Raw genomic sequence first — 57671 nt, forward strand, 5'->3', positions numbered from 1 at the left:
AAAGGGATTGAACTGACACTGGAATCAGTAAAAATACTGGGCAAGTCAGCTCTAACGTGGGTGTTAGCAAACTGAAGTGAGGTGCTTTCTAAGCCTTGGTTCTTTCTCACCTTCCGGTAGAGAGAGGTTGTATTTCCCCCAACCCCACTGATGCGGGTTAGAGGAACCTCAGCCTACCGAAAGGGATTCACCTTCCGTATAGATTGCTTCCGGCCTGAGGCTGAATTATTACAACACCATGTTAAGGCAGGTCAGGTTTCACATGGTGTTGATCGCGACTCGGCTTCAGCCACCCTTCCGGGCATCTCTACCGACGACCTCTATGTCGCTTCCTTCTGAGGTCTTGTGCGCGTCACCGCATAATATTTTGTGCCCGAACGTATGGATGCCGATAAAGCACAAACTGAAGACTCGAAATGTATACCAGAAGAAACATTATCAATCAACATAGGATTTCGTGAGCGCTTTCGCCCACTTCCAACCTAACGCTGACCACCTGTAAGGATCGCGCAGAAAACCTCACAGAGAAGGACTTCAACACCTTTGAACTCCCCACTTATTTCTAAGGGTTTGTTCTTTAGAAGGCATTACTCAAGCCGGCCTTCCCTCTCCTACAAACAGCTCCTACAATATTCAGTCAATATCTCCTAAAATCAAAGACTTACGTGACATATGGGTTTGGGTTCGATTCCCTCTACCCGCTCCACTTTTTCTTCCCTTCCGTTTCATCGCATCCCCCTCCTGAACCAACAAACAAACGCCCGCACCATCAGGTTAACGAGCATTTGCTTAAGCGCGAGCCGCTTTATCCCATTGCGTGGATCAACCCCGGCAGAGCATGCACCAGGGCACTGATCGCAAAACCGATAAACATCACGCCGCACAACCGGGTAATCAGCAATTCATGACGCTGATACAACGCCCGGACATGGCCCGCGCCTACGATGCCGACCAATATTACATACGCTGCAGCCCCCCCAACGAAGCTCAAAGCGATTAACCACGGCAACATTGACCAGGTCAGCAACTCTGCACGACTGGAAAGCAGCGCGGTGAAAGTGGCGACGGCCACAGGATACGCTTTGGGGTTGGTCAGACCGAAAAGAATGCCATGGGCAAAAGGCTGGCGAGCCGGGCCTTGTTGCGCCACGCTGCTTTTCCGGGCGAGCACCGCACGCAAACCGAGCCAAAACAGGTAAAGCCCGCTCAGCAGTCCCAGCACGTTGAAAGTCGTACTGCCGAACTCTCGCGCACCGACGATGGCAATCAACGCCGTGCTGCACCAGATCACATCCCCCAATAAGTGCCCGCAGAGAAATCCGGCACCGGCGCGTCGCCCCCGTGCCGCACCTATGCCAAAAACTGCCAGCACGCCGGGGCCAGGGGTGATGCCATAGATGAAGCCTGAGGCCAGTACGGCCAATAACAATGAAGGGGTCATGCGAAACGCTCCAGAAAAACAGCTTCACGGTCTCCAGTTATCCGTGGCTGAGCCCGATTCTGCACGTTCTAAAACACGATGTAACCGTTAGCGTTGCAAATCCTGCGGGGCAACTCAGGGCGGACGTTATACGTGATTAATGCCGGCGCCCCAGCAGATTGACCACCAACCGATCGACCCAGCCCCAGATCCGCTGTTTGACACGTCGCCAGAGTGGCCGTGATTGCCAGGCCTGCAGGCTGATGGGCAGGCTCTGCTCGAAGTCTGCGACAAAGCTGGCCGCCACCGCCTGGCTGAGGCCGGGGTCGAGAGCCTCAAGGTTGGCCTCAAGGTTAAAGTGCAGATTCCAATGGTCGAAGTTGCATGAACCGATGCTGACCCAATCATCAATCAGCACCATTTTCAAATGCAAAAAACACGGTTGGTATTCAAAAATCTGCACACCGGCCTTGAGCAGTCGCGGGTAATAACGATGTCCGGCATAGCGCACTGAAGGATGATCCGTGCGGGGCCCCGTCAGCAGCAACCGCACATCGACGCCGCGCCCCGCCGCCCGACGCAGTGAACGACGAACGCTCCAGGTGGGCAGGAAATACGGCGTGGCCAGCCAGATCCGGTGTTGGGCACTGTTAATCGCCCGCACCAGCGATTGCAGAATATCCCGATGCTGGCGCGCATCCGCGTATGCGACCCGGCCCATGCCTGCACCCGCGTCAGGTACGCGCGGCAAATGTGGCAGGCCAAAGTGTGTCGCAGGCTTCCAGGCCTTACGGCTGATGTTGGCGCGCCATTGACGATCAAACAGCATCTGCCAGTCCAGAACCAGCGGCCCTCGAATTTCGACCATGACTTCATGCCAGTCGCAGCTATCGAGACCGGGCTGCCAGAATTCATCAGTCACCCCTGTGCCTCCCACCACGGCTATCCGCTGATCGACCAGCAATAACTTGCGGTGGTCGCGGTACAGGTTACTCAGCCCGTTGCGCCAGCGAATACGGTTGTAGAAGCGCAACTCTACCCCGGCATCGATCAGCCGACGGCGCAAAGTTGAGGTAAACGCCAGGCTACCGTAGCCGTCAAACAGGCAGCGCACGCGAACCTGGCGCTGCGCGGCATGCTCCAATGCTTGCACAATGGCTTCGGCGCATCCCCCGGCCTCCACCAGATACAGCTCCAGATCGACATGCTGTTCAGCGTGTTTGATGGCATCGATCATCCGCGGAAAAAACTGCGGGCCATCGATCAGCAACTCGAACTGGTTGGCGCCGCGCCAGGGGAAGATTGCGCCAGCCATGATCAGCGGGCCGTAAAGATCAGCACCGCACCCACCGGCACGGAAAAACTGATCGCCGACAAGCCGGCCATTTTACGCAGGGTTTCAAGCTCGGGCTGCAGACCAAAGTCCTCGGCCTGGAGCATCAACGGCTCAAGGGTCACGACCTGAAACCGCCGCTCATCAAGACGGGTGGCTAACAACTCCGCTTCATAGACATGTTGCTTGCCGCGCAAAGTCACCGTGACCGGCAAGTGCAACTCCAGCTGGGCACCAGAGGCCAATGCATTGATGGGCTGAAGGTCGATTTGAGCGGTAATTTGCGCTTCGGGGAAATGTTTGAAATCAAACAACAGGTCACGCATGCGCTCATCACGCAACGGCACAGCGCTGTTGACCGAGTCCATCTCGATACGCAATTGCGCGAGACCTTTGCTGTCGACTTTACCGTGCAGGACCAAAAAACGATGAACGTTCGCCACATTGGCATTTTGCGTGGTGATAAAAGACAACCGTGACGACTCACCATCCAGGTACCAATTGGCCTGGGCAGTTACGCTCATCCCAAGGGTCAGCCACAGGGCGCAGACAGAAGACAACAACACTTTAAACATAAAAACTCATCGGCAGATAAACGTGGGCGAACATTAACCCGAGTCTGGGCAGTTGCGAGCGGTGTCGGCAGGATTATTTCACATTGCCTGAGATGCTTATTACCAGAGCCAGTTCCTTGCACGCTCCAGATGCGTCCCGTCTGTCTGTCATACAAGCATCATCCAATCGTCATGGCGATGACATTGCACCTGCCTAGCCTGAAGTTGCACACCTCAGTCTATTGGCAGAAACCCAAGGCGGGCACAGTGCCTGCACGGAGATTCGCAATGTCTCAGATCGCCCGTATCCGCGACACCGCACCAGAACGACGTCTGCAGGCAGAGCGCCTGATTGGCCCCGGCGCCTTGCGCGAGGCCCAAGCCCTGCGTTTTCGAGTGTTCAGCGGCGAGCTGCACGCCACACTCAAAAGCGCCGAACACGGGCTGGACCAGGATGCTTACGATGCTTATTGCCAACATATCGGGGTTCGCGACCTCAATAGCGGCGAACTCGTGGCCACAACCCGTTTACTGGATCACAGTTCCGCGCGAAACATCGGTCACTTTTACAGCGAAGAAGAATTCAGCCTCCATGGTCTGGCACATTTGCAAGGTCCTGTTCTGGAGATCGGCCGTACGTGCGTCGATCCGGCCTACCGTAATGGCGGCACCATCGCGGTGCTGTGGGGTGAACTGGCAGAGGTCCTCAACCAGGGTGATTACCGTTATCTGATGGGGTGTGCGAGCATCCCCATGCAGGACGGCGGTATCCAGGCGCAGGCAATCATGCAGCGTTTGCGTGAACGCTACCTGAGCACCGAATACTTGCGGGCCGAACCCAAAAAGCCGCTGCCTGCACTGGAAATCCCTGCCAACGTCATCACTGAAATGCCGCCTCTGCTCAAGGCCTACATGCGTCTGGGCGCCAAGATTTGTGGCGAACCTTGCTGGGACGAAGACTTCCAGGTGGCGGACGTGTTTATTCTGCTCAAGCGCGATGAACTGTGTCCGCGCTACGCCCGTCACTTCAAGGCGGCCATGTAATGAGCCGCCTGCGGCGGTACGGCCGGGTTGTGCGTGTTCTCGGCGTTGTGGGTCTGGGCTTGAGCATGGCAAGTGTATTTGGCTTGCTGGAACGCCTGAACTGCAACAGCACCATGGAACGTCGACAACGCTGGTCGAAGTTTTTCATGGCCCGACTCAGCAACGCCCTGCCCTTTCGGGTCACGGTCATTGGCGAACTGCCTGCAACTCCGATGCTCTGGGTCAGCAATCACGTGTCATGGACCGACATTGCGCTGCTCGGGCAACTGACGCCGCTGTCGTTTTTATCCAAATCTGAAGTTCGCGGCTGGCCCATAGCCGGCTGGCTGGCGGCCAAGGCCGGCAGCCTGTTCATTCGTCGAGGGGCCGGTGACAGCCAACTGATTCGTGAGCAAATGACCCGACATCTGCAACAGTCGCTGCCCTTGCTGATGTTCCCCGAAGGCACGACCACCGACGGAGGTTCAGTGCGCACCTTTCATGGGCGGCTATTCTCGGCGGCCATTGAAAGTCAGGTGTCGCTGCAGCCGGTGGCCATTCGTTATCTGCGTAATGGCGAACCAGACCGGATAGCGCCCTTTGTGGGCAACGATGACCTGCTGTCCCATTTGCTGCGCTTGTTTGCTCATGAACAGGCCGAGGTCGAGATTCACTTGCTTGAACCGATTGCCTGCGAGCAACAGGAACGGGCCGTCCTGGCGTTCAGGGCGCAGGAAATGATTCGGCGGGTGATCACCGGCAGACCGGGCAACCACCCGACAGAAGCAGAGCTTGCTCACAACGGGATCACTGCGGTGTCTTGAGGTCATGCCAGAGGCACGGGCACGCTAGAGGCGCGCTCGTAGCTCGGACGCTGCATACGCCTGCAATTGCGGATAGAACACTCGAAAATCCTCACTCAATGGCTCGTACAGGCGCTTCAAGTCCTGCATCGCGCCAGCCAGCTCGTGTGGTTGCGACAGACGCCGTGAAATACCGTTGAAGACCTGCTCCAGCACCTCGAAGTCGCGGTATGAACCCAACCAGTCATGCGCAGCCATATGCGGTGCGATCGCTGCGAGCCGGCCAGGCAGACGGGGCTCGGAAACCAGCACGCGGTAAAAGCTTGATGTAAAGCCTTCCAGCGAGCCATCGGCGTACTGTGACCAGTCACGCGCCAGGCAATGGTCAAAAAATACATCCAGCACGATCCCCGCATAGCGCCTGCGGGTTTGACGAAAGCGCGACAGTGCCTGATCAACCACAGCATGGTTATCCGTGAACACATCAATACTGCGGTGCAACTGAATACCCGCCTCGATCGCTGGCGTGTACTGGCCTTGCAGGCGCCCTTTGACGAAGTCGCCGTAAAGGCTTCCAAGTAATTCTTCAGGGCGTTGGCCGCCAAGGTGTAAATGTGCGAGATAATTCATGGGTTGCAGTTTAGCACTGCAGGATTCATCACCGCCCCCAAATATCGTTATAACCCGATATACCGATTCGTACTGACCTCAGATCGAAATCATATTTGTATATCGCGATTTAACGATTTAAAGTTCGCCTCATCGCGATATAACGTTGTACTTCACTGAGCACTGCCATTATGCCGATCGACCTCGACGAAATAATAAAAGCGCTGGCACACCCAGTACGCCGAGAAATCCTGCACCTGCTGAAAAACCCGGAGATTGAGTTCCCCGATCAGCATCACTCCACCGAACACGGCGTCTGTGCCGGACAGATCGACCAGCGCTGCGGCCTGTCGCAGTCGACCGTCTCTGCCCACCTGGCGACCCTGCAACGCGCCGGCCTGATCAGCAGCCAGAAGGTCGGTCAATGGCATTTTTTCAAACGTAATGAGGAAACCATCCAGGCCTTCCTCGAACGATTAAGCCAAACGCTTTAACAAGGACTTCCATGCCCCTCTCGCTACTCATTCTGGCGCTCAGCGCCTTCGCCATCGGGACCACAGAGTTCGTGATCATGGGCTTGCTGCCCGATGTCGCAGCCGACCTTGGCGTCTCCATTCCGGGCGCTGGCTGGCTCGTGACCGGATACGCTCTGGGCGTGGCCATCGGCGCTCCGTTCATGGCGCTGGCCACGGCTAAGCTCCCGCGTAAAGCTGCCCTGGTAGCGCTGATGGTTATCTTCATCATCGGTAATTTGCTCTGCGCCCTGGCCAGCGATTACAACGTGCTGATGTTCGCCCGTGTCGTCACCGCCCTGTGTCATGGTGCGTTCTTCGGCATCGGCTCAGTCGTGGCCGCCGGCCTGGTGCCCGCCAATAAGCGAGCCTCTGCGGTTGCGTTGATGTTTACCGGCCTGACCCTGGCCAACGTACTGGGCGTCCCGCTCGGCACGGCGCTGGGCCAGGCAGCAGGATGGCGTTCAACCTTCTTTGCCGTCACCGTGATTGGCGTAATTGCGTTGATCGGCCTGATCCGCTTCCTGCCCGCCAAGCGTGACGAAGAAAAACTCGATATGCGTGCCGAGATGGCAGCCCTCAGGGGCGCCGGCATTTGGCTGTCGCTGAGCATGACAGCACTGTTTTCGGCTTCGATGTTCACCCTGTTTACGTACGTTGCGCCCTTGCTCGGTGATGTCACCGGCGTATCGCCACGTGGCGTGACCTGGACGTTGCTCCTGATCGGTCTGGGCCTGACCGTCGGTAACATCATCGGCGGCAAGCTGGCCGACAAACGCCTGGCAGCGACATTGATCGGCGTATTCATTTCGATGGCGGTTATTTCCACCGTATTGACCTGGACCAGCGTTGCCGTGATTCCCACCGAGATCACCCTGTTCCTTTGGGCCACCGCCTCTTTTGCCGCTGTTCCAGCGTTGCAAGTCAACGTGGTGACCTTCGGCAAGGCTGCCCCCAATCTGGTGTCCACGCTGAATATCGGCGCCTTTAACATCGGTAACGCGTTGGGTGCCTGGGTCGGTGGCAGCGTCATTGCTCACGGTTTCGGCCTCACCAGCGTGCCGCTGGCCGCCGCTGCGCTGGCAGTACTGGCGCTGCTCGTGACCCTGATCACATTTCGCCAGAGCGGCAACCCCGAACTGGCCACCGCCACACACTGATTCATCAGAGGGCTGTATTCATGACCACGATTTTCGATCCGATCAAACTGGGCGACCTTGAGCTGCCAAACCGTATCATCATGGCGCCCCTTACCCGCTGCCGCGCCGATGAAGGCCGGGTGCCCAACCCTCTGATGGCCGAGTACTACGTACAGCGTGCCTCTGCTGGCCTGATCCTCAGTGAAGCCACATCAGTGACACCGATGGGTGTGGGCTACCCTGACACCCCCGGCATCTGGTCTGACGACCAAGTGCGCGGCTGGAGCAATATCACCAAAGCGGTGCATGGCGCCGGTGGACGTATCGTGCTGCAGTTGTGGCACGTAGGACGGATCTCCCATCCGATGTACCTCAACGGTGAAGCGCCCGTTGCCCCCAGCGCCATCGCAGCCAAAGGTCACGTAAGCCTGGTGCGGCCGAAGGTCGACTTCCCGACACCTCGCGCCCTGGAAACTGCCGAAATCGAAGACATTGTCGAGGCTTACCGCACAGGTGCCGAAAACGCCAAAGCCGCCGGTTTTGACGGGGTAGAAATCCATGGTGCCAATGGTTATCTGCTTGACCAGTTCCTGCAAAGCAGCACCAACCAGCGTACAGATCAATACGGCGGCTCCCTGGAAAACCGCGCACGCCTGATGCTTGAAGTGACTGACGCGGCCATCGAGGTATGGGGTGCCGGACGCGTCGGTGTTCACCTCTCGCCACGCGCTGACCTGCATGACATGGGCGATGAGAACCTGGCAGAAACCTTTGGCTACGTGGCGCGTGAGCTGGGGAAACGCGGTATTGCATTTATCTGCTCCCGCGAAGAAGAAGGTCCGGACAGTATCGGTCCTGAGCTCAAGGCAGCCTTTGGCGGTCCGTACATCGTCAATGAAAGCTTCACCAAAGACAGCGCCAATGCCTGGCTCGCGGCTGGCAAGGCCGATGCCGTAGCGTTCGGGGTGCCCTTCATTGCCAACCCTGACCTTCCGGCGCGCCTGAAGGCCAATGTGCCTCTCAATGAAGCGCATCCAGAAACCTTCTATGCAAAAGGTCCAGTGGGATACATCGATTACCCTGTCGTGTGAAACGGCATACCAGGCACCTGAATGCTCAACGCCGTTGAATGAAACCTTCAGGTCGCATGACGCAAAACGCCCGAAGTCGATGACTCGGGCGTTTTGTTTTTACAAATCCGTATATCACACGGTTAAGAGCCACTGCCTGTAGCCTGTGTACCCGACTTTCTTCCGGGCAAAAAAAAGGGGCGGTTTGACCCGCCCACATTTTTCCCTAGTCCCTTTTTTCCTTTTCATCATCCTGATGAATCGCATCCCGCGATGTCCTTTCACGCTCTTCCTTGAGCGCCGTATCGATCCGTCGACACACTTAAGATATTAGAGTCTTATAAAATTGCCGCAAGCGCATGAGTTATAGATTCTTATTACATGGCAACTTCAAATAAAACCATAAACTCCTTTTAAATCATAAAGTTGCAAAAACAACGAAGTAAGAAAAAGTCATTTAAGAAAGCTAATTACGCTCTTGGCTTACATAAAAGGTAAGCAAAGGCTTACAACAGCACACAGACAAAGTTCTGCAGCTTGCGTGACATCCCATTTCAAAAGGGGGCACCCCTCGCATGCAGATCAAACATCTTCCCGAAAACCCGAAGACAGAGGGCTTTGTTCAGGATTCGCAGCCATAAAAAAACCCCGAACAGCTCGGGGTTTATACATCAGGATGTCGCTTATTACTGGAACAGCGACTCACTCGACAAACCGTTTCGTTCGAGGATTTCGCGCAGGCGTTTGAGCCCCTCGACTTGAATTTGCCGCACACGCTCACGCGTCAGGCCAATCTCCAGCCCAACATCTTCAAGCGTGCTGCTTTCATGACCGCGCAACCCGAAACGGCGAATGACCACCTCGCGCTGCTTGTCTGTGAGTTCAGACAGCCACTGATCGATACTTTGCGACAAATCATCGTCCTGAAGCAGCTCACAAGGATCTGTAGGACGATCATCGGTCAGGGTATCAAGCAGTGTCTTGTCCGAATCAGGCCCCAAAGAAACATCTACCGACGACACCCGCTCGTTAAGCCCAAGCATGCGCTTGACCTCGGCAACGGGTTTTTCGAGCAGATTGGCGATTTCTTCGGGAGAGGGTTCGTGGTCAAGCTTTTGCGTGAGTTCACGCGCAGCTCGAAGGTAGACGTTGAGTTCTTTGACAACATGGATCGGTAAACGAATGGTACGGGTCTGATTCATGATCGCCCGTTCAATCGTTTGGCGAATCCACCAGGTGGCGTATGTCGAGAAGCGAAATCCGCGCTCGGGATCAAACTTTTCAACTGCCCGAATCAATCCCAGGTTGCCCTCTTCGATCAGGTCCAGCAATGACAGACCACGATTGACATAACGACGGGCGATTTTCACCACCAGTCGCAAGTTGCTCTCAATCATGCGTTTGCGCCCGGCCGGATCACCGCTTTGAGACAAGCGGGCAAAATGAACTTCTTCTGCGGGGGAAAGCAACGGGGAGAAGCCAATTTCATTGAGGTACAACTGCGTCGCATCGAGCGCCCGCGTGTAATCAATGTACTTGTGCTGTTTTAAAACAGATGCTTTTTTGGACTTGGTGCGGGCTGTAGGGGTTGAATCATCGTCTTCTGACATCAAGTCGCTGTCGATAGCGGAGTCCATAAGGAGCACCTCATCGTCGATGTCAAACCCCGGCGCTTCTTTGCTGAGAGCCATTGTTATAGTCCTTTGGTGAGTTCGACCTCAAGCTCAAGCATCGCCTCTATCCTTGGCAACGCTGGAGCCTGTTCCTTAACCACATCAGGAACAGGCTGGTAACCGATCAACGGCGTGGAAGGAATTGCAGTGGATCTACAGGTTTACCTTGGCGGCGAATCTCAAAGTGAAGTTTCACCCGGTCTGTACCAGTTGACCCCATTTCGGCAATTGTCTGTCCGACCTTGACCTGCTGCCCCTCCCGAACCAAAAGCCTACGGTTATGACCGTAAGCACTGACGTAGGTATCGCTGTGTTTGATGATGATCAGTTCGCCGTAGCCCCTCAATCCACTGCCGGCGTACACAACTGAACCATCAGACGCAGCTAAAACAGGCTGTCCCAAATCCCCGGCGATATCAATACCTTTATTCAAACTACCGTTTGAAGAGAATTTACCGATCAAAATGCCATTAGAAGGCCATCCCCAGCCCTTGGGTGCAGGGCCTGCTGGAAGGGCTGCAACCGGCGCCGGTTTGTTTGCAACCGCCCCCGTGCGCTTGATGACCGTGGTTTTGCTGCCTGCCGAAGGCGAGACGACGGTGTTGCTCGCCACCGCTGACGGCCGTGAACCTGCGCGACCGTCAAAGCGGATCGTTTGCCCGGGAACAATAGTGAACGGGGGCGCAATATTGTTACGCGCCGCCAGTGCTTTCCAGTCCCAGCCATAGCGAAAGGCAATCGAGAACAACGTGTCGCCGCGGCGTACCACATATTGTCCGGTTGTCACCGTCGGACGCTGGGCGACCCCGTTGCGGTCAACAACACTGACGCCATTCTTGGGAGTGCTGGAGCACGCCGCCAACAAAGCCAGTGTGGCACTGAGGGCTAGACCGACCACCAGTCTCTGATAGCTTTTGGTACCCATACGCTGCGCAATGACTGTGAGACTCACCCGCCGCTCCCTTTGATGGTGGCTAAATATTAGAAGGCCAGTACCGGCCGCCGACAGGCGCAAGTATAACTGGCTGCAAGACTTTGCAGACGGCAAAGCCGCTTGATAAACGTACTGTATAAAAAATTAACAAATACAGGACAGGGTCAAGCTCATGGGCTGTAAGACCCATCCCCCGCTTTATAATTCACCTGCCCTGGACAAAGACTCAGGCCAACGGCCCGTTCAGCAGCGGAACAAAGCGTACATTGCCGATAACCCGCCGAGCAAAACCGTGCTCTTCACGTACGATCAGCATCAACTGCTGGACTTCGCCCGAGCCTACCGGAATCACCAGTCGCCCACCGGGAGCCAACTGGTCCAGCAATGCCTGCGGCACATCGGTCGCTACCGCTGTCACAATGATGCCGTTGTACGGCGCCAGCGCTGGCCAGCCTTCCCAGCCGTCGCCCCAGCGAAACACGACGTTGCGCAGGTTGAGTTCAAGCAACCGCTCTTTGGCACGGTCCTGCAAGACCTTGATGCGCTCGACCGAAAAAACCCGCTCAACCAACTGCGAAAGCACGGCCGTCTGGTAACCCGAACCGGTCCCGATTTCCATGACCTTGTCCAACGGACCATCCTCAAGCAGCAGCTCGCTCATGCGCGCCACCATATAAGGCTGGGAGATGGTCTGGTTATTGCCAATCGGTAGCGCCGTGTCTTCGTAGGCACGGTGCGCCAGGGCCTCGTCAACGAACAAATGACGCGGTGTGCGACGAACAACTTCAAGTACGCTCTGGTTAACGATGCCCTCTTCTCGCAAGCGCTGAATCAGCCGCTCGCGGGTACGCTCCGAGGTCATACCAATGCCACGATGCATCAGACCATCCTGCTCACGCCCCATTAGCCCAAGCCCTCCAGCCAACCATCGATACTCTTGAACGCATCGCCGAAAGTGCGATCCAGTTGCAGCGGCGTAATGGAGACATAGCCCTGCATCACCGCGTGAAAGTCAGTCCCCGGGCCGCCGTCTTCGGCATCGCCGGCAGCCGCAATCCAGTAACCGGCCTTGCCCCGCGGGTCAACCACCCTGACCGGCGCAGCGGCACGGGCCCGATGCCCCAAGCGGGTGAGCTGGATACCCCGGATGTGCTCCAGTGGCAGATTCGGAATATTCACGTTGAGGACTGTGCGCGGCGGCAAGTCCAGCAAGGGGTGAGCTTCAATCAGTTTACGGGCGAAATAGGCAGCGGTCGGCAAGTTGTCTACCTGGCGCGATACCAGCGAAAAGGCAAACGACGGCAGATCGAGGAATCGGCCTTCCAGCGCCGCAGCCACAGTACCCGAATACAGCACATCGTCGCCCAGGTTGGCTCCCAGGTTAATCCCGGAGACCACCATGTCCGGTTGCTGCTCAAGCAGGCCGTTCAGCCCCAGGTGCACACAATCGGTCGGGGTGCCGTTAATGCTGATAAACCCATTGCCCAACGTGTGCGGATGCAGCGGACGATCCAGCGTCAGCGAGCTGCTCGCACCACTTTTGTCCTGCTCGGGTGCAATGACCACACACTCGCAATAATCGGCCAGCGCGCCATACAGCGCGGCAAGCCCCGGAGCGGTCACTCCGTCATCGTTTGAAATCAGAATACGCATAGGCTGTCCGTTTGACCCAAAGGCACCAGATCAACAAGCTCTCGCACCAGGACAGTCGCGAAGCATCCGGCCGGCAGTACAAATTCCAGTTGTAGGGTATCTGGTTCAGGATAATGCCACGTCAACCGCCCAATGGGCAGCCGCAGGATACGTCGTTCATGGCTCATGCCTGCGCGAACCAGCCAGTCACGCAGATCGGCTTCGCGCTCGGCGATGGATTGCTCCAGCACCTGCGTCGCCCCCGCAGTGGGTGACTCGCCTTCGCCCCACTGTGGACCGGTCGGGTGAAGATCGAGGATGGCCAGTCGCGGATCGCTGCACTCCGCTTCGCCGGCCGGGAAAAAACTGCGGCTGTCGGTGAAGGCCAGTAAATCGCCTACCTGTGCCCGCTGCCAGCTACCGTCGGCGACCCGTGCCGCCAGCACCTGGTTGAACAGGTAACTGCGCGCCGTAGATAACAAGCGGGAACGGACATTACGCTGCTCAGGCAACGCCTTGCGCGCCGCATAATCACGGGCCTCGCCCAGGTTTCCACCTTCCCAGCCAAAACGCTGGGTACCGAAGTAGTTCGGTACGCCCTGCCCGGCAATCCGTTCAAGCCGTTGCTGCAGCGCGTCCTTGTCTGCGGCCAGCTGCGTGAGGCGCAAGGTAAAACCGTTGGCGGCATGGGCGCCACGCTGCAGCTTTCGCTTGTGTCGCGACGCCTTGAGGATTTTCAGCGTGTCGTTTTCAGCGCTCGACAAGTCAGGGTCGGCCTTGCCCGGCAACTGTATGCTGAACCACTGACGCGTCAGCGCCTGACGGTCCTTGAGGCCGGCATAACTGACAGTACGCAGGGGTACGCCAGCCGCTTTGGCGAGGCGTCGTGCGGCCTCTTCAGTGTTCAGTCCGCGTTTTTCAACCCATAACCACAGATGCTCGCCGTCACCGGACAATGGGATATCAAGCACTTCGTCGACTTGAAAGTCTTCGGCCGTCGCTTTAAGAACAGCGGTGCCCAATGCTTCGCCATACGCCCGCGGGCCGAGCAAATCAAACTCATTCATGCGCGAACCAACAACGCAATCGAATGCACTGCGATGCCTTCCTCTCGGCCCACAAAGCCAAGTTTTTCGGTGGTGGTGGCCTTAACGTTTACCTGATCCAAATCAACCTCGAGATCCGCCGCAATCAATGCGCGCATCGTTTCAATATGCGGCGCCATTTTCGGCGCCTGGGCAATAATGGTGTTGTCGACATTGCCGACCTTCCAGCCCTTGGCATGGATCAGACCCACGACATGACGCAACAGGACGCGGCTGTCAGCGCCCTTGAAGGTCGGATCGGTGTCCGGAAAATGCTTGCCGATGTCGCCAAGAGCCGCAGCCCCCAGCAAGGCATCGCTGAGCGCGTGCAACAGCACGTCGCCATCAGAATGGGCCAACAGCCCGAATTTGTGGGAGATCCGCACGCCGCCCAGGGTTATAAAATCGCCTTCAGCAAAACAGTGCACATCATAGCCGTGGCCAATACGCATATAAAAACGCCCCGATTAAGTCAGGGCGTGATTCTACCTACTTTGTCTGACATTAGGGCCTGTTAGCGCGTCATTGCGAACCGAGAACACGCCGCAGCCCCTTTAGTCAGCGAGTGCACTGGCATGATGGCGCAAGTGATCGTCAATGAAGCTGGCAATAAAGAAGTAGCTATGGTCATAACCCGGCTGCAAACGCAGGGTCAGCGGATGATCCGCCAGCCTGGCCGCTTGCTGCAAGGCCTCCGGTTTGAGCTGGACTGCCAGGAAGTCATCACGGTCGCCCTGATCCACCAATAACGGCAGCTTTTCACGCGCCTCTCCAATCAATACGCAGGCATCCCACTCGCGCCAGCGTGAGCGCTCTTCGCCCAAATAATGCGAAAAGGCCTTTTGCCCCCACGGGCAATCCATGGGATTGCTGATCGGCGCAAAAGCCGATACCGACTGATAACGCCCTGGATTACGCAATGCACAGACCAACGCTCCGTGGCCGCCCATGGAATGGCCGCTGATACCGCGTTTTTGCGACGCAGGAAAATGTGCTTCGACTAAAGCTGGCAGTTCCTGAACCACATAATCATGCATCCGATAATGCTGGGCCCAGGGTTGCTGGGTTGCGTTCAAATAGAACCCCGCCCCCAATCCAAAATCCCACGATGCATCCGGATCGTCCGGCACGCCTTCACCCCGGGGGCTGGTGTCCGGCGCCACAATGATCAATCCCAGTTCCGCAGCCATCTTCATCGCACCGGCCTTGTGCATGAAGTTTTCATCGGTGCAGGTCAAACCGGACAGCCAATACAGAACAGGCAACGTGCCACCCAGTTCGGCTTGCGGAGGCAAATACACCGCAAACACCATGTCGCAGCCCAGCACTTCAGAACGGTGCTTGTAACGCTTGTGCCAGCCGCCAAAACTTTTCTGGCAGGAGATGTTTTCCAATGTCATGGGGCAAACTCCCGGCGACAGGCCTCAGGCACATGCAGGGTTCATGCACTCCCGAGGCTTGTCACTGTTGTTTAGAAATGAATAACCGTACGAATGCTTTTGCCTTCGTGCATCAGGTCGAATGCCTTATTGATATCTTCCAGGCCCATGGTATGGGTGATGAAGGTATCCAGAGGAATCTCACCGGATTGCGCCATGTCGACATAGCTTGGCAGCTCGCTGCGCCCGCGCACGCCACCAAACGCCGAACCACGCCAGACGCGGCCGGTGACCAGTTGGAACGGACGCGTCGAAATTTCCTGGCCGGCTCCCGCCACACCGATGATCACTGACTCGCCCCAGCCCTTGTGGCAGCACTCCAGCGCCGCACGCATCAACTGCACATTGCCGATGCATTCAAAGGAGAAGTCGACGCCACCGTCAGTCATGTCGACGATGACTTCCTGGATCGGACGATCAAAGTCTTTCGGGTTCACGCAATCGGTGGCACCCAACTGCCGGGCAATTTCAAATTTGGCCGGGTTGATATCGATGGCAATGATCCGCGCCGCCTTGGCCTTCACAGCACCAATCACGGCCGACAGGCCAATGCCACCCAGGCCGAAAATGGCCACGGTATCGCCCGGCTTGACCTTGGCGGTATTGAGCACCGCACCGATGCCCGTGGTAACGCCACAACCCAGCAGGCAGACCTTTTCCAGCGGTGCGTCTTTCTGGATTTTGGCCACTGAAATTTCCGGCAGCACGGTGTACTCGGAAAAGGTCGAGGTGCCCATGTAATGGAAAATCGGCTGCCCTTTATAGGAGAAGCGCGTGGTGCCGTCCGGCATCAGACCTTTACCTTGTGTGGCACGGATGGCCTGGCAGAGGTTGGTCTTACCAGACAGGCAGAACTTGCACTTGCCGCACTCAGGGGTATACAGCGGAATCACATGATCACCGACAGCAACCGAGGTCACGCCCTCCCCGATTGCCTCAACCACTGCCCCACCTTCGTGCCCAAGGATCGACGGGAAGATGCCTTCAGGATCAGCGCCCGACAAGGTGTAGGCATCGGTGTGACAAACGCCAGACGCAACAACCCGCAACAGCACTTCGCCCGCTTTGGGCATGGCAACGTCTACTTCTACGATTTCCAGCGGCTTTTTGGCCTCGAAGGCTACGGCAGCACGGGACTTGATCATCGGTCGTCTCCAGCAAAGTAAAAACAAGGCGTCGAGTGTAAATCAACGCTGATTGATTAATAATCCAGCCAAAAGCAAAACATTATTGCTACACAGGGATAATCAGGCGTGAATGAAAACCGCTGGGAAGGTATTGATGAGTTCGTGGCGGTGGCCGAATGCAGCCAGTTCACTGCGGCAGCAGAGCGCCTGGGTGTTTCGTCGTCGCATATCAGCCGCCAGGTCGCCCGACTCGAAGAGCGCCTGCAAACCCGCTTGTTCTATCGCAGCACACGCCGGGTGACACTCACCGAAGCCGGGCAAACCTTTCTCCAGCATTGCCAGCGCCTGCAAGACGGACGTGAAGAAGCCCTGCGCGCGGTCGGCGACCTGGCCAGCGAGCCGAAAGGCATGTTGCGCATGACCTGTGCAGTGGCTTACGGCGAGCGTTTTATCGTGCCGCTGGTCACGCGCTTCATGGGGCTCTACCCGCAATTGCGGGTCGACATCGAACTGAGCAACCGCCCACTGGATCTGGTGCACGAGAGCCTTGACCTGGCGATTCGTCTGGGCCGCCTGCAAGACTCGAGACTGGTGGCTACTCGCCTGGCACCCCGGCGCATGTACCTGTGCGCATCACCGTCTTATCTGGAGCGGTATGGCCGCCCCCATAGCTTGTCGGAGTTGAGCCGTCATAACTGCCTGATTGGTAGTTCGGATCTGTGGCAATTACAGCTGGATGGGCGAGAGTTTTCACAACGGGTACAAGGCAATTGGCGCTGCAACAGCGGGCAGGCCGTACTGGATGCGGCCCTGCTGGGGGTTGGCTTGTGTCAGCTCCCGGACTATTACGTACTGGAACATCTGAAGAGCGGAGCGCTGGTGTCGTTGCTCGATGCCCACCAGCCGCCGAACACCGCAGTCTGGGCCCTGTACCCACAACAACGGCACCTGTCACCAAAAGTCAGAAAGCTGGTGGATTATCTGAAGGAAGGATTGGCCAAGCGGGAGGAGTATGCCTCTTCATAGCCCCTGCCGCAGACTGCGATAAGGGCCGGAGGGATCGCCGCCTTCGGCAGCGGCTACAGGTGTGTATGGCGTCGTTTGCTCAGCGATTAGCCCAGCGCATACGCAGCCACTCAAGATCTTCAGGACGGGTGACCTTGATATTGTCTGAACGGCCTTCAATCAGACGCGGTGCCTGACCAGACCACTCCATCGCCGACGACTCATCCGTAATGACTGCATCCGCCACCAGGCTATCTGCCAGGGCACGATGCAATGCCCCCAGACGGAACATCTGCGGTGTAAAGGCCTGCCAGATGAGACTGCGATCAATGGTCTGCGCCACTCGGCCGTTTTTACCCATGCATTTCAGGGTGTCTCGCGCCGGTACCGCCAACAAGCCCCCTACCGGGTCGTCAGCCAACTCACTGAGCAGTTTATCCAGATCCTCACGCGACAAATTAGGCCGGGCCGCATCGTGCACCAGCACCCAGTCTTCATCGCTGGCGCCTTGGGCATGCAGGTGCAACAAGGCATTGAGCACCGAATCCGCACGCTCACGCCCACCGTCAACCCGGGCAATGCGCGGATCACCTGCACACTGTAAGGACGGCCAAAAAGGATCATCGCAAGCGATACTGACCACCAGCCCCTTGAGGCCTGGATGGTCGAGAAAACAGCCAAGGCTGTGTTCGAGAATACTGCGCCCGCCCAATTGCAAATACTGTTTGGGACGGTCCGCGGCCATACGGGCACCCACACCCGCGGCAGGAATCACGGCCCAAAAGGCCGTAGAGAAATGACTCATTGGGCCAACTGGTAGAGGGTTTCACCCTCCTTGACCATACCCAACTCATGGCGAGCACGTTCTTCAACGGTCTCCATGCCTTTTTTCAACTCAAGCACTTCCGCATCCATCACCCGGTTACGCTCAAGCAAAACCTTGTTTTCAGCTCGCTGATCGGCGATTTGCTGAGTCAGATCGGTAATCTGCGCCAGACTGCCATTCCCCACCCACAGGCGATACTGTAGGCCAGCCAGCAGCAAGAGCAAGATAAGGAACAACCAATTGGGACTGCGCATCGAATATCAGGTATCCAGTGAAAAGACAGCCATGCCGACAAACGTAAACAACCTGCGGGACAAAACCAAGGTCTGTTGATGTTTCGTTGGGGGCGATCGTCGCAGCCACACTAAAACATCAACAGCCCATGAGGTCCATGCTTGTACCGAGGCATCAGATTAATGTCAAAAGACTCGCAGCGGCGAATTATTCTGACATGACCTGCTGTCTTTTAACCAAGCAGTACTTAGCCGCGGAACTCGCTACGACCGTTGTACTTGGCTTTGGAACCCAGTTGCTCTTCGATACGCAGCAATTGGTTGTACTTGGACACACGGTCAGAACGGCACAGCGAGCCGGTCTTGATCTGGCCGGCCGAGGTCCCCACTGCCAGATCGGCAATCGTGGAGTCTTCGGTTTCACCGGAACGGTGAGAGATCACAGCCGTGTAACCAGCAGCCTTGGCCATCTGGATCGCTTCCAGTGTTTCGGTCAGGGTACCAATCTGGTTGAACTTGATCAGGATCGAGTTGGCGATCTTTTTATCGATGCCTTCTTTCAGGATCTTGGTGTTGGTCACGAACAAATCGTCACCGACCAACTGAACCTTCTCACCGATCTTGTCGGTCAGAATTTTCCAGCCATCCCAATCAGACTCGTCCAGGCCGTCTTCAATGGAAATGATCGGGTAACGCTGGGTCAAACCTTTCAGGTATTCGGCAAAGCCTTCGGAGTCGAAGATCTGGCCTTCGCCCGACAGGTTGTACTTGCCGTCTTCGTAGAATTCGCTGGCCGCACAGTCAAGCGCCAGGGTCACGTCGGTGCCCAGGGTGTAACCGGCGTTGGCGATAGCTTCGGAGATCACCTTGAGTGCATCTTCGTTGGACGCCAGGTTCGGTGCAAAACCGCCTTCGTCGCCCACTGCAGTGTTCAGGCCACGCGCCTTGAGCACAGCCTTGAGGTGATGGAAGATTTCAGTGCCCATGCGCAGTGCGTCGGAGAAAGTCTTGGCGCCTACCGGCTGAACCATGAATTCCTGAATGTCGACGTTGTTATCAGCGTGCTCGCCACCGTTGATGATGTTCATCATCGGAACCGGCATCGAGTAGACACCCGGCGTGCCGTTCAGGTTGGCAATGTGTGCATACAGCGGCAGGTCCTGATCCTGTGCAGCAGCCTTGGCAGCAGCCAGGGACACCGCGAGAATCGCGTTGGCGCCCAGGGAACCTTTGTTCTCAGTAGCGTCCAGCGCGATCATCGCGTGGTCCAGCGCCTTCTGGTCAACCGGGTCTTTACCCAGCAACAAATCGCGAATCGGGCCGTTGATATTGGCAACGGCTTTCAAAACGCCCTTGCCCAGGTAACGGCTCTTGTCGCCATCACGCAGCTCCAGTGCTTCGCGGGAACCCGTGGAAGCACCGGAAGGCGCGCAAGCACTGCCGATGATGCCGTTGTCGAGAAGCACGTCCGCTTCCACAGTGGGATTGCCACGGGAGTCGAGGACTTCACGACCTTTGATGTCGACGATTTTTGCCATTGTTGTAAACACTCCAAAGTTGACGAAAACGACGCAGCTGAGGGAAATTTTGTTATCGACAGCAAGCTGCAAACAGCGGGCAGCCTTGCGAACGATAAGGCCCGGACCCTAAGGCCCGAGAAATCGTGCGGTACTTTACCGGAGAAACGAGGGTTACGCGGTTTCTATTGCAGGAAAACTCTTAACCAACTCGTCCAGGCCAGAAAAGCCGGCAACTGGAAAATGTCGCAGACTTCGACGACCACGACTGCCAGGGCAGGTCGTGGACGTCGTTACAGAAGCCTGCCAGATGCCTTGCACATCTACATGCCCTCTACGAGGCCGGAGCCACGGCAAGCGCTGACAGATGAGCGGTTGGCTTCTGCTTATGCCTTCTTCTCGTGTTGCGCCAGTTATGCCTTCTTCTCGTGTTGCGCCAGGGCAGCCTTGACGAAACCTGTGAACAAAGGATGACCATCACGTGGCGTGGAGGTGAACTCCGGGTGGAACTGGCAAGCAACAAACCAAGGATGATCCGGAGCCTCAACCACTTCTACCAGCGCGCCGTCACCGGAACGACCGGTCACTTTCAGGCCAGCTTCAGTCAACTGCGGCAGCAGGTTGTTGTTCACTTCATAGCGATGACGGTGACGTTCAACAATCACGTCCTTGGCATAGCAATCATGAACCAGGGAACCGGCTTCGAGCTGGCAATCTTGAGCACCCAGACGCATGGTGCCACCCAGATCCGACGTTTCGGTACGGGTTTCAACTGCACCGGTCGCGTCTTCCCACTCGGTGATCAGACCCACAACCGGGTGACCGCTGCTGCGATCGAACTCAGTGGAGTTGGCATCTTTCCAGCCCAGCACGTTACGTGCGAACTCGATGACCGCCACCTGCATGCCCAGGCAGATACCCAGGTAAGGCACCTTGTTCTCGCGAGCATATTGAACGGCAGTGATCTTGCCTTCTACGCCACGCAGACCGAAGCCGCCTGGCACCAGAATGGCATCAACGCCTTCAAGCAGTTCAGTGCCTTTGTTTTCGATGTCTTCGGAATCGATATAACGCAGGTTGACCTTGGTACGGTTGGAAATACCGGCGTGGCTCATCGCTTCGATCAGCGACTTGTACGCGTCCAGCAGCTCCATGTACTTGCCGACCATCGCGATGGTGACTTCATGCTCTGGATTGAGCTTGGCATCAACCACCTTGTCCCACTCGGACAGGTCAGCGCTGTTGCACTGCAGGCCAAAACGCTCGACGACGAAATCATCCAGACCCTGAGCGTGCAGCATGCCCGGGATCTTGTAGATGGTGTCAGCGTCTTCCAGCGAAATCACCGCACGTTCTTCAACGTTGGTGAACAGCGCGATCTTGCGACGCGAAGACACATCGACGTGATGGTCGGAGCGGCAGATCAGGACGTCTGGCTGCAAGCCGATGGAACGCAATTCTTTAACCGAGTGTTGCGTTGGTTTGGTTTTCGTTTCGCCAGCAGTGGCGATGTACGGAACCAGAGTCAGGTGCATCAGCATGGCGCGCTTGGCGCCCACTTCGATGCGCAACTGACGGATAGCCTCGAGGAACGGTTGGGACTCAATGTCACCCACAGTACCGCCAATCTCAACCATCGCTACGTCGGCATCGCCGGCGCCCTTGATGATTCGACGTTTGATTTCGTCGGTGATGTGCGGAATCACCTGGATGGTTGCACCCAGGTAATCACCACGGCGCTCCTTGCGCAGGACGTGTTCGTAGACACGGCCCGTGGTGAAGTTGTTGTTCTGGGTCATGGTCGTGCGGATAAACCGCTCGTAGTGACCCAAGTCCAGGTCGGTCTCGGCGCCGTCATGAGTGACGAACACTTCACCGTGCTGGAACGGGCTCATGGTGCCCGGATCAACGTTGATGTAGGGGTCCAGCTTCAGCATGGTGACCTTAAGTCCCCGCGCCTCCAGGATGGCTGCCAATGAAGCCGAGGCAATGCCTTTCCCCAATGAAGAAACAACACCGCCCGTGACGAAGATGTAGCGCGTCATGAAAAACCCTAGAAGTCTGCGTTAAAGCGGTCAGAGCCGCCGGGGAAAGCGAAGGAAGGCCGAAGCCCCCAATCACCAGCATTAGTCACAGTGCACCTTTCGAAAAACTGCTGCGTTGAAACAGACCGATGGAAACCATCGGTACGATGCAAGCTACACATTTTTTTAAAATCGCCCAGCAAAGACTGCTTGGTAATCGGCAACTCCTGCAATTCTGGTGAATCTACAGAAGTTGTATCAAGAAGGGAGCGTAGTCTACCGGAAAGCCCCTTTCAGCTCAAACCTTGATCGCTCGAAGTTGGCATCCATTGTAATTGCCAGCGTCCACAGGGGCCGGAGTCCAGTCTTTCGAGGTTTGCCACGGCCAATAACTGCTCATTACGATAAAGAAGCGGCAATCTGCCACGGGCAAACAATGGTACGCCCCGCTCGTTCAGCAAGCGTTTCAGGTCTCGATGACCGCGTCCCGCCAATTCCATGACCTCTCCTCCCTGACGATAGCTCACCCGCAAAGGGCCATGCGGAATATCTCCCACCAGACGCAACTGCCCGTTATCGGGCAGCGTCAGCGCCAGATCGGGCCGTTTCCAGCACAAGGGCGCATCTGGCGCATGCAACCAGTTGCCCGACAGCCACCAGATCCGCCCGCCCGCCCGATGCAACTCTCCGTCGGCGAGCACCCACACGGGCTGGGCATCATCGCGGGCATCGCGCAAAGCGTCCCACCCGGCCCAATGATCGGTATCAGGCAATTGGCCGAACGCCATCAGCCAGTGACGCAAGGCATTGCGTTGACGTGCCGGCGAGAGACCTGCAAGGGGCGCAAGCGCCAGAGAGGGCAGTTTCAACCAGGCAAACTCGCTGGCGCCGCCTGCGCTGTGCAGATCCTGCCGGGCCAACTCCTCGAGCAACCCTTGAGCCTCGGCACAATGGGCTGCGCTGCGAGCAATGCTGGCAGCAGCCTGCGGCCAGCGTCGAGTCAGGAGCGGAACGACCTCGTGGCGCAAGTAATTGCGTGAGAAGCGTGTCTGGGTATTCGATGGATCTTCAATCCAGCTTAAATTGTGCTCGTGAGCGTAGGCCTCCAGCTGCGCCCGGGTCACATTCAGCAAAGGCCTGAACAAGTGTCCACCGCCCAGAGGACGCTGACGCGGCATGGCCGCCAGCCCGCTCACCCCGGCGCCACGCAACAAACGAAAAAGCAGGGTTTCAGCCTGATCATCGCGATGTTGCCCGGTAAGCAGCACGGCCTGCGCGCCTGTTACCGCTGTAAACGCCTGATAGCGCGCATCCCGTGCGGCACGTTCAAGGCTTGCGCCAGCCTGCACCTGAACGCGCACAACCCGCAAAGGCACACTCAGCGCGTCACACAACGCCTGACAATGATTCGGCCACGCATCAGCTTCCACCTGGAGACCATGATGAACATGGACAGCGGTCAAGGGGGGCAATGAGTGGGTTTGACGCAATTGAGCGAGAAGGTGCAGCAAGACCGTCGAATCGAGGCCGCCGGAGAACGCAACGTGCCAGACCTTGGCGTTGCGCCAGGGCATCAAGGCTTCTAGAAGTACTGTCGACAGACTGGACATCACACCGCCCTGCGGAAAAATCCCGGCAGCATCAAAAGCCCCTCCCCGGCCCCTCTCGCAGAGAGGAGCCCGACCGCACGCGGACTCAACATCTCCGCAAACCGGTCGCCTCTCCGCCGAGGAGAGGGTTGGAGCAAGGACTTGTCTTAATCAGAGACCGTAGCTCATCAGGCGGTCATAACGACGCTTGAGCAACGCTTCGTGATCGAGCTTTTTCAGCATGTCCAACTGTGCAATCAGCTCACCGCGGATAGTCGCAGAGGCTGCTGCCGGGTCACGGTGCGCGCCACCCAACGGCTCGCCGATCACTTTATCGACAATACCCAGGCCTTTCAGGCGCTCAGCGGTAATACCCATCGCCTCAGCAGCGTCCGGCGCCTTGTCGGCAGTCTTCCACAGAATGGAAGCACAACCTTCGGGCGAAATGACCGCATAAGTCGAGTACTGCAGCATGTTCAACTGATCACACACGCCGATGGCCAGTGCGCCGCCCGAACCGCCTTCACCGATAACAGTGGCGATAATCGGTGTTTTCAGACGCGACATGACACGCAGGTTCCAGGCAATGGCTTCGCTCTGGTTGCGTTCTTCGGCATCGATACCCGGATAAGCGCCCGGAGTGTCGATAAAGGTCAGGATCGGCATTTTGAAGCGCTCGGCCATTTCCATCAGACGGCAAGCCTTACGGTAGCCTTCAGGACGTGGCATGCCGAAGTTGCGGCGTACCTTCTCGCGGACTTCACGCCCCTTCTGGTGACCAATCACCATCACTGGCTGATCGTCAAGACGCGCAATACCACCCACAATCGCGGCATCATCAGAGAAGTGACGGTCGCCGTGCAGTTCATCGAACTCGGTGAAGATGTGATCGATGTAGTCGAGGGTATATGGACGGCGTGGGTGACGGGCCAGACGGGCAATCTGCCAGCTGGTCAACTTGCCGAAAATATCTTCAGTCAGCGTTTTGCTTTTGTCTTGCAGACGAGAGATTTCATCGCTGATGTTCAGCGAATTGTCATTACCAACCAAGCGCAACTCTTCGATTTTGGCTTGCAGGTCAGCAATCGGCTGTTCGAAATCAAGAAAATTCGGGTTCATAAGCATCCGTCTTGGGTCGGCGGCAAAGCATGCCAGAAGGTTTGAAACCCAGCATTTACTGGCATTTCGAACCGAGCTGGGGCAGCCGGTTGATCTGTATCGCGCCTACCTTAAGGGACAGGCGCGCTCAGGTCGAGATTAAAAATTCAGGTCGAGGTCAGGACGCGTCTGTCGCCCCTGACCGTCAACGGTATTGGAGGAAGACGTTGTCTCGCCCAAACTGGTCACGCAAGGCTTGAATCAAGCTGTCTGCCGGATCAACTCGCCAGGTCTCGCCAAACTGCAACGTAGCCCTTGCTCCTTCTCCGGTGTACTCCATCGTAATCGGGCAGGCTCCGCGATGCTGCTTGAACAAGTCGCCCAATACGCGCAATTGATCACCTTTAAGCGCGGAATGAACCACTTTCAAACGCAAACTCTCGGCCAGGCTCGTACGCGCTTCTTCCATGCTCATCACGCGCTTGACCCGCAGGCGCAGGCCGCCGGAAAAGTCGTCATTACTGACTTCGCCTTCAACCACCACCATTGCGTCTGTCTGCAACAAGGATTGCGCCGAGTGGAAGGCTTCAGCAAACAACGAAGCTTCAATCCGCCCCGAACGGTCGTCAAGGGTGATGAAGCCCATCTTGTCGCCTTTCTTGTTCTTCATCACACGCAAGGCGATGATCATGCCGGCAACGGTCTGGGTGTCCCGGGCCGGCTTCAGGTCGATGATGCGCTGACGGGCGAAACGGCGAATTTCACCTTCGTATTCGTCGATCGGGTGACCGGTCAAGTATAGGCCCAAGGTGTCTTTTTCGCCTTTCAGGCGTTCCTTGAGCGTCAGTTCCTTGGCCTTGCGATGGTTGCCATAAACGTCGGAGTCTTCTTCGACGAACAGGCCACCAAACAGATCGGCATGACCGCTGTCATGGGTACGGGCTGTCTGCTCTGCAGCCTTGATCGCCTCTTCCATCGCGGCGAGCAGGATCGCACGGTTCTGATCGATACTGGCCTGGTAAGCTTTGGGTTCATCATGAAAACAAGGGCCCAGACGGTCCAGTGCGCCACTGCGAATCAAACCGTCAAGCGTGCGCTTGTTGATGCGCTTGAGGTCTACCCGGGCACAGAAATCGAACAGATCTTTGAAAGGTCCGTCCTGGCGCGCTTCGGTGATTGCCTCGACCGGCCCCTCCCCCACACCCTTGATGGCACCCAGACCATAAATGATCCGGCCTTCGTCGTTTACCGTGAACTTGTACTCTGAAGCGTTCACGTCGGGCGCATCAAGGCGCAACTTCATCGTGCGCACTTCTTCGATCAAGGTCACGACCTTGTCGGTGTTGTGCATATCTGCCGAGAGTACCGCGGCCATGAACGGCGCAGGGTAATGCGTCTTTAGCCACGCGGTCTGATACGACACCAGGCCGTAAGCAGCGGAGTGGGATTTGTTAAAACCATAGCCGGCGAATTTTTCCACCAGGTCAAAAATGTTACCCGCCAGGTCGGCATCAATATTGTTGTTCGCACACCCCTCAATGAAACCACCGCGCTGCTTGGCCATCTCCTCGGGTTTTTTCTTGCCCATGGCACGTCGCAGCATGTCAGCGCCGCCGAGGGTGTAACCGGCCATCACCTGCGCGATCTGCATCACCTGTTCCTGGTACAGGATGATGCCGTATGTCGGTGCCAGAACAGGCTTGAGACCTTCGTACTGGTAGTCGGAGTGCGGGTATGCCAATTCGGCACGCCCGTGCTTGCGGTTGATAAAGTCATCAACCATGCCTGACTGCAGTGGGCCCGGACGGAACAGGGCCACCAGTGCAATCAAGTCTTCCAGACAGTCGGGCTTGAGCTTTTTGATCAGCTCTTTCATACCCCGGGATTCAAGCTGGAACACCGCCGTGGTTTCGGCTTTTTGCAGCAGCTGATAAGTCGGCTTGTCGTCGAGCGGAATGAACGCGATGTCCAGCGGCGGCTCATCCACCTTGGCCCGTTCGCGATTGATGGTCTTGAGCGCCCAATCGATAATGGTCAGCGTACGCAAGCCGAGGAAGTCGAACTTCACCAGCCCCGCCGACTCGACATCATCCTTGTCGAACTGGGTGACCAGGCCACCGCCCTCTTCATCGCAGTAGATCGGTGAAAAGTCAGTCAACTTGGTGGGTGCGATAACCACACCACCGGCGTGCTTGCCGACGTTACGCACCACGCCTTCAAGCTTGCGCGCCATTTCCCAGATTTCAGCCGCTTCTTCATCGACTTTAATGAAGTCGCGCAGGATTTCTTCCTGCTCGTAGGCTTTTTCCAGGGTCATGCCGACTTCAAAGGGAATCATCTTCGACAGACGATCAGCCAGGCCATAGGACTTGCCCTGCACCCGCGCCACGTCGCGGATTACCGCTTTGGCGGCCATCGAGCCGAAGGTGATGATCTGGCTGACCGCATTGCGGCCATACTTTTCGGCCACGTACTCAATAACCCGGTCACGACCATCCATGCAGAAGTCGACGTCGAAGTCGGGCATCGATACCCGCTCAGGGTTAAGGAAACGTTCGAAAAGCAGATCGTATTCCAGTGGATCAAGGTCAGTAATCTTCTGAACGTACGCCACCAATGACCCGGCACCCGACCCTCGACCCGGGCCAACTGGCACGCCGTTACTCTTGGCCCACTGGATAAAGTCCATCACGATCAGGAAGTAACCGGGGAAGCCCATCTGGATAATGATATCCAGCTCGAAATTCAGCCGGTCGACATATACCTGACGCTTGGCGTCGTAGTCCTCGGTAGTGTCCCTGGGCAGGAGAACGCTCAGGCGCTCTTCCAGGCCATCGAAGGACACCTTGCGAAAATACTCATCGATGGTCATGCCATCGGGAATCGGGAAGTTGGGCAGAAAGTGAGTGCCCAGCTTGACGTCAATATTGCAGCGCTTGGCGATTTCAACCGAGTTTTCCAGCGCCTCAGGCAAGTCACTGAACAGTTCGGCCATTTCTTCGGCGCTTTTCAGGTACTGCTGGTCACTGTAGTTCTTGGAGCGACGCGGGTCATCGAGCGCACGGCCCTCACCAATGCAAACACGGGTTTCGTGAGCTTCGAAATCCTGCTGGCGAAGGAAGCGTACATCATTGGTCGCCACCAGGGGCGCACCGATTTTTTCAGCCAGCGCAACCGCCGCGTGCAAATGCTCTTCATCATTGGGACGCTTGGTACGCTGTATCTCCAGATAAAAACGATCCGGGAACACCGTCATCCACTCGCGGGCCAGGGTTTCGGCTTCTTCAGTGTTACCGCTTATCAGCGCAACACCGATTTCCCCCTCCTTGGCTGCCGAGAGCATGATCAAACCTTCAGCGGCCTCAGCCACCCATTCGCGCTCAATGATCACCTGCCCATTGCGCTGCCCGTCGATAAAGCCACGGGAAATCAGCTCGGTCAGGTTGCGGTAACCCACACCGTTCATCGCCAGGAGACTGATGCGACTGACCGTGTTTTCCGGATCCTTGTTCGACAACCAGAGATCAGCACCACAAATCGGCTTGATCCCGCCGCCCATGGCGGCCTTGTAGAACTTGACCAGAGAACACATGTTGTTCTGATCGGTCACCGCGACGGCAGGCATGTTCATGCCGGCCAGGGTTTTGATCAGCGGTTTGATCCGCACCAGGCCATCGACCAGGGAGTATTCAGTGTGCAGGCGCAGATGAACGAATGAAGCCGGCATGGTGATCCTGTCTATAAGCTTTGAGAAACAACAAGGCCCGGATTGTACCGGGCCTTGGCAAAAACATCAGCCTCGCGGCTAAACCTCGACGAGTGCTTCGCGCGCTTCGTACGCGCGACGTACCGGACCAAACGAGCGCCGGTGAATCGGGGTTGGCCCCAGGCGATCAAGCGCTTCGAGGTGTACGGGTGTCGGGTAGCCCTTGTGGCCACCAATCCCGTAGCCGGGGTATTGCACCTCAAACGCGGCCATTTCACGATCACGACTGACCTTGGCCAGAATCGATGCTGCAGCAATCGCTGGCACCTTGCTGTCACCTTTGACAACGGCTTCAGCTGGCATTGACAGTTGGGGGCAACGATTACCATCGATCATGGCCAGTTTCGGAGTGATGCTCAATCCTTCGACTGCGCGCTGCATGGCCAGCATGGTGGCATGCAGGATATTCAGCTCATCGATCTCTTCGACTTCCGCCCGGGCAATGCACCAACTCAAGGCTTTTTCGCAAATCTCGTCATACAGCCGTTCACGACGAGCCTCGGTGAGTTTTTTCGAGTCATTCAGGCCGGCAATCGGTCGATTGGGATCAAGAATGACGGCAGCCGTCACCACAGCGCCGCATAAAGGGCCCCGCCCGACTTCATCCACGCCGGCAACCAGGTCTTCGACCAGATTGAAGTCCAAACCGATTTGCATAGTTACTTTACTCATCAGGATTTTGCGATCAGGTCCAGCACTGCATCGGCCGCCTGATTCGAGGCGTCGAGGCGCAATGTTCGATGGATCTCATCAAAGCCCCGGGTTTGCTCCTCGCCACCGTCCAGCAAGGGCAGCAGCGTGTGGGCCAGTGCCTCGGGCGTAGCGGCATCCTGCAGGAGTTCAGGCACCAACAGCCGCTGGGCAAGCAGGTTGGGCAATGACACGTAAGGGCTTTTAACCAGACGCTTGAGAATCCAGTAGGTGAGTGGCGCCAGGCGATAAGCAACCACCATCGGCCGCTTGTACAGCAGCGCCTCAAGGGTCGCGGTTCCGGACGCAATCAGCACCGCATCACAGGCAGCCAAAGCCACATGCGAGCGGCCATCCAGCAAGGTCAGTGGCAAATCACGACCTGCCAGCAGTTGCTCGATCTGCGCACGACGCGCCGCACTGGCACAAGGCAACACAAAACGGACATCCGGCCGGGCGTCACGTATTTTTTGCGCGGCATCGAGAAACAGCCCCCCGAGCTTGCCCACTTCTCCGCCACGACTGCCAGGCATCAGGGCGACCAATGGCCCTGCGGGCAGCCCCAGCTCGGCACGCGCAGCGTCTCTGTCCGCCTCAAGCGGGATCGCATCGGCCAGCGAGTGGCCCACGAAACGTACGGGCACGCCCTTCTCTTCGTAAAACCGGGCCTCGAAGGGGAACAGCGTGAGCATCAAATCGCAGCCTTCGCGAATTTTCAGCACACGCTTCTGACGCCACGCCCACACGGACGGGCTGACGTAGTGCACGGTCTTGATCCCTGCACGACGCAATTGAAGTTCAATATTGAGGGTGAAGTCAGGGGCATCGATCCCGATAAACACATCGGGTTTCTGCTCGATCAGGCTTTTCACCAACTGCTTGCGACGCTTGAGCAGCTCACGTAAACGACCGAGCACCTCAACCAGCCCCATGACCGACAAACGCTCCATCGGGAAGCTGGAGCGCATGCCCTCAGCTTCCATCAACGGGCCGCCTACACCGATAAACTCGATATCCGAATGTCGAGCCTTGAGCGCACGCATCAACCCCGAACCCAGAATGTCGCCTGAAGCTTCTCCAGCCACCAGCGCAATACGCAATCTAGCCATGACTAGCGCGTAATGCCGCGGGTGGAAGACTGAATAGACTCAACGAACGTTGCGACTTCCGGAAATTGCGCGGCGGGCTCGGCCAGTTCGGCAAGTGCCTGGTCGACTGTCAGGCCCTGGCGGTAAACCACTTTATAGGCCCGACGCAGTGCATGAATCGCATCTTCACTGAATCCACGTCGGCGCATGCCTTCGAAGTTCATGCTGCGGGCCTGGGCAGGACTGCCGAACACGGTCACAAACGCCGGAACGTCCTTGCCGATGGCGGTCCCCATGCCCGAAAAGCTGTGGGCTCCGATATGGCAAAACTGATGAACCAGCGTGAAACCGGACAGAATCGCCCAGTCCCCCATATGCACATGGCCCGCCAAGGCAGCGTTGTTAACCAGAATGCAATGGTTGCCAATGACACTGTCATGCCCGATATGGGCATAGGCCATGACCAGATTGTGATCACCCAGTGTCGTTTCGGCACGATCCTGGATCGTCCCGCGATGGATGGTGACACCTTCGCGAATAACGTTGTGATCACCGATCACCAGGCGAGTTTCTTCGCCTTTGTACTTGAGATCAGGTGTGTCCTCGCCTACCGAGGAAAACTGGTAGATGCGATTGTGTTTACCGATCCTGGTCGGGCCTTTGAGAATCACATGCGGCCCAATCACTGTCCCCTCGCCGATTTCCACACCTGCGCCGATGATCGACCAAGGGCCGACCTCGACGTCGTCGGCCAGAATGGCCGTCGGATCGATGATTGCGCGAGGGTCAATCAAACTCATAGTTTGCGTTCCGCACAGATAATTTCTGCCGAGCATACAGGTTTGCCATCAACCGAAGCCTGGCACTCGAATTTCCAGATAGAACGCTTGCAGCTCAGGAACTTGGCTTCAAGGATCAACTGATCACCCGGCAACACGGGCTGACGGAAACGCAATTTGTCGGAACCGACGAAATAATAGAGGGTGCCGTCAGCCGGTTTTACGTCCAGCATCTTGAAACCTAGAATGCCAGCTGCCTGAGCCATTGCCTCAATGATCAGTACGCCAGGCATGATCGGATGCGCCGGGAAGTGACCATTGAAAAAAGGTTCGTTGATGCTGACATTCTTGTAGGCACGAATGCGCTTGTTCTCGACATCCAGATCCACCACTCGGTCCACCAGCAGGAACGGGTAACGGTGGGGCAGATATTCGCGAATCTCGTTGATGTCCATCATTTCGTGGGGAAGCCTGTAATAAAGATTGGGCGCGCGCGACTAAGGCGCGCTCCTCTAGCAAATCAAGGAAGCAAACCAGTGGCTGTGCACTCTTGATATGGAAATTGCATTAGCCTTTTGAAGAAGCTTTAACGTCAGGGGTCACTTCCCAACGTGCTTTTCCAAATGTTTCAACCGCCTTGCGATATCGTCCAGCTGGCGAATACGTGCAGCACTTTTGCGCCACTCGGCTGCCGGCTGCATCGCAGTACCGGAAGAATAAGCACCCGGCTCGGTTATCGAGTGAGTGACCATGGTCATACCGGTCAGGAAAACGTTGTCACAAATTTCGATGTGACCCACCAATCCCACACCCCCGGCCAACATGCAGTGCTTGCCGATTTTGGTACTGCCGGAAATCCCGACACAGGCCGCCATCGCTGTATGGTCACCCACCTGCACGTTATGGGCAATCTGGATCTGATTATCCAGCTTGACGCCATTGCCGATCACCGTATCGGCCAAAGCACCGCGGTCGATGGCGGTATTGACGCCAATTTCGACATCATCACCGATGGTTACACCGCCGATCTGCGCGATCTTTTGCCAGATACCTTTTTCGTTGGCAAAGCCAAAGCCTTCACCGCCGAGCACGGCGCCCGACTGAATCACCACCCGCTTGCCGATGCGAACATCGTGATACAGCGTCACACGCGGAGCCAACCAGCCACCCTCACCAATCTCGCAACGTGCTCCGATAAAGCAGTGGGGGCCAACTGTAACGCCGGCTGCGACTCGAGCACCGCTTTCGATCACCGCAAACGCACCGATGCTCGCCATGGGGTCAACCAGGGCATCAGCAGCAATCACCGCTGTTGGATGCACGCCAGCTGCAGCTTTGGGCTTGGGATCGAACAAATGGGAAATGCGCGCATAAGCCAGATAGGGATCAGGCACCACCAGTGCATCACCGACATATTCTTCAGCATCGGCCGGTTTGAGCAATACAGCCCCGGCATGACAGTCAACGAGGAATTTTCGGTATTGAGGGTTCGCCAGAAAGCTCAACTGAGCTGGGCCAGCCTCTTGTAAAGTGGCTAGCCCAGTGATTTCTCTCTCCGCAGAGCCACGTAACGTGGCTCCCAGGAACTCGGCCAATTGGCCGAGTTTAATAGTCGCAGTCATAATTACTTCAGCTGATTCATGCGCTCGATAACCTGGCGAGTGATGTCGTACTGAGGTTTGACATCAATCACAGCACCACGCTCGAACACCAGGTCAAAGGCGCCTTTCTTGATGACTGCTTCAACAGCGCTGTCCAGTTTCGGCTTCAGCTGTTTCAGCATTTCACGGTCAGCAACGGCTTTGGCTTCGTTCAGTTCCTTGGACTGGAACTGGAAGTCGCGGGCCTTTTGCTTGAATTCAAGCTCCAGACGCTCGCGCTCGCCCTGCTGCATTTTATCGCCACCCTTGACCAGACGGTCCTGAATGCCTTTTGCACTGCTTTCCAGGCTTTTCAGCTTGGTCAGCTGTGGACCGAATTTCTTCTCGGCATCCACTGCGTAGCGCTTGGCTGCATCAGATTCAAGCAGCGCCATTTGATAGTTCAGCACTGCAATTTTCATCTCGGCGAAAGCCGGAGTCGCTACCAAAACCGTAGCCAGGAGAACCAATTGAGTCAACTTACGCACGATGCACTCCTAAAAAATCCGTTGTCTGTATCTTAAGTCAGGCTTTTAGAAAGTCTGGCCGAGGGAGAATTGGAACACTTGGGTATCAGCATCGTCCGGTTTCTTGACCGGCATGGCCAGGCTAAAACTCAACGGGCCAAGCGCAGTCACCCATGTCACGCCAACACCGACAGAGCTGGCCATATTGCTGAAGCTGATATCGCAATCTTTGGTTTCACCCTTGCAGTTGGTGTCGAACACGTTACCCACATCCCAGAACACGGAAGTACGCAGGGAACGCTGGTCTTTCACGAACGGCATCGGGAACAGGACTTCAACACCACCCTGGATCTGCACGTTACCACCAAATGGCAGCGGGTCTTGATCAGGGTCAGCAACGGTACCCGGGAACTTGCCCGAACTTGGCGTGCTGCGCGGACCCAGGGAGCTGTCCTTGAAGCCACGAACCGAGTTGAAACCACCGGCATAATAGTTCTCGTAGAACGGCAGGCCCGAGGTCGAACCGTAACCATCACCATAGCCCAGTTCTGTGTGCAGACGCATGGTGTAGGTGTCGGTCAACGGCTGGAACAGCTGTGCACGGTAATCCAGTTTGTAGAACTGCAGGTCACTGCCCGGGATCGTCGTCTCAAGCACCAGGCTTTGCGAGCTGCCACGGGTCGGCAATACGCCTTTGTTCAGCGTTGACTCGGACCAGCCGACCGACGCTTTGAAGTTCAGGTACTTGTCGCCTTCCTGGTTCACGAAATCGAAAATCTCGTCAACGGTGTAGGTTCCGGTCTTGATTTCGTCCTGCTGCACGGTCAGGCCGTAAGTCAGGCGCGAGGTATCACTGATCGGGTAGCCCATGCTGATGCCGGCACCCAGGCTGTCAACCGCATAGCTTGCCACGTCGACATCGAGGTCATCGTAGTCAGTGGTACGGTAGAACGCGTTATAACCCAGGCTCACACCATCGGCTGTCCAGTACGGGTCAACGTAGCTGAAGTTGTAGCGGCTCTGGTATTCACTGCGGGTCAAGCCGAGGCTGACCTTGTTACCCGTTCCCAGGAAGTTGTTCTGGGTAATCGAACCACCCAGGATAAGACCGGCGCTCTGGGCGAAACCGACGCTTGCGGTGATCGAACCCGACGCCTGCTCTTCAACAGCGTAGTTAACGTCAACCTGATCGTCAGTGCCCGGTACTGCTGGCGTTTCTACGTTGACTTCCTTGAAGAAGCCCAGACGCTCAAGGCGTACCTTGGACTGGTCAATCAGGTAAGTCGACGCCCAGCCACCTTCCATCTGGCGCATTTCGCGACGCAGCACTTCGTCTTCCGACTTGGTGTTGCCGCGATAGTTGATGCGGTTTACGTAAGCGCGCTTGCCCGGATCGACCACAAACGTGATGGCCACGGTGTGATCTTCAGGGTTTGGCTGAGGAACACCGTTGACGTTGGCGAAGGTATAGCCTTCGTTGCCCAGGCGGCGGGTAATCAATTCAGAGGTGGTGGTCATCAGCTTGCGCGAGAACACTTGACCTGGCTGAACCAGCAATAGCGATTTGATCTGGTCTTCCGGAACCTTGAGGTCACCGCTCAGCTTCACTTCGCCGACATTGAATTTTTCGCCTTCGTTCACGTTCACCGTGATGTAGACGTTTTTCTTGTCAGGGGTGATCGATACCTGGGTCGAGGCGATATCCATGTTGATATAGCCGCGGTCAAGGTAATAGGAGCGCAGACGCTCAAGGTCACCCGACAGTTTTTCACGCGCATACTTGTCATCGTTCTTGAAGAACGACAACCAGTTGGTGGTTTTCAGCTCGAACAGGTCGACCAGGTCGTCTTCAGGAAAGACCGTGTTGCCCACCACATTGATGTGCTGGATGGCGGCCACGGTGCCTTCGTTGATATTCACCTTCAACGCAACGCGGTTGCGAGGCTCGGATACCACTTCGGTATCGACCGTCGCCGAGTAGCGGCCCTGGGCAACATACTGGCGTTGCAGTTCGTTGCGCACGCCCTCCAGGGTCGCGCGCTGGAAGATTTCACCTTCGGCCAGGCCTGACTGTTTCAGACCTTTCATCAGGTCATCAGTAGAGATTGCCTTGTTACCGTCAATGGTGATGCTGGAGACGGAAGGACGCTCGACAACCGTAATGACGAGCACATCGCCATCACGACCCAGTTGGATATCCTGAAAGAACCCGGTTTTGAACAACGCTCGAGTGGACTCCACCAAACGGCGGTCATCCGCTACCTCACCCACGTTCAGCGGTAACGCACCAAACACGCTGCCGGCGGAAACCCGCTGGAGCCCGTTGACACGGATATCAGAGATAGTGAAGGACTCGGCGTGAACTTCGGCGATCATCAGTACGGCGAGAACCGCAGTTAGCAGCAGACGTTTCATGAAGTCCTTTCTTATTCCAACTGGCAATAAACAAACTGCCGCAAAATGCGGCAGATTCGCAATTCAGCGAAGCGTCTACAGACGACCCAGATCGTTGACCAGGGCAAGTAACATCACCCCGACCACCAAACTGATACCAATCTGCATTCCCCAACCCTGTACCCGGTCCGACAAGGGGCGACCACGCACCCACTCAATCAGATAAAACAACAAATGTCCCCCATCCAGTACTGGTATGGGCAACAAGTTCAGAACCCCCAGGCTTATGCTCAGATAAGCCAGAAAATTCAGGAAATCCGCAACACCCGACTGGGCAGAAGCGCCCGCCACTTTAGCAATGGTTATCGGTCCACTCAAGTTTTTTACCGAGAGCTCGCCGAACAACATTTTCTTGAGTGAATCGAGGGTCAGCACACTCATCGTCCAAGTGCGTCTGGCCCCTTCGCCGATTGCGGCAATCGGGCCAAAACTCACCTCGCGAACCATCGCTGGTGGCCAGTCGACACCTTTGACGCCGGCGCCCAAATAGCCCGTTGCTGCCTTGCCCTCACCCCGAACAGCCAGCGTGACAGGAATATCGACAACCGCACCCTCGCGCTCGACGCGCAGTACAACACGCGCGCCGGGCCGCACACGAACCCAGTCCACAACCTGCTGCCAGTCTCCGATCGGCTGATCGTTCATTGCCAACAGCTTGTCACCCGACTTGAGCCCGGCAGCCTGAGCCGGACCCTTTGAATCGAACTCTGCCAGAACGGCAGGCAGCTCCGGCCGCCAAGGACGAATCCCCAGGGAAGTGATCGGGTCCGGCTCATCGGCGCCTTTCAGCCAGTCTTTCAATACCAACTGATGCGCGGCCTCGGAGCTCGAGCCCGGCTCACGTACCAACACCTGGATAGAACCCGTTTCACCCAGACGGCGAACCAGTTGCAGGTTGACGCCTGACCAGCCCGTCGTCGCCTCACCATCAATGGCAACGATCTCCTGCCCTGCAACCAGCCCCGCTTGCGCTGCCAGGCTACCGCTTTCGACTGCACCGATGACAGGCCGCACCTGCTGGCTGCCCATCATTGCCAGCACCCAGAAAAACACCATCGCCAGCATGAAGTTGGCAATAGGTCCCGCCGCGACAATAGCAATGCGCTGACCAACCGTTTTGCGGTTGAACGATTGATCGAGCTGGTGGGCCGGCACCTCACCTTCACGCTCATCCAGCATTTTTACGTAGCCGCCCAACGGAATGGCAGCGATTACAAACTCGGTGCCCTTACGATCATGCCAGCGCAGCAAAGGTGTGCCAAAGCCCACGGAGAAGCGCAGAACCTTGACGCCGCAACGGCGCGCCACCCAAAAGTGGCCGAATTCATGAAAAGTGACCAGCACACCCAATGCGACCAGGGTGCCAACAATCATATAGAGCGCACTCATCTACTTTCTCCGCGGTCCTGTCCGGTTTCGGCAAGCATCACTTATCAGCCGTTACGACTCAACCACTGTTCAGCCAGGATTCTGGCCCGGGCATCAGCGGCAAACACCGCCTCCAGCTCATCGACCGCAATCACAGGCTCGGCATTGAGGACATCTTCAATCACACAAGCGATCTGTGGATAACGGATACGACCTTCGAGAAAAGCGGCCACGGCCACTTCATTGGCCGCATTCAGCATCGCCGGAGCACTGTTACCTGCCATGGCGGCCTCACGAGCCAAGCGCAAGCACGGAAAGCGCTGCTCATCAGGGCGTTGAAAGTCCAGACGGGCAACAGCAAACAGATCCAGTGGCGCGACACCCGACTCAATACGCTCAGGCCAGGCCAGGGCATTTGAGATCGGCGTCCGCATATCCGGATTTCCGAGCTGGGCCAGCACCGAGCCATCGATATAATCGACCAGAGAGTGAATCACGCTTTGCGGATGAATGACCACTTCAACCTGATCCGGCCGGGCATCGAACAGCCAGCAGGCTTCAATCATCTCCAGCCCTTTGTTCATCATGCTGGCCGAGTCTACGGATATCTTGCGCCCCATCGACCAGTTGGGATGAGCGCACGCCTGGTCCGGCGTAACGTTTTCAAGCTCTGCCAGCGGGGTTTCGCGAAAAGGTCCGCCCGAAGCCGTCAACAAAATTCGACGAACACCCACCGGCGCCAGGCCGCGGGCGAAATCCTGCGGCAAGCACTGGAAGATCGCGTTGTGTTCACTGTCAATGGGCAGCAGAACCGAGCCGCTGCGACGAACGGCCTGCATAAACAGAGCCCCCGTCATCACCAGCGCTTCTTTATTGGCCAGCAGGATTTTCTTGCCGGCATTCACCGCGGCCAGCGTTGGCCGCAGACCTGCCGCACCGACGATGGCCGCCATGACCGCGTCGACTTCAGAGGCTGACGCAATCTGGCACAAGCCCTCCTCGCCCACCAGTACTTCGGTGCTGAGGCCGGCAGCGCGCAGGTCCGCCTGCAACTGGCGCGCAGCACGCTCATCCGGCACTACCGCGACCCGCGGCCTGTGCAGCACGCACAGTGCCAGCAACTCAGCGATGCGGCTGTAACCACTCAAACCAAACACCTGATAGCGGTCAGGGTGACGCGCTATCACATCCAGAGTGCTCAGGCCTATCGAGCCCGTAGCCCCCAGAACGGTGATCTGCTGTGGACGACTCATGATGCTGCCATCCACAGCAACACAGCAAATACGGGAATCGCTGCAGTCAAACTGTCGATGCGATCCAGCACTCCGCCATGCCCGGGCAGCAAGTTACTGCTGTCTTTGATACCGGACTGGCGCTTGAACATGCTTTCCGTGAGGTCGCCCACTACCGAAATCAACACGACAACGGCAGCCCCCACCAGCGCTGCGAACATTTCAGAAGCACTCCAGCCACGCACCACACCAACGACAGCGGTGATCAGCAGGCTTAGCAGCAACCCGCCAAACACACCTTCCCAGCTCTTGCCGGGACTGACTTTTGGCGCGAGCTTGCGCTTGCCAAATTTGCGACCTGAAAAATAAGCACCGATATCTGCGCCCCACACCAGAACCATCACGGCCATGATCAGCCAGTTACCCAAAGGCATGGCCTTGATCAATACCAGGCCTTGCCAGGCCGGCAGCAGGATCAACAAGCCAATCACCAGCTTGGTTGCAGTATTTGACCAGTGTACGGCCGACTGCGGAAAGGTCAGCACCAGAAAGGTAGCGACCGCCCACCAGACGACGGCAGCGCCCAACACCCAGGGCGCCAGACCAGGCACCAGATGCATGACAAACAGCGCCAAGGCCACCAGCGCCGCAAAAAGCACACGGGCCGGCTGAGCATCAAAACCCGCCAGACGCGCCCATTCCCAGGCACCAAGGGTAACGACCAGGCCGATAAACAGCGCAAAGCCTCCACCCTCAAGCAGGAAGAAACCGCATAAGGCAATTGGCAGCAATATAAGTGCCGTGATGATTCTTTGTTTAAGCATTAAACCCGGGCTCCAGCCTCAACCTGCTCGCTCGTTTTACCGAAACGGCGCTGGCGAGAAGCGAAATCAGCCAATGCATTACGCATGGCTTCGTGTTTGAAGTCCGGCCAGAACAGGTCGGAGAAGTACAATTCGGAGTAGGCTAGCTGCCACAGCAAGAAATTGCTGATGCGATGCTCGCCACCTGTGCGAATACACAGATCAGGTAAAGGCAGGTCACCCGTCACCAGACAGGTTTGCAGCAGATCAGGCGTGATGTCTTCAGGCTGCAAGTGTCCAGCCTGTACCTCTCGCGCCAGCCGCTGGGCCGCCTGGGCTATGTCCCACTGACCGCCATAATTAGCGGCGATCTGTAGCACGAAACGACCAGGCCCGGCCGTCATGGCCTCCGCGTCGCGCATCGCCTTTTGCAAGTCGGGATGAAAGCGCGAGCGGTCACCAATGATCCGCAGGCTGATGTTGTTGTCGTCGAGACGCTTGGTCTCACGACGCAAGGCCACGAAGAACAAATCCATCAAGGCACTGACTTCGGCCTCGGGACGCTGCCAGTTCTCACTGGAAAACGCGAACAAGGTGAGCACCTCGACCTTGGCCTTGGCGCACACTTCAATCACGGCACGAACCGCATCCACACCCGCCTTATGCCCTGCAACACCTGGCATAAAGCGTTTTTTCGCCCAGCGATTATTACCGTCCATGATGATCGCGACGTGGCGCGGTACCGATGTTGGCTCAGCCTGCTTGGTCTTTTCCATAAAACGCCCTGACCCTTATACGGCCATCAGGTCCGCTTCTTTCTGCTTGGTGGCAACTTCGATTTCAGCCACAGCCTTGTCGGTCAGCTTCTGGACATCATCAGCCGCACGACGCTCTTCGTCTTCGCTGATTTCCTTTTCTTTGACCAGGTCTTTCAACTGGCTCAATGCGTCGCGACGGATGTTGCGTACGGCAATCCGGCAGTCTTCTGCAGCGTCACGTGCCTGCTTGGCGAACACCTTGCGGGTTTCTTCAGTCAGGGCCGGCATGGAGATCAGCAGCAATTCGCCCAGGTTGGTCGGATTGAGGTTCAGGCCGGCGCTCTGGATGGCCTTGTCGACTGCCGCGAGCATGTTGCGCTCGAACGCCACAACCTGCAGCGTGCGGGAGTCCTTGACGGTCACGTTGGCAACCTGGCTGATCGGGGTATCGGCGCCGTAGTAAGGCACCATCACGCTTCCCAGAATGCTCGGGTGAGCCTTGCCGGTACGAATCTGGCCAAATGCATGGGCCAGAGATTCCAGCGACTTCTTCATGCGCTCTTGAGCGTCTTTCTTGATTTCGTTGATCATTGTTGACCTTCCTCGATCAGAGTGCCTTCAGCGCCGCCATGGACAATATTAAGCAGGGCGCCCGGCTTGTTCATATTAAATACACGCAGTGGCATTTTATGGTCACGGCACAAGCAAATAGCCGTCAGGTCCATTACGCCCAGTTTGCGATCCAGTACTTCATCGTAAGTCAGATGATCGAACTTCTCGGCATGCGGGTCTTTGAATGGATCAGCGGTATATACGCCGTCTACCTTGGTCGCCTTAAGCACCACATCAGCATCGATTTCAATGGCGCGCAAGCAGGCGGCAGAATCCGTAGTGAAGAATGGATTGCCAGTGCCTGCCGCGAAGATCACCACGTCCTTGGCATTCAAGTGACGCATGGCCTTGCGACGATCGTAATGATCGGTCACACCCACCATGGAAATCGCCGACATAACGATGGCAGAGATATTCGCACGTTCCAGCGCGTCGCGCATGGCCAGGGCGTTCATCACGGTTGCCAGCATCCCCATGTGGTCGCCGGTGACACGATCCATCCCGGCCGCGCTCAACGCTGCGCCACGGAACAGGTTGCCCCCGCCGATCACCAACCCTACCTGAACGCCGATACCGACCAACTGGCCGACTTCCAGCGCCATGCGGTCAAGGACCTTCGGGTCGATCCCGAACTCTTCAGAGCCCATCAGGGCTTCGCCGCTTAGCTTGAGTAGAATGCGTTTATAGCGAGCTTGATAACCACTGCCCTGCTGAGCCATTGCGAATCTCTCCTGCCGCGTTTTATAAATAATCTGTGCGAGGTCATTTTCAACCGCGCCTACTCTAGCTGGCACTGCACAGCAGCACCATCGGAACACGATTTTGCCATCCGGTTCCGCGGGAAAGGTAAAAGCCCCTCCCATTTGAAAAGAGGCTGCGCGCGTGAGCGGGCAGCCTCTTCGGGTCGACAGTTGTAAACCGTCTTACTTCTGGCTTGCAGCCACTTGAGCAGCAACTTCTGCAGCGAAGTCATCAACTGGCTTCTCGATGCCGTCGCCTACTTTGAAGTAGGTGAAGGAAACGATTTCAGCGCCGGCTTTCTTGGCCAGTTCGCCGACTTTAACTTCCGGATTCTTAACGAAAGCTTGCTCAACCAGGCTGGCTTCGGCGAGGAACTTGCTGATACGACCAGCAACCATTTTCTCTACGATTTCAGCAGGCTTGCCTTTGATCTTGTCTTCGTTGAGGCTGATGAACACGGCTTTTTCGCGTTCGATAGCTTCAGCGGAAACTTCGCTAGGCAGCAGGAACTCTGGGTTGCTTGCCGCTACGTGCATGGCGATGTCTTTGGCCAGCTCGGCGTCACCGCCTTTCAGCGAAACAACAACACCGATTTTGTTGCCGTGCAGGTAAGCGTTTACAACGTCACCTTCAACACGCACCAGACGGCGAATGTTCACGTTCTCGCCAACTTTGGCAACCAGCGCTTCACGAGCAGGCTCTTGAGCGGCGATCAGCGGAGCTGCGTCGGTCAGTTTGTCTGCGAACGCTTTTTCAACGCTGTCGTTTACGAAGTTTTTGAAGTCATCTTGCAGAGCCAGGAAGTCGGTTTGCGAGTTGACTTCAAGGATGACGGCAGCTTTGCCATCTTCCGAAACCTTAACTGCGATAGCGCCTTCAGCAGCAACGTTGCCTGCTTTTTTGGCAGCCTTGATGGCGCCCGAAGCACGCATGTCATCAATGGCTTTTTCGATGTCGCCGCCAGCCTTGGTCAAGGCTTTCTTGCAATCCATCATGCCTTCGCCGGTACGCTCACGCAGTTCTTTAACCAACGCTGCAGTAATCTCTGCCATTTCAAAATTCCTCTTGGATAGGTTTTCAACCATTCCACCCGAGCGAACGGGCGTTCAATTCGTGTGAAGCCCACCTCGATTGCACCTGCAAACCGCGACTGGATACAGCAACAGCAAGTACAGGGCCAACAAATGGATTTCGAGGTGGCAAAAAGGGGGCCAAGCCCCCTTTTTGCGTACTGAGTAAACGCTAGGCGTTAATTACTCAGCCTTCAACTACCGCTGCAGCTGGAGCTTCTTCGACGAAAACGTCGGTGCCGCCAGCAACATGGTTACGGCCTTTGATCACAGCATCAGCCATCGCACCCATGTACAGCTGGATAGCGCGGATTGCGTCATCGTTACCCGGGATGATGTAGTCAACACCTTCTGGGCTGCTGTTGGTATCGACAACGCCGATTACCGGGATGCCCAACTTGTTAGCTTCGGTGATCGCGATACGCTCGTGGTCAACGTCGATAACGAACAGAGCGTCTGGCAGACCGCCCATGTCCTTAATACCACCCAGGCTACGATCCAGCTTTTCCAGGTCGCGAGTGCGCATCAGCGCCTCTTTCTTGGTCAGCTTGGCGAAAGTACCGTCTTCTGCCTGCACTTCAAGGTCACGCAGACGCTTGATGGAAGCACGGATGGTTTTGAAGTTGGTGAGCATGCCGCCCAACCAGCGGTGATCCACGTACGGCGAACCGCAACGTGCTGCTTCTTCAGCAACGATCTTGCCAGCCGAACGCTTGGTGCCGACGAACAGGATCTTGTTTTTGCCCTGGGCCAGGCGCTCTACGAAAGTCAGAGCTTCGTTGAACATTGGCAGGGTTTTTTCAAGGTTGATGATGTGGATCTTGTTACGCGCGCCAAAGATGTATTTACCCATCTTCGGGTTCCAGTAACGGGTTTGGTGACCGAAGTGCACACCGGCCTTCAGCATATCGCGCATGTTGACTTGGGACATGATAGTTCCTTAATAAGTCGGGTTAGGCCTCCACGTATCCCAATGACCAACCAGCAGCTTCGAGCTGAAGGCACCCAGGTCATCGTGTCGACACGTGTGTGGGTTTGAGCTCAGCGGGCTATACCCGGAAAGCGGCGCATTTTATACCACAAGATGCGCTAAAAACGAAACACAGATTCTGTGTTTATTCCACGCCCTTTTGCGCAAGGCTTGGAATAGGGCCAGAATGCCCCATTCTATTAAGAGAAGCGATGGCGAGAGGCTCATGATTCAGGCCGACCGTCTGTTAGAATCGCATTTTTATGGCGGTGCGCAGGCCAGAGCCTTGCCTCGCACCCGCAACCCTGATGATGAGCGCTACCGCGCGAAGAGAGCCCGAATGACCGTCACCCTCAAAACGCCCGAGGACATCGCAAAAATGCGTATCGCCGGCAAACTGGCCGCCGAAGTCCTGGAAATGATCGCCGAACACGTCAAGCCTGGCGTTACCACCGAGGCACTGGACCGCATCTGCCACGACTACATCGTCAATGTGCAGCAGGCCATTCCTGCGCCGCTCAACTACAAAGGTTTCCCCAAGTCGATCTGCACGTCGATCAACCACGTGGTTTGCCACGGCATCCCGTGTGACAAGCCGCTGCGCGACGGCGACACGCTGAACATCGATGTCACGGTCATCAAGGATGGCTACCACGGTGACACCAGCCGCATGTTCCATGTGGGCACAGTACCGGTATGGGCCGAGCGCCTGTCGAAAGTGACCCAGGAATGCATGTACAAGGCCATCGAACTGGTCAAGCCAGGCTGCCGCCTGGGCGATATCGGCGAAGTGATCCAGAAGCACGCCGAAAAGAACGGTTTCTCGGTGGTTCGCGAGTTCTGTGGACACGGCATCGGCAAGGTCTTCCATGAAGAGCCGCAGATCCTGCACTACGGCCGCGCGGGCACCGGTATGGAGCTGAAAGCCGGCATGACCTTCACCATCGAGCCGATGATCAATCAGGGCAAGGCCGACACCAAGGTACTGGGCGATGGCTGGACCGCCATTACCAAGGACCGCAAACTGTCCGCCCAGTGGGAGCACACCCTGTTGGTGACCGAGACCGGCTACGAGATCTTCACCCTGCGCAGCGACGACACCATCCCGCGCATGTCGGCCTGATCCGTCTATAGATATTTTCTATAAATAAAGCAATCGCCCCAAGGAAAGCCAATCGATGCCGCAGGTGGATCCCGAACTTTTTGACCGCGGCCAGTTCCAGGCCGAACTGGCATTGAAGGCAAGCCCCATTGCCGCTTTCAAAAAGGTGATCCGCCAGGCGCGCGAGGTGCTCGACGAGCGCTTTCGCGCTGGCCGCGATATTCGTCGCCTGATTGAAGACCGTGCCTGGTTTGTCGACAACATCCTGCAACAGGCGTGGGACCAGTTCAGCTGGTGCAACCAGGCCGATATCGCGCTGGTTGCTGTCGGCGGCTATGGTCGGGGCGAACTGCACCCTTACTCCGATATCGACCTGCTGATCCTGCTGGACAAGGCCGATCACGAACTATTCCGCGACTCCATCGAACGCTTTCTGACGCTGCTCTGGGACATTGGCCTGGAAGTGGGTCAAAGCGTGCGCTCGGTGGATGAATGCGCCGAACAAGCCCGCGCCGACCTGACCATCATCACCAACCTGATGGAAAGCCGTACAGTTGCCGGCCCGGAGCGTTTGCGCCAACGCATGCTGGACGTCACCAGCACGGTACATATGTGGCCCAGCAAGGACTTCTTCCTGGCCAAGCGCGCCGAGCAAAAGGCCCGCCACCACAAGTACAACGACACTGAGTACAACCTCGAACCCAACGTCAAGGGTTCGCCCGGTGGTTTGCGCGACATCCAGACCATCTTGTGGGTAGCCCGTCGCCAGTACGGTACGCTGAATCTGCGCGCGCTGGCGGGCGAAGGCTTCCTGGTCGAAAGCGAACACGCCCTCCTCGCGTCCTCGCAAGAGTTCCTGTGGAAGGTCCGCTACGCCCTGCACATGCTTGCCGGTCGCGCTGAAGATCGCCTGCTGTTTGACCATCAACGCAGCATTGCCGAATTGCTCGGCTTTACCGGCGAAGACACCAAACAGACCATCGAAAACTTCATGCAGCAGTACTACAGGGTGGTCATGAGCATTGCGCAACTCAGCGACCTGATTATCCAGCACTTCGAAGAAGTCATTCTGGCGCCGGAAGACGAAGCGCCGCCCGTACCACTGAATTCGCGCTTTCAGCTGCACGATGGCTATATCGAGGCCACCAGCGACCATGTGTTCAAGCGCACCCCGTTTGCCATGCTCGAGATATTCCTGCTGATGGCCCAGCACCCCGAAATCAAGGGCGTGCGCGCCGACACCATTCGCTCGCTACGTGAACATCGCTACCTGATCGACGACGACTTCCGTAACGACATTCGCAATACCAGCCTGTTTATCGAGCTGTTCAAATGCAAGATCGGTATTCATCGCAACCTGCGCAGAATGAACCGTTACGGCATCCTTGGCCGCTACCTGCCTGAATTCGGCTTTATCGTCGGGCAAATGCAGCACGACCTGTTTCATATTTATACCGTCGATGCGCACACACTTAACCTGATCAAGCACCTGCGTAAGCTGCAATACACCCAAACATCCGAGAAATTCCCGCTGGCCACCAAGCTGATGGCCAAGCTGCCAAAACCCGAGCTGATCTATCTCGCCGGGCTGTACCACGACATCGGCAAGGGGCGCCACGGCGACCACTCCGAGATTGGCGCAATCGATGCCGAAGCCTTCTGCATTCGCCATCAACTGCCGCAGTGGGATACCCGGCTGATTGTCTGGCTGGTGCAAAATCACCTGCTCATGTCGACGACGGCCCAGCGCAAGGATCTGTCCGACCCGCAAGTCATCCATGACTTCGCCCAGACGGTGGTCGATGAGACCCATCTCGACTATCTATATGTGCTGACAGTCGCCGATATCAATGCCACCAACCCGACCCTGTGGAACTCCTGGCGTGCCAGCCTGTTGCGCCAGCTCTACACCGAGACCAAGCGCGCTCTGCGCCGCGGCCTGGAAAACCCGGTGGATCGCGAAGAGCAAATCCGCCAGACGCAAAGTGCCGCGCTGGATATTCTGGTGCGCGGCGGCAATGACCCGGATGACGTTGAACAGCTCTGGTCCCAACTGGGTGACGACTACTTCCTGCGTCATACCGCGGGCGACGTGGCCTGGCACACGGATGCCATCTTGCAGCAACCTGTGGATGGCGGGCCGCTGGTGTTGATCAAGGAGACCACCCAACGCGAATTCGAGGGCGGCACTCAGATCTTCATTTATGCGCCTGACCAACACGACTTTTTCGCCGTTACCGTGGCCGCCATGGACCAGCTCAACCTGAACATTCATGATGCCCGCATCATCACGTCCAGCAGCCAGTTCACCCTCGATACCTACATCGTGCTCGACAACGACGGCGATTCGATCGGCAATAACCCTGTGCGCATCGAGAAGATCCGCAAAGGCCTGACCGAAGCCCTGCGCAATCCGGACGATTACCCGAACATCATCCAGCGCCGGGTACCACGCCAGCTCAAGCACTTTGCCTTCGCCCCCCAAGTGACGATTCACAACGATGCCCAGCGCCCGGTCACGGTCCTCGAGCTCAGCGCCCCTGACCGCCCGGGCCTGCTGGCGCGCATCGGAATGATTTTCCTGGAGTTCGATCTGTCGCTGCAAAATGCCAAGATCGCAACACTGGGCGAGCGCGTAGAAGACGTATTCTTCATTACCGACGCAAACAACCAGCCGCTGTCTGACCCTCAACTGTGCATGCGCTTGCAGGAAGCCATCGTCGAGCATCTGACAGTCCACCAAGACTCAACCACCGAACCCTGGCGCCTGAGCATCTAACCGCCGCCGAGTGAGACCCGCACCCGATGAATAACGCTCTAAACCAGCTACAGCCTTATCCGTTCGAAAAACTGCGCGCCCTGCTTGGCAGCGTACAACCCAACGCCGGCAAGCGTCCGATTGCGCTGTCGATCGGCGAACCCAAGCACCGCTCCCCGGCGTTCGTGGCCAAGGCACTGGCCGACAACCTCGACCAGATGGCGGTCTACCCGACCACTCTTGGCATTGCAGGCTTGCGCGAAGCCATTGCCGGCTGGGCCGAACGCCGCTTTGACGTACCCAAGGGCTGGCTGGACCCGGCACGCTCGATTTTGCCGGTCAACGGTACCCGTGAAGCCCTGTTCGCCTTCACCCAAACCGTAGTCAATCGAGGCGAGGACGCGCTGGTCATCAGCCCGAACCCGTTTTATCAGATCTACGAAGGTGCGGCCTTCCTTGCCGGGGCCAAGCCGCATTACTTGCCATGCCTGGCAGAACACGGCTTCAACCCGGACTTCGATGCGGTTTCGGCCGAGACCTGGAAGCGCTGCCAGATCCTGTTCCTCTGCTCACCTGGCAACCCGACAGGCGCCCTGATCCCGCTCGACACCCTGAAAAAACTGATCGCACTGGCTGACGAACACGACTTCGTGATTGCCGCCGACGAATGCTACAGCGAGCTGTATTTCGATGAGCAAACGCCGCCGGTCGGCCTGCTGAGCGCCTGCGTTGCCCTGGGTCGCCAGGACTTCAAGCGCTGCGTGGTGTTCCACAGCCTGTCCAAGCGTTCAAACCTGCCAGGACTGCGTTCCGGTTTCGTGGCGGGTGATGCCGAGATCCTCAAGGCCTTCCTGCTGTACCGCACCTATCACGGTTGCGCCATGCCGGTTCAAACCCAACTGGCCAGCATTGCCGCCTGGAACGACGAAGCGCACGTACGTGAAAACCGCGACCTGTACCGCGAGAAGTTCGATGCAGTGCTGGCGATTCTGGCGCCGGTCCTCGACGTTCAACGCCCGGATGGCGGGTTTTATCTGTGGCCAAGGGTTGAAGGGGATGACGCTGCCTTCTGTCGCGACCTGTTTGTTGAAGAGCACGTCACCGTGGTGCCGGGTTCCTACCTGTCCCGTGAGGTCGACGGCTTCAACCCAGGGGCCGGACGCGTGCGCATGGCCCTGGTAGCACCCTTGGCAGAATGCGTTGAAGCCGCGGAACGGATTCGCGACTTCATTCAGCGTCGCCGCTAAACGCCGCCTCAGTCGGCAACCGCTGCCGCAAGGTCGCTGCGCTCCCAGCGCAGCCTTCGGCAGCGGCTACAAAAGCACCACAAACCCGCTCGACCGCTGCTACTTGCTCGCCCCGAGGTTTGCCTCGCTCAAATCCAGATCGCGCAGAATCTCGCTCAGCACTTCATCGCCGATCTCGTGATGCCGGCGCAGGCTGTACAGCTCCAGTCGCTGGGCCCGCAGAGCCTTTAGGCGCAGGCGGTTTTCCAGGTGGTTCATCTGCGACGCCAGTGCTTGAGCTTCGGCCGAACCGTTGAAAACATCCAGCTGATGCCGGTATTCGGACATGATCCGCGCCTTCATCTCTGCCGCCAATGCCGATTGCGCTGCATCCTGGGCAACTTGCGGCTCGGTCACGTCTTCAACTTCCAATGCATGGATCGCAGCCTCGGCCGTTCGCCGCCAGGCTTCGCGGACCTCGTTGCGCATGGCATCGTCCGGGCTCTTTATAATGCCGCGCAACAGCAACGGCAGCGCAATACAGGCCGATACCAGCGACAACAGAATCACACCGGCGGCAATGAAGATCAGCAAATCCCGCTCCGGAAAATCCACGCCCTTGCTGATCAGCAACGGCACCGACATCACACCGGCCAGAGTCACTGCCCCGCGTACTCCGCCAACCGTCAACAACCAGCAGGAGCGCGCGGTCGGCACCATCGTCAGCGCACCCTTGCCGCGCCAGCGGCGCAGCAGCCCGGACAGCCTCCAGATGCTTTGCACCCAGATAAAACGCAGCGCCAGCAACACCAGGAAGATCGCCACCACATCCAGGCAGCGATACATCAAGGTGGGCCACAACGTAGTTTCATGACTGACCACCGCTTTGATGATGTTTGGCAGCTGTAAGCCCAACAGCAAGAAAATAAGACCGTTGAAAGCAAACTCCAACAATCCCCATACACTGCGGTTAAGCAAACGGGTACTGGTCTGGCGGGGCAACAGATCAAGCCAGCTCTGCATCATGCCCGCCGCCACCGCAGACAAAATGCCCGATGCGCCCAGGCGCTCTGCCAGTACATAAGCGGCGAATGGCAACAGCAACATGAACACCACATGGGTGGCCGGGTCATCCCAGCCGCGGCCAATCATCCAGGCACGCATGCGCCCCACCAGCCAGCTCAGCGCCACCCCGATCGCCAGCCCGCCGCATGCCACCAGTACAAACGTCAGGCTGGCGTTGGCCAAGGAGAAGACTCCGGTCACCGCGGCCACCAGCGCGAACTTGAAGGTCACCAGACCCGACGCGTCGTTCATCAAGGCTTCGCCCTGAAGCATATGCATCAACGGGGCCGGCAGGCGATTTTGCGAAATGGCCGACACGGCCACGGCATCGGTCGGTGATAGAACCGCAGCCAGTGCGAACGCCACCGGCAGAGGGATGGACGGCAAGAGCCAATGAATGAAGTAGCCGGCCCCCACCACGGTAAACAGCACCAGCCCTACCGCCAGGGTCAAAATCGGCCCGCGCAAGCGCCAAAACTCTCGCTTAGGCATGCGCCAGCCATCCGAAAACAGCAGCGGCGGCAAGAACAGAAACAGGAACAGCTCGGGGTCCAGTGCAACGTGCAGACCCAGGGTCGGCCAGGCCAGCAGTGCGCCAGCTGCAATCTGTACCAAAGGCAAAGGCAAAGGAATCAAGCGCCCTAACAAACGTGAGACGCCCACCAGCATCAGCATGATAAGGACGGTATAAGCGGTTTGCATATCAGCGGGATTCCTGAACAATCAACTTTAAAATAAACATAAGCAGTTACAGTTTTTCATGGACTGCATAATAACCGTTAACCGCATAAGTCGACCCTGAACAAAGGTAGCAGTGCGACGACATGTCACAAGAGCATGCCAAGCTTGCAGCCAGCCACGCCCTGACGCGCTGCTCATGGCATAATCCGCGATCGACTGTTCAACGCATATCCAAAGGAGGGGCAATTCAGTGACCGATTCGAGCAAGACGTTGCACCTTTTCGGCATCAAAGCCTGCGACACCATGAAAAAAGCTCGCACCTGGCTCGATGAACATGCAGTGCGCCATGATTTCCATGACTACAAGACCAGTGGCATTGATCGCGATCATCTGACCCAATGGTGCAATGAGCACGGTTGGCAAGTGGTGCTCAATCGGGCCGGAACAACCTTTCGCAAACTCGATGACGAACGCAAAGCCGATCTCGACCAGGCGAAAGCCATTGAACTGATGCTCGCCCAATCCTCGATGATCAAGCGCCCCGTGCTGGATCTCGGTGACAAAACCCTGATTGGCTTCAAGCCAGATCTTTATGCGGCGGCCCTTCTTTAAGCCCGAGAGCTGAAGCCCGCCCATTTATTTTTGTAAGAGGTAATTGCATGTCTACTACCCTGTTCAGCGCAGCCTTCGGTGTCGGCACCCAGAACCGTCAAGGTGCATGGCTGGAAGTGTTTTACGCCCAACCGTTGATCAACCCGTCGGCCGAGCTGATCGAAGCCATTGCGCCGATCCTGGGCTACACCGGCGGCAATCAGGCAATCACCTTCACCACCGCGCAAGCGGCACAAATGGCTGAAATCGCAAAAGCCTTTGACGCCACTCAAGCTGCGCTGCTGACGCGTCTTGCCGAAAGCCACAAGCCGCTGGTCGCCACGTTGCTGGCTGAAGATGCCGCCCTGACCTCGACACCCGAGGCTTACCTCAAGCTGCACCTGCTGTCCCATCGCCTGGTCAAGCCTCATGGCCTGAGCCTTGCCGGTGTATTCCCGCTGCTGCCGAACGTGGCCTGGACCAGCCAGGGCGCCATCGACCTGGGCGAACTGGCCGAGCGTCAACTCGAAGCCCGCCTGCGTGGCGAACTGCTGGAAGTGTTCTCGGTCGACAAGTTTCCGAAAATGACCGACTACGTGGTTCCGGCCGGTGTACGCATCGCTGACAGCGCACGTATCCGCCTGGGCGCCTACATCGGCGAAGGCACCACCGTCATGCACGAAGGTTTCGTCAACTTCAACGCCGGCACCGAAGGTCCGGGCATGATCGAAGGCCGCGTATCGGCAGGTGTATTCGTCGGCAAGGGTTCCGACCTGGGCGGCGGTTGTTCGACCATGGGCACCCTGTCGGGCGGCGGCAACATCGTGATCAAGGTCGGCGAAGGCTGCCTGATCGGCGCCAACGCCGGCATTGGCATCCCGCTGGGCGATCGCAATACCGTTGAGTCCGGCCTGTATGTAACGGCCGGTACCAAAGTGGCCCTGCTGGACGAAAACAACCAGTTGGTCAAAGTTGTCAAAGCCCGTGATCTGGCCGGACAACCCGACCTGCTGTTCCGTCGCAACTCGGAAACCGGCGCTGTGGAATGCAAAACCCACAAGTCGGCCATCGAGTTGAACGAAGCACTGCACGCTCACAACTAAGCGTTTATCTGCCACTGACGGGGCCAGCTTCTGGTCCCGTCATCAGAGCCCGGACCCCATGCTTCTGCCTTCTCCCTGGCGCGCTGACTTCCCTGCCATCGCTGCCTTGCAACGTCAGGACCAGACTTATCTGGACAACGCTGCAACCACGCAAAAACCCCAAGCCCTGCTCGACGCACTGACGCACTACTACGCCAGTGGCGCCGCCAATGTGCACCGGGCCCAACATTTGCCGGGCGCCCATGCGACCCAGGCATTTGAAAACACCCGCCATAAAGTGAAGCACTGGATCAATGCCGGCGACAGCGGGCAGATTATCTTCACCCACGGTGCCACCTCGGCACTGAACCTTCTGGCCTATGGGCTGGAACACCAATTCAATGCGGGCGACGAGATTGTCATCAGCGCCCTCGAACACCACGCCAACCTCCTGCCGTGGCAACAGCTGGCCCTGCGTAAAGGCTTGGCTCTGGTGGTGCTGCCCCTGGATGCCGACGGCGTGATCGATCTCGACGCGGCGGCACGCCTGATCACCCCGCGCACCCGCTTGCTGGCCGTCAGTCAGCTGTCCAACGTCCTCGGCGTATGGCAGCCACTACCTGCCCTGCTGGCCCTGGCCAAGGCGCAGAACGCGCTGACGGTCGTCGACGGTGCCCAGGGCATCGTGCACGGGCGCCATGACGTACAGGCGCTAGGGTGCGACTTTTACGTGTTCTCCAGTCACAAGCTGTATGGCCCCGATGGTCTGGGCGTGCTGTTTGGCCGCCATCAGGCCCTGGCGGATCTGCAACACTGGCAATTCGGCGGTGAAATGGTGCAGGACGCCGATTACCACCACGCAACCTTCCGCCCTGCTCCGCTGGGCTTCGAAGCCGGCACCCCACCGATCGCCAGCGTCATCGGACTGGGAGCGACTCTCAGTTATCTGGCGACCCTTGATCAGGCCGCAATTGAAGCTCACGAAGCCGCCCTGCACGGGTATCTCGTCGACGGATTAAAACAACGCCAGGGCGTTCGCCTGCTGGGCTCGCCACAGCTGGCACTGGTCAGCTTTGTGGTTGAGGGCGTGCATAACGCCGATCTGGCGCACCTGCTGACCGAACAAGGGATTGCCGTACGCGCCGGGCACCACTGCGCAATGCCACTGCTCAAAGGTTTTGGCCTCGCAGGCGCGATCCGCGTATCGCTGGCGCTGTACAACGATTCTGAAGATCTGGAGCGTTTCTTCGATGCGCTTGATCAGGCACTGGAGTTGCTGCAATGACCTTGCCCCGGGAAGCCCAGGCCGCACTCGAAAGCTTTGAACACTGCGCTGGTTGGGAGCAACGTGCCCGGCTGCTGATGCAATGGGGACAACGCCTGCCCGAGTTGAGCGACGCCGACAAAACCGAAGCCACTCGCGTGCAGGGGTGTGAGAGTCAGGTGTGGTTGGTGGGTGAGCTAAAGGATGGTCACTGGCTATTCGCTGCCAGCAGCGACGCGCGATTGATCCGGGGCTTGATCGCATTGCTGCTGGCACGGGTCAATGGCTTGAGCACCGAACAACTGCAGCAGGTCGACGTGCCCGACTGGTTCAACCAGCTGGGCCTCAGCCGTCAACTTTCACCCTCGCGCAGCAACGGGCTGAATGCCGTGCTGCAGCGGATGCGGGAATTGGCGCTCGCCTAGCGCCTTCAACCCTCTCCCGGGAGAGGGTTGTGTACGGGTTTAACCCGCTCCGAAGGCCGGCGCACGCCAGCCACGATTTTGTCCACCGCCTTGGTGGCCGCGACCATGCCAAAGGTGGCCGTCACCATCATCACCGCGCCAAACCCGCCAGCGCAGTCCAGCTTCACGCCATCGCCAACAAAGCTTTTCTGCAGGCAAATACTGCCATCCGGCTTGGGGTAGCGCAGTTGCTCAGTGGAGAACACACACGGCACGCTGTAATGACGTGTCACAGTGCGTGAAAACCCGTAGTCGCGACGCAGGGTCGAACGCACCTTCGAGGCCAATGGATCGTTGAAGGTGCGGTTCAGATCGCAGACCTGAATCAGCGTCGGATCGATTTGCCCGCCCGCGCCGCCCGTGGTGATGATCTGAATCTTGCGGCGCTTGCACCAGGCGATCAGTGCAGCCTTGGCATTGACGCTGTCAATGCAGTCGATCACACAATCTATGTTCGGGGTGATGTACTCGGCCATGGTTTCACGGGTGACGAAATCAGCCACTTCGTGGACAACACAGTCCGGATTGATCTGGCGCAGACGCTCAGCCATCACCGCTACCTTGTCCCGACCAATGGTCGTGCTCAAGGCGTGGAGCTGGCGATTACTGTTGCTGACGCAGACATCGTCGAGGTCAAACAACGAAATCTCGCCCACACCGCAGCGAGCAATGGCTTCTGCCGCCCACGACCCCACACCGCCCACGCCGACGATGGCGACGTGCGCGGCACGCAGCCGTTCCAGGCCTTCCAAGCCATATAACCGGGCTACGCCGGCAAACCGTGGATCTTCTGTACTCATGACCAACACCCCAAAAACCGGCGCGCATTATAGAGGCGTGACGTGTCGTTTAGTATCTTTCCTGCGGTTCATGCGACCAAGCCTGCTTTAATACTCTATTGAGCAGCCTGACAAGCCTCCCAAGAAACAAACAAGAACATCAGCGAGCGGGGCACACGCATCCGGCGCCTCCCCTCCGCTGTACGGTACGTCAGATCGCAGTGTAGGATGCGCGCCGTCTGGCAACTGCCGACCGACCTTCGTTCCACTCCCTTTGGAACCCGAAATAGTTATGTCATCGCGTAAATTTGGACTCAACCTGGTGGTGGTACTGGCCATCGCCGCACTCTTTACCGGATTCTGGGCGCTCATCAATCGCCCGGTCTCGGCGCCTGACTGGCCCGATCAAATCTCCGGCTTTTCGTACTCGCCCTTCCAGCAAGGCCAGTACCCGCAGAAAGATCAGTTTCCGTCCGATGACGAAATGCGTCGTGACCTGGAAATTCTGAGCAAACTGACGGACAACATTCGGACCTATTCGGTCGACGGCACGCTCGGTGATATCCCCAAGCTGGCGGAAGAGTTCGGTCTGCGGGTCACCCTGGGGATCTGGATCAGCCCGGACCAGGAACGCAATGAGCGCGAAATTCAAAAAGCCATCGAACTGGCCAATAACTCGCGCAGCATCGTGCGGGTCGTGGTGGGCAACGAAGCCCTGTTCCGTGAAGAAATCACCCCTGAAGAGCTGATCGTGCTGCTGGATCGTGTCCGGGCTGCGGTCAAGGTGCCGGTGACAACCTCCGAGCAATGGCACATCTGGGAAAAATACCCGCAACTGGCCAGCCACGTTGACCTGATTGCCGCGCACATCCTGCCTTATTGGGAATTTATCCCGATGGACCAGGCTGGCGAGTTTGTACTGGATCGCGCCCGCGACCTGAAAAAAATATTCCCGAAAAAACCGCTGCTGCTCTCGGAGGTTGGCTGGCCGAGCAACGGTCGTATGCGCGGTGGCGCCGATGCCACCCCGGCCGATCAGGCGGTCTACCTGCGCACGCTGGTCAACACCCTGAACCGCCGTGGCTATAACTACTTTGTGATCGAGGCGTTCGACCAGCCATGGAAAGCCAGTGACGAAGGTTCTGTGGGCGCCTATTGGGGCGTTTACAACGCTGCGCGCCAGCAAAAGTTCAACTTCGAAGGCCCCGTCGTCGCGATTCCCCAATGGCGCGTACTAGCGATCGGCTCTGTGGTACTGGCCTTGTTATCGCTGGCCCTGCTGCTGATCGATGGTTCGGCGCTGCGCCAGCGCGGCCGTACATTCTTGACCTTCACCGCCTTCCTGTGCGGTTCGGTGCTGGTATGGATCGGTTACGACTACAGCCAGCAGTACAGCACGTGGTTCAGTCTGACGGTGGGCTTCTTGCTCGGACTGGGCGCACTCGGGGTGTTTATTGTGCTGCTCACCGAAGCACACGAACTCGCTGAAGCGGTGTGGATCCGCAAGCGACGCCGTGAGTTCCTGCCGGTAGAGAGCGATGATGCCTACCGACCGAAAGTGTCCATTCATGTGCCTTGCTACAACGAGCCGCCCGAGATGGTCAAACAGACCCTCAATGCCCTCGCCAACCTCGATTACCCGGACTTTGAGGTGTTGCTGATCGACAACAACACCAAGGATCCGGCCGTCTGGGAGCCGGTGCGCGACTACTGCGCCACCCTCGGCCCACGCTTCAAGTTCTTCCACGTCGCGCCCCTGGCAGGCTTCAAGGGCGGGGCTTTGAACTACCTGATCCCGCACACTGCGCCGGATGCCGAAGTGATTGCCGTGATCGATTCTGATTACTGCGTTGATCCCAACTGGCTCAAGCACATGGTGCCGCACTTCGCCGATCCAAAAATCGCCATCGTGCAATCGCCCCAGGACTACCGCGACCACAGCGAGAGCACCTTCAAAAAGCTCTGCTATTCAGAGTACAAAGGCTTTTTCCATATCGGCATGGTGACCCGCAACGACCGTGACGCGATCATTCAGCACGGCACGATGACCATGACCCGGCGTTCGGTGCTTGAAGAGCTTGGCTGGGCAGACTGGTGCATCTGTGAAGATGCCGAGTTGGGCCTGCGCGTGTTCGAAAAAGGCTACTCCGCAGCTTATTCCCACAATAGCTACGGCAAAGGGCTGATGCCCGACACCTTTATCGACTTCAAAAAGCAGCGCTTCCGCTGGGCCTATGGTGCGATCCAGATCATCAAGCGGCACACCTCCAGCCTGCTGCGCGGCAAAGATACCCACTTGACCCGTGGTCAGCGTTATCACTTCCTCGCAGGCTGGCTGCCATGGGTGGCCGACGGCATGAATATCTTCTTCACCGTGGGCGCCCTGCTGTGGTCGGCTGCGATGATCATTGTGCCAACCCGGGTTGATCCGCCGTTGCTGATTTTCGCCATCCCGCCCCTGGCGCTGTTTGTGTTCAAGGTCGGCAAAATCATCTTCCTGTACCGTCGCGCCGTCGGGGTTAACCTCAAGGACGCGTTTGCAGCGGCACTGGCTGGCCTGGCGTTGTCTCACACCATCGCCAAAGCGGTGCTTTACGGATTCTTCACCTCCAGCATTCCGTTCTTCCGCACCCCTAAAAACGCCGACAATCACGGCTTTTGGGTCGCCCTTTCGGAAGCCCGAGAAGAAGTGTTCATCATGCTGCTGCTCTGGGGCGCTGCGCTCGGAATCTTCTTTGTCCAGGGTTTGCCGAGCAACGACATGCGCTTCTGGGTAGTCATGCTGCTGGTGCAATCGTTGCCGTATCTGGCAGCGTTGATCATGGCCTTCATGTCTTCGTTACCCAAGCCGGTCGAAGCCACTGAACCGCAACCGGCTGCATAAATTGACTGCAACCACTAAACGGCGGCCTCTGGCCGCCGTTTTGCTTTAAGATAGCCGCCCTTTTGTGCCTGCCCGCCCCGCACATGACCCGCTTCGGAGTTCACACCATGACGGCCCACGCCGACCTCTCGCCGACCCTGCAACTTGCCTGCGATCTGATCCGTCGCCCTTCCGTGACGCCAATCGACGCCGATTGCCAGAAGCTGATGATGCAGCGCCTGGGCGATGCCGGCTTCAAGCTTGAGCCGATGCGCATCGAAGACGTGGACAACTTCTGGGCCACTCACGGTAAACACGACGGTCCTGTGCTGTGCTTTGCCGGCCACACGGACGTGGTGCCTACCGGCCCGGTCCAGGCCTGGCAGAACGACCCCTTCGACGCGCTGATCGATGAGCACGGTATGCTCTGCGGCCGTGGTGCCGCTGATATGAAAGGCAGCCTGGCGGCGATGCTGGTCGCGGCTGAGCGCTTTGTCAGTGATTACCCGGATCATAAGGGTTCGGTCGCGTTTCTGATCACCAGTGATGAAGAAGGCCCGGCCCATCATGGCACCAAGGCCGTGGTCGAACGTTTCGCAGCCCGCAACGAGCGTCTGGACTGGTGCATTGTCGGCGAGCCGTCGAGCACGACGCTGGTCGGCGACGTGGTGAAAAATGGCCGTCGCGGCTCTCTCGGCGCCAAACTTACCGT

Annotated in this window: 51 protein-coding genes and 1 pseudogene (2 of these 52 running past the window's edge); 16 read left to right on the top strand and 36 right to left on the bottom strand. The window is 57.4% G+C overall.

Annotated elements, in window-relative coordinates; genetic code table 11:
• Positions 1-75: the 3' end of a DUF2513 domain-containing protein gene (locus AWM69_RS04730; protein WP_218725882.1), read on the top strand. It extends 294 nt beyond the left edge of the window; the window shows 75 of its 369 coding nt (coding positions 295-369); the start codon falls outside the window, past its left edge; the stop codon is at positions 73-75.
• A 730-nt stretch (positions 76-805) separates the two neighbouring features.
• On the opposite strand, the gene AWM69_RS04735 is transcribed toward AWM69_RS04730, so the two are convergent.
• From AWM69_RS04735 to AWM69_RS04745, 3 genes are all read right to left on the bottom strand, one after another.
• A complete protein-coding gene (locus AWM69_RS04735; RefSeq protein WP_131652670.1) occupies positions 806-1441 on the bottom strand; it encodes a LysE family translocator in 636 nt (211 codons plus the stop codon).
• Between the two features lie 136 nt (positions 1442-1577).
• On the bottom strand, positions 1578-2735 hold the full coding sequence (locus AWM69_RS04740; RefSeq protein ID WP_131652669.1) for a phosphatidylserine/phosphatidylglycerophosphate/cardiolipin synthase family protein: 1158 nt from the start codon (positions 2733-2735) through the stop codon (positions 1578-1580).
• 2 nt (positions 2736-2737) lie between these two features.
• The gene (locus AWM69_RS04745; protein WP_048378923.1) at positions 2738-3328 is read right to left on the bottom strand and encodes a YceI family protein; all 591 of its coding nucleotides are present in this window, start codon (positions 3326-3328) and stop codon (positions 2738-2740) included.
• A gap of 267 nt (positions 3329-3595) precedes the next feature.
• Between AWM69_RS04745 and olsB the strand changes: the two genes are divergently transcribed.
• Positions 3596-4351, top strand: a complete 756-nt coding sequence (gene olsB / locus AWM69_RS04750) for an L-ornithine N(alpha)-acyltransferase (RefSeq protein WP_218725883.1) — start codon at positions 3596-3598, stop codon at positions 4349-4351.
• Positions 4351-5154 carry a lysophospholipid acyltransferase family protein gene (locus tag AWM69_RS04755; protein ID WP_218725884.1) on the top strand — a complete coding sequence of 268 codons (804 nt, stop codon included), beginning with the start codon at positions 4351-4353 and terminating at the stop codon, positions 5152-5154. Before olsB ends, AWM69_RS04755 begins: the two co-directional genes overlap by 1 nt.
• Positions 5155-5178: 24 nt before the next feature.
• Here AWM69_RS04755 and AWM69_RS04760 read toward each other — a convergent pair whose 3' ends face one another.
• Positions 5179-5763 (bottom strand): ACP phosphodiesterase, encoded by a 585-nt coding sequence (locus AWM69_RS04760; RefSeq protein WP_131652666.1) that lies wholly within the window; start codon positions 5761-5763, stop codon positions 5179-5181.
• Positions 5764-5933: 170 nt separating this feature from the next.
• On the opposite strand from AWM69_RS04760, the gene AWM69_RS04765 reads away from it, so the two are divergent.
• The 3 genes from AWM69_RS04765 to AWM69_RS04775 are packed head-to-tail and all read left to right on the top strand — an operon-like array spanning position 5934 to position 8484.
• Positions 5934-6236, top strand: coding sequence for a helix-turn-helix transcriptional regulator (locus tag AWM69_RS04765; RefSeq protein WP_131652665.1), 303 nt, complete (start codon positions 5934-5936; stop codon positions 6234-6236).
• Positions 6237-6247: 11 nt separating this feature from the next.
• Complete coding sequence (locus AWM69_RS04770) at positions 6248-7414, top strand: MFS transporter (RefSeq protein WP_131652664.1); 1167 nt, start codon at positions 6248-6250, stop codon at positions 7412-7414.
• 20 nt (positions 7415-7434) lie between these two features.
• A complete protein-coding gene (locus AWM69_RS04775; protein WP_131652663.1) occupies positions 7435-8484 on the top strand; it encodes an alkene reductase in 1050 nt (349 codons plus the stop codon).
• Positions 8485-9149: 665 nt separating this feature from the next.
• On the opposite strand, the gene rpoS is transcribed toward AWM69_RS04775, so the two are convergent.
• The 8 genes from rpoS to AWM69_RS04815 form a co-directional block, all read right to left on the bottom strand.
• On the bottom strand, positions 9150-10154 hold the full coding sequence (rpoS, locus tag AWM69_RS04780) for an RNA polymerase sigma factor RpoS (protein WP_131652662.1): 1005 nt from the start codon (positions 10152-10154) through the stop codon (positions 9150-9152).
• A gap of 106 nt (positions 10155-10260) precedes the next feature.
• The gene (locus AWM69_RS04785; protein WP_131652661.1) at positions 10261-11088 is read right to left on the bottom strand and encodes a peptidoglycan DD-metalloendopeptidase family protein; all 828 of its coding nucleotides are present in this window, start codon (positions 11086-11088) and stop codon (positions 10261-10263) included.
• A 208-nt stretch (positions 11089-11296) separates the two neighbouring features.
• The gene (locus AWM69_RS04790) at positions 11297-11932 is read right to left on the bottom strand and encodes a protein-L-isoaspartate(D-aspartate) O-methyltransferase (protein WP_218726013.1); all 636 of its coding nucleotides are present in this window, start codon (positions 11930-11932) and stop codon (positions 11297-11299) included.
• A gap of 41 nt (positions 11933-11973) precedes the next feature.
• A complete protein-coding gene (surE, locus tag AWM69_RS04795) occupies positions 11974-12723 on the bottom strand; it encodes a 5'/3'-nucleotidase SurE (RefSeq protein WP_131652659.1) in 750 nt (249 codons plus the stop codon).
• Positions 12711-13769: a tRNA pseudouridine(13) synthase TruD gene (gene truD, locus AWM69_RS04800; protein ID WP_218725885.1), complete on the bottom strand. Its 1059-nt coding sequence runs from the start codon at positions 13767-13769 to the stop codon at positions 12711-12713. The genes surE and truD overlap by 13 nt, the downstream gene beginning before the upstream one ends.
• The gene (gene ispF, locus AWM69_RS04805) at positions 13766-14239 is read right to left on the bottom strand and encodes a 2-C-methyl-D-erythritol 2,4-cyclodiphosphate synthase (protein WP_048359885.1); all 474 of its coding nucleotides are present in this window, start codon (positions 14237-14239) and stop codon (positions 13766-13768) included. Before ispF ends, truD begins: the two co-directional genes overlap by 4 nt.
• A 102-nt stretch (positions 14240-14341) precedes the next feature.
• Positions 14342-15187, bottom strand: a complete 846-nt coding sequence (fghA, locus tag AWM69_RS04810) for an S-formylglutathione hydrolase (protein WP_131652657.1) — start codon at positions 15185-15187, stop codon at positions 14342-14344.
• 71 nt (positions 15188-15258) lie between these two features.
• Positions 15259-16371 (bottom strand): S-(hydroxymethyl)glutathione dehydrogenase/class III alcohol dehydrogenase, encoded by a 1113-nt coding sequence (locus AWM69_RS04815; protein ID WP_048378902.1) that lies wholly within the window; start codon positions 16369-16371, stop codon positions 15259-15261.
• Positions 16372-16479: 108 nt separating this feature from the next.
• Between AWM69_RS04815 and AWM69_RS04820 the strand changes: the two genes are divergently transcribed.
• Positions 16480-17379 (top strand): LysR substrate-binding domain-containing protein, encoded by a 900-nt coding sequence (locus AWM69_RS04820; RefSeq protein WP_048378901.1) that lies wholly within the window; start codon positions 16480-16482, stop codon positions 17377-17379.
• A 79-nt stretch (positions 17380-17458) separates the two neighbouring features.
• Here the strand turns inward: AWM69_RS04820 and ispD are convergent, their stop codons facing one another.
• From ispD to rpsB, 22 genes and pseudogenes are all read right to left on the bottom strand, one after another.
• On the bottom strand, positions 17459-18163 hold the full coding sequence (gene ispD / locus AWM69_RS04825) for a 2-C-methyl-D-erythritol 4-phosphate cytidylyltransferase (protein ID WP_218725886.1): 705 nt from the start codon (positions 18161-18163) through the stop codon (positions 17459-17461).
• The gene (gene ftsB, locus AWM69_RS04830) at positions 18160-18438 is read right to left on the bottom strand and encodes a cell division protein FtsB (protein ID WP_048378898.1); all 279 of its coding nucleotides are present in this window, start codon (positions 18436-18438) and stop codon (positions 18160-18162) included. The genes ispD and ftsB overlap by 4 nt, the downstream gene beginning before the upstream one ends.
• Before the next feature lie 227 nt (positions 18439-18665).
• Complete coding sequence (gene eno / locus AWM69_RS04835; protein ID WP_218725887.1) at positions 18666-19955, bottom strand: phosphopyruvate hydratase; 1290 nt, start codon at positions 19953-19955, stop codon at positions 18666-18668.
• 392 nt (positions 19956-20347) lie between these two features.
• On the bottom strand, positions 20348-21979 hold the full coding sequence (locus AWM69_RS04840) for a CTP synthase (protein ID WP_048378895.1): 1632 nt from the start codon (positions 21977-21979) through the stop codon (positions 20348-20350).
• A gap of 272 nt (positions 21980-22251) precedes the next feature.
• Positions 22252-23568: a tRNA lysidine(34) synthetase TilS gene (tilS, locus tag AWM69_RS04845; protein ID WP_131652653.1), complete on the bottom strand. Its 1317-nt coding sequence runs from the start codon at positions 23566-23568 to the stop codon at positions 22252-22254.
• 150 nt (positions 23569-23718) lie between these two features.
• The gene (locus tag AWM69_RS04850; protein ID WP_131652652.1) at positions 23719-24666 is read right to left on the bottom strand and encodes an acetyl-CoA carboxylase carboxyltransferase subunit alpha; all 948 of its coding nucleotides are present in this window, start codon (positions 24664-24666) and stop codon (positions 23719-23721) included.
• A 184-nt stretch (positions 24667-24850) separates the two neighbouring features.
• Positions 24851-28372: a DNA polymerase III subunit alpha gene (gene dnaE, locus AWM69_RS04855; protein WP_218725888.1), complete on the bottom strand. Its 3522-nt coding sequence runs from the start codon at positions 28370-28372 to the stop codon at positions 24851-24853.
• A 78-nt stretch (positions 28373-28450) separates the two neighbouring features.
• A complete protein-coding gene (gene rnhB, locus AWM69_RS04860; protein ID WP_218726014.1) occupies positions 28451-29068 on the bottom strand; it encodes a ribonuclease HII in 618 nt (205 codons plus the stop codon).
• Between the two features lie 14 nt (positions 29069-29082).
• Entirely contained in the window at positions 29083-30210 is a 1128-nt protein-coding gene (gene lpxB, locus AWM69_RS04865; RefSeq protein WP_131652650.1) for a lipid-A-disaccharide synthase, read from the bottom strand.
• A gap of 2 nt (positions 30211-30212) precedes the next feature.
• The gene (gene lpxA / locus AWM69_RS04870; protein WP_131652649.1) at positions 30213-30989 is read right to left on the bottom strand and encodes an acyl-ACP--UDP-N-acetylglucosamine O-acyltransferase; all 777 of its coding nucleotides are present in this window, start codon (positions 30987-30989) and stop codon (positions 30213-30215) included.
• Positions 30986-31426 carry a 3-hydroxyacyl-ACP dehydratase FabZ gene (gene fabZ, locus AWM69_RS04875; RefSeq protein WP_019411583.1) on the bottom strand — a complete coding sequence of 147 codons (441 nt, stop codon included), beginning with the start codon at positions 31424-31426 and terminating at the stop codon, positions 30986-30988. The genes lpxA and fabZ overlap by 4 nt, the downstream gene beginning before the upstream one ends.
• A gap of 109 nt (positions 31427-31535) precedes the next feature.
• Positions 31536-32590: pseudogene (gene lpxD / locus AWM69_RS04880) on the bottom strand (UDP-3-O-(3-hydroxymyristoyl)glucosamine N-acyltransferase).
• 2 nt (positions 32591-32592) lie between these two features.
• Positions 32593-33096 carry an OmpH family outer membrane protein gene (locus tag AWM69_RS04885; RefSeq protein WP_048378879.1) on the bottom strand — a complete coding sequence of 168 codons (504 nt, stop codon included), beginning with the start codon at positions 33094-33096 and terminating at the stop codon, positions 32593-32595.
• 45 nt (positions 33097-33141) lie between these two features.
• Positions 33142-35490, bottom strand: a complete 2349-nt coding sequence (bamA, locus tag AWM69_RS04890; RefSeq protein WP_131652647.1) for an outer membrane protein assembly factor BamA — start codon at positions 35488-35490, stop codon at positions 33142-33144.
• 75 nt (positions 35491-35565) lie between these two features.
• Positions 35566-36918, bottom strand: coding sequence for an RIP metalloprotease RseP (rseP, locus tag AWM69_RS04895; RefSeq protein WP_131652646.1), 1353 nt, complete (start codon positions 36916-36918; stop codon positions 35566-35568).
• 44 nt (positions 36919-36962) lie between these two features.
• Positions 36963-38150: a 1-deoxy-D-xylulose-5-phosphate reductoisomerase gene (ispC, locus tag AWM69_RS04900; RefSeq protein WP_218725889.1), complete on the bottom strand. Its 1188-nt coding sequence runs from the start codon at positions 38148-38150 to the stop codon at positions 36963-36965.
• Positions 38147-38953 (bottom strand): phosphatidate cytidylyltransferase, encoded by an 807-nt coding sequence (locus tag AWM69_RS04905; protein ID WP_131652644.1) that lies wholly within the window; start codon positions 38951-38953, stop codon positions 38147-38149. The genes ispC and AWM69_RS04905 overlap by 4 nt, the downstream gene beginning before the upstream one ends.
• Positions 38953-39708 carry a polyprenyl diphosphate synthase gene (gene uppS / locus AWM69_RS04910; RefSeq protein WP_131652643.1) on the bottom strand — a complete coding sequence of 252 codons (756 nt, stop codon included), beginning with the start codon at positions 39706-39708 and terminating at the stop codon, positions 38953-38955. Before uppS ends, AWM69_RS04905 begins: the two co-directional genes overlap by 1 nt.
• A gap of 15 nt (positions 39709-39723) precedes the next feature.
• Positions 39724-40281, bottom strand: a complete 558-nt coding sequence (gene frr / locus AWM69_RS04915; RefSeq protein WP_048378868.1) for a ribosome recycling factor — start codon at positions 40279-40281, stop codon at positions 39724-39726.
• A complete protein-coding gene (pyrH, locus tag AWM69_RS04920; RefSeq protein WP_003440426.1) occupies positions 40278-41021 on the bottom strand; it encodes a UMP kinase in 744 nt (247 codons plus the stop codon). The genes frr and pyrH overlap by 4 nt, the downstream gene beginning before the upstream one ends.
• A gap of 204 nt (positions 41022-41225) precedes the next feature.
• A complete protein-coding gene (gene tsf / locus AWM69_RS04925) occupies positions 41226-42095 on the bottom strand; it encodes a translation elongation factor Ts (RefSeq protein WP_131652642.1) in 870 nt (289 codons plus the stop codon).
• A gap of 205 nt (positions 42096-42300) precedes the next feature.
• Positions 42301-43044 carry a 30S ribosomal protein S2 gene (gene rpsB / locus AWM69_RS04930; RefSeq protein WP_048378864.1) on the bottom strand — a complete coding sequence of 248 codons (744 nt, stop codon included), beginning with the start codon at positions 43042-43044 and terminating at the stop codon, positions 42301-42303.
• Between the two features lie 265 nt (positions 43045-43309).
• Here rpsB and map point away from each other — a divergent pair, with 265 nt between their 5' ends.
• From map to dapC, 3 genes are read left to right on the top strand one after another with little or no spacing between them, the layout of a single operon-like run.
• Positions 43310-44206, top strand: a complete 897-nt coding sequence (gene map, locus AWM69_RS04935; protein ID WP_256930177.1) for a type I methionyl aminopeptidase — start codon at positions 43310-43312, stop codon at positions 44204-44206.
• Between the two features lie 55 nt (positions 44207-44261).
• On the top strand, positions 44262-46964 hold the full coding sequence (locus AWM69_RS04940) for a [protein-PII] uridylyltransferase (protein ID WP_131652640.1): 2703 nt from the start codon (positions 44262-44264) through the stop codon (positions 46962-46964).
• A 26-nt stretch (positions 46965-46990) separates the two neighbouring features.
• A complete protein-coding gene (gene dapC / locus AWM69_RS04945; RefSeq protein WP_131652639.1) occupies positions 46991-48190 on the top strand; it encodes a succinyldiaminopimelate transaminase in 1200 nt (399 codons plus the stop codon).
• Positions 48191-48289: 99 nt separating this feature from the next.
• On the opposite strand, the gene AWM69_RS04950 is transcribed toward dapC, so the two are convergent.
• Positions 48290-49936 carry a Na+/H+ antiporter gene (locus AWM69_RS04950; protein ID WP_218725890.1) on the bottom strand — a complete coding sequence of 549 codons (1647 nt, stop codon included), beginning with the start codon at positions 49934-49936 and terminating at the stop codon, positions 48290-48292.
• Between the two features lie 283 nt (positions 49937-50219).
• On the opposite strand from AWM69_RS04950, the gene AWM69_RS04955 reads away from it, so the two are divergent.
• From AWM69_RS04955 to AWM69_RS04970, 4 genes are read left to right on the top strand one after another with little or no spacing between them, the layout of a single operon-like run.
• Positions 50220-50528: an arsenate reductase gene (locus tag AWM69_RS04955; protein ID WP_256930203.1), complete on the top strand. Its 309-nt coding sequence runs from the start codon at positions 50220-50222 to the stop codon at positions 50526-50528.
• A 47-nt stretch (positions 50529-50575) separates the two neighbouring features.
• The gene (gene dapD, locus AWM69_RS04960) at positions 50576-51610 is read left to right on the top strand and encodes a 2,3,4,5-tetrahydropyridine-2,6-dicarboxylate N-succinyltransferase (RefSeq protein ID WP_048378854.1); all 1035 of its coding nucleotides are present in this window, start codon (positions 50576-50578) and stop codon (positions 51608-51610) included.
• 58 nt (positions 51611-51668) lie between these two features.
• Positions 51669-52874: an aminotransferase class V-fold PLP-dependent enzyme gene (locus AWM69_RS04965; protein WP_131652637.1), complete on the top strand. Its 1206-nt coding sequence runs from the start codon at positions 51669-51671 to the stop codon at positions 52872-52874.
• The gene (locus tag AWM69_RS04970; RefSeq protein WP_218725892.1) at positions 52871-53278 is read left to right on the top strand and encodes a SufE family protein; all 408 of its coding nucleotides are present in this window, start codon (positions 52871-52873) and stop codon (positions 53276-53278) included. Before AWM69_RS04965 ends, AWM69_RS04970 begins: the two co-directional genes overlap by 4 nt.
• 5 nt (positions 53279-53283) lie before the next feature.
• Here the strand turns inward: AWM69_RS04970 and tcdA are convergent, their stop codons facing one another.
• Positions 53284-54117 (bottom strand): tRNA cyclic N6-threonylcarbamoyladenosine(37) synthase TcdA, encoded by an 834-nt coding sequence (tcdA, locus tag AWM69_RS04975; RefSeq protein ID WP_131652635.1) that lies wholly within the window; start codon positions 54115-54117, stop codon positions 53284-53286.
• Positions 54118-54388: 271 nt separating this feature from the next.
• On the opposite strand from tcdA, the gene AWM69_RS04980 reads away from it, so the two are divergent.
• Together AWM69_RS04980 and dapE are read left to right on the top strand one after the other, a co-directional pair.
• The gene (locus AWM69_RS04980; protein ID WP_131652634.1) at positions 54389-56980 is read left to right on the top strand and encodes a glycosyltransferase; all 2592 of its coding nucleotides are present in this window, start codon (positions 54389-54391) and stop codon (positions 56978-56980) included.
• 107 nt (positions 56981-57087) lie between these two features.
• Positions 57088-57671 carry the 5' portion of a succinyl-diaminopimelate desuccinylase gene (dapE, locus tag AWM69_RS04985; RefSeq protein ID WP_048378843.1) on the top strand. It continues 568 nt past the right edge of the window, so the window shows 584 of its 1152 coding nt (coding positions 1-584); it begins with the start codon at positions 57088-57090; its stop codon lies off the right edge, out of view.

This window comes from Pseudomonas sp. D1HM (assembly GCF_019266105.1).
Taxonomy (GTDB): domain Bacteria; phylum Pseudomonadota; class Gammaproteobacteria; order Pseudomonadales; family Pseudomonadaceae; genus Aquipseudomonas; species Aquipseudomonas taetrolens.

Bases quoted from the DNA above. Each gene is read 5' to 3' on its own strand.
- AWM69_RS04735 (WP_131652670.1), bottom strand. From the start codon at position 1,441: ATGACCCCTTCATTGTTATTGGCCGTACTGGCCTCAGGCTTCATCTAT.
- AWM69_RS04740 (WP_131652669.1), bottom strand. From the start codon at position 2,735: ATGGCTGGCGCAATCTTCCCCTGGCGCGGCGCCAACCAGTTCGAGTTG.
- AWM69_RS04745 (WP_048378923.1), bottom strand. From the start codon at position 3,328: ATGTTTAAAGTGTTGTTGTCTTCTGTCTGCGCCCTGTGGCTGACCCTT.
- olsB (WP_218725883.1), top strand. From the start codon at position 3,596: ATGTCTCAGATCGCCCGTATCCGCGACACCGCACCAGAACGACGTCTG.
- AWM69_RS04755 (WP_218725884.1), top strand. From the start codon at position 4,351: ATGAGCCGCCTGCGGCGGTACGGCCGGGTTGTGCGTGTTCTCGGCGTT.
- AWM69_RS04760 (WP_131652666.1), bottom strand. From the start codon at position 5,763: ATGAATTATCTCGCACATTTACACCTTGGCGGCCAACGCCCTGAAGAA.
- AWM69_RS04765 (WP_131652665.1), top strand. From the start codon at position 5,934: ATGCCGATCGACCTCGACGAAATAATAAAAGCGCTGGCACACCCAGTA.
- AWM69_RS04770 (WP_131652664.1), top strand. From the start codon at position 6,248: ATGCCCCTCTCGCTACTCATTCTGGCGCTCAGCGCCTTCGCCATCGGG.
- AWM69_RS04775 (WP_131652663.1), top strand. From the start codon at position 7,435: ATGACCACGATTTTCGATCCGATCAAACTGGGCGACCTTGAGCTGCCA.
- rpoS (WP_131652662.1), bottom strand. From the start codon at position 10,154: ATGGCTCTCAGCAAAGAAGCGCCGGGGTTTGACATCGACGATGAGGTG.
- AWM69_RS04790 (WP_218726013.1), bottom strand. From the start codon at position 11,932: ATGACCTCGGAGCGTACCCGCGAGCGGCTGATTCAGCGCTTGCGAGAA.
- surE (WP_131652659.1), bottom strand. From the start codon at position 12,723: ATGCGTATTCTGATTTCAAACGATGACGGAGTGACCGCTCCGGGGCTT.
- truD (WP_218725885.1), bottom strand. From the start codon at position 13,769: ATGAATGAGTTTGATTTGCTCGGCCCGCGGGCGTATGGCGAAGCATTG.
- ispF (WP_048359885.1), bottom strand. From the start codon at position 14,239: ATGCGTATTGGCCACGGCTATGATGTGCACTGTTTTGCTGAAGGCGAT.
- fghA (WP_131652657.1), bottom strand. From the start codon at position 15,187: ATGACATTGGAAAACATCTCCTGCCAGAAAAGTTTTGGCGGCTGGCAC.
- AWM69_RS04815 (WP_048378902.1), bottom strand. From the start codon at position 16,371: ATGATCAAGTCCCGTGCTGCCGTAGCCTTCGAGGCCAAAAAGCCGCTG.
- ispD (WP_218725886.1), bottom strand. From the start codon at position 18,163: ATGAGTCATTTCTCTACGGCCTTTTGGGCCGTGATTCCTGCCGCGGGT.
- ftsB (WP_048378898.1), bottom strand. From the start codon at position 18,438: ATGCGCAGTCCCAATTGGTTGTTCCTTATCTTGCTCTTGCTGCTGGCT.
- eno (WP_218725887.1), bottom strand. From the start codon at position 19,955: ATGGCAAAAATCGTCGACATCAAAGGTCGTGAAGTCCTCGACTCCCGT.
- AWM69_RS04840 (WP_048378895.1), bottom strand. From the start codon at position 21,979: ATGACGCGCTACATCTTCGTCACGGGCGGTGTTGTTTCTTCATTGGGG.
- tilS (WP_131652653.1), bottom strand. From the start codon at position 23,568: ATGTCCAGTCTGTCGACAGTACTTCTAGAAGCCTTGATGCCCTGGCGC.
- AWM69_RS04850 (WP_131652652.1), bottom strand. From the start codon at position 24,666: ATGAACCCGAATTTTCTTGATTTCGAACAGCCGATTGCTGACCTGCAA.
- dnaE (WP_218725888.1), bottom strand. From the start codon at position 28,372: ATGCCGGCTTCATTCGTTCATCTGCGCCTGCACACTGAATACTCCCTG.
- rnhB (WP_218726014.1), bottom strand. From the start codon at position 29,068: ATGCAAATCGGTTTGGACTTCAATCTGGTCGAAGACCTGGTTGCCGGC.
- lpxB (WP_131652650.1), bottom strand. From the start codon at position 30,210: ATGGCTAGATTGCGTATTGCGCTGGTGGCTGGAGAAGCTTCAGGCGAC.
- lpxA (WP_131652649.1), bottom strand. From the start codon at position 30,989: ATGAGTTTGATTGACCCTCGCGCAATCATCGATCCGACGGCCATTCTG.
- fabZ (WP_019411583.1), bottom strand. From the start codon at position 31,426: ATGATGGACATCAACGAGATTCGCGAATATCTGCCCCACCGTTACCCG.
- bamA (WP_131652647.1), bottom strand. From the start codon at position 35,490: ATGAAACGTCTGCTGCTAACTGCGGTTCTCGCCGTACTGATGATCGCC.
- rseP (WP_131652646.1), bottom strand. From the start codon at position 36,918: ATGAGTGCGCTCTATATGATTGTTGGCACCCTGGTCGCATTGGGTGTG.
- ispC (WP_218725889.1), bottom strand. From the start codon at position 38,150: ATGAGTCGTCCACAGCAGATCACCGTTCTGGGGGCTACGGGCTCGATA.
- AWM69_RS04905 (WP_131652644.1), bottom strand. From the start codon at position 38,953: ATGCTTAAACAAAGAATCATCACGGCACTTATATTGCTGCCAATTGCC.
- uppS (WP_131652643.1), bottom strand. From the start codon at position 39,708: ATGGAAAAGACCAAGCAGGCTGAGCCAACATCGGTACCGCGCCACGTC.
- frr (WP_048378868.1), bottom strand. From the start codon at position 40,281: ATGATCAACGAAATCAAGAAAGACGCTCAAGAGCGCATGAAGAAGTCG.
- pyrH (WP_003440426.1), bottom strand. From the start codon at position 41,021: ATGGCTCAGCAGGGCAGTGGTTATCAAGCTCGCTATAAACGCATTCTA.
- tsf (WP_131652642.1), bottom strand. From the start codon at position 42,095: ATGGCAGAGATTACTGCAGCGTTGGTTAAAGAACTGCGTGAGCGTACC.
- rpsB (WP_048378864.1), bottom strand. From the start codon at position 43,044: ATGTCCCAAGTCAACATGCGCGATATGCTGAAGGCCGGTGTGCACTTC.
- map (WP_256930177.1), top strand. From the start codon at position 43,310: ATGATTCAGGCCGACCGTCTGTTAGAATCGCATTTTTATGGCGGTGCG.
- AWM69_RS04940 (WP_131652640.1), top strand. From the start codon at position 44,262: ATGCCGCAGGTGGATCCCGAACTTTTTGACCGCGGCCAGTTCCAGGCC.
- dapC (WP_131652639.1), top strand. From the start codon at position 46,991: ATGAATAACGCTCTAAACCAGCTACAGCCTTATCCGTTCGAAAAACTG.
- AWM69_RS04950 (WP_218725890.1), bottom strand. From the start codon at position 49,936: ATGCAAACCGCTTATACCGTCCTTATCATGCTGATGCTGGTGGGCGTC.
- AWM69_RS04955 (WP_256930203.1), top strand. From the start codon at position 50,220: ATGAAAAAAGCTCGCACCTGGCTCGATGAACATGCAGTGCGCCATGAT.
- dapD (WP_048378854.1), top strand. From the start codon at position 50,576: ATGTCTACTACCCTGTTCAGCGCAGCCTTCGGTGTCGGCACCCAGAAC.
- AWM69_RS04965 (WP_131652637.1), top strand. From the start codon at position 51,669: ATGCTTCTGCCTTCTCCCTGGCGCGCTGACTTCCCTGCCATCGCTGCC.
- AWM69_RS04970 (WP_218725892.1), top strand. From the start codon at position 52,871: ATGACCTTGCCCCGGGAAGCCCAGGCCGCACTCGAAAGCTTTGAACAC.
- tcdA (WP_131652635.1), bottom strand. From the start codon at position 54,117: ATGAGTACAGAAGATCCACGGTTTGCCGGCGTAGCCCGGTTATATGGC.
- AWM69_RS04980 (WP_131652634.1), top strand. From the start codon at position 54,389: ATGTCATCGCGTAAATTTGGACTCAACCTGGTGGTGGTACTGGCCATC.